The 57671-nt window shown below is 73.1% G+C and carries 48 protein-coding genes (2 of these 48 cut by a window edge); 26 read left to right on the top strand and 22 right to left on the bottom strand.

Annotated features, from left to right (window positions below):
* The 3 genes in view from pyk to pta are tightly spaced (at most 33 nt apart) and all read right to left on the bottom strand, a layout consistent with a single transcriptional unit that may run on beyond the window.
* On the bottom strand, positions 1–183 hold the 5' end (the start) of the coding sequence (pyk, locus tag CXR04_RS09180; protein WP_101421364.1) for a pyruvate kinase. Its footprint begins 1242 nt before the window's first position; 183 of the gene's 1425 nt are visible here — the first part of the coding sequence; its start codon is at positions 181–183; its stop codon lies off the left edge, out of view.
* A 33-nt stretch (positions 184–216) separates the two neighbouring features.
* Complete coding sequence (locus CXR04_RS09175) at positions 217–1425, bottom strand: acetate/propionate family kinase (protein WP_101421363.1); 1209 nt, start codon at positions 1423–1425, stop codon at positions 217–219.
* Positions 1422–3590, bottom strand: coding sequence for a phosphate acetyltransferase (gene pta, locus CXR04_RS09170; RefSeq protein WP_101421362.1), 2169 nt, complete (start codon positions 3588–3590; stop codon positions 1422–1424). The genes CXR04_RS09175 and pta overlap by 4 nt, the downstream gene beginning before the upstream one ends.
* A gap of 230 nt (positions 3591–3820) precedes the next feature.
* Between pta and CXR04_RS09165 the strand changes: the two genes are divergently transcribed.
* The 4 genes from CXR04_RS09165 (at position 3821) to CXR04_RS09150 (ending at position 7314) form a co-directional block, all read left to right on the top strand.
* Complete coding sequence (locus CXR04_RS09165; RefSeq protein ID WP_101421361.1) at positions 3821–4846, top strand: 6-phosphofructokinase; 1026 nt, start codon at positions 3821–3823, stop codon at positions 4844–4846.
* A gap of 122 nt (positions 4847–4968) precedes the next feature.
* Positions 4969–5628, top strand: a complete 660-nt coding sequence (locus CXR04_RS09160; RefSeq protein WP_101421360.1) for a hypothetical protein — start codon at positions 4969–4971, stop codon at positions 5626–5628.
* Complete coding sequence (locus CXR04_RS09155; protein WP_234380128.1) at positions 5625–6689, top strand: hypothetical protein; 1065 nt, start codon at positions 5625–5627, stop codon at positions 6687–6689. Before CXR04_RS09160 ends, CXR04_RS09155 begins: the two co-directional genes overlap by 4 nt.
* Before the next feature lie 34 nt (positions 6690–6723).
* On the top strand, positions 6724–7314 hold the full coding sequence (locus CXR04_RS09150; RefSeq protein WP_234380127.1) for a hypothetical protein: 591 nt from the start codon (positions 6724–6726) through the stop codon (positions 7312–7314).
* Positions 7315–7332: 18 nt separating this feature from the next.
* Here CXR04_RS09150 and CXR04_RS09145 read toward each other — a convergent pair whose 3' ends face one another.
* Positions 7333–8187 (bottom strand): LysR family transcriptional regulator, encoded by an 855-nt coding sequence (locus tag CXR04_RS09145; RefSeq protein WP_101421359.1) that lies wholly within the window; start codon positions 8185–8187, stop codon positions 7333–7335.
* A 138-nt stretch (positions 8188–8325) separates the two neighbouring features.
* Between CXR04_RS09145 and CXR04_RS09140 the strand changes: the two genes are divergently transcribed.
* Positions 8326–9198, top strand: a complete 873-nt coding sequence (locus CXR04_RS09140) for an oxidoreductase (protein ID WP_101421358.1) — start codon at positions 8326–8328, stop codon at positions 9196–9198.
* Here the strand turns inward: CXR04_RS09140 and CXR04_RS09135 are convergent.
* Both CXR04_RS09135 and CXR04_RS09130 read right to left on the bottom strand, forming a co-directional pair.
* Positions 9195–9722, bottom strand: a complete 528-nt coding sequence (locus CXR04_RS09135; RefSeq protein WP_101421357.1) for a GNAT family N-acetyltransferase — start codon at positions 9720–9722, stop codon at positions 9195–9197. The two genes, CXR04_RS09140 and CXR04_RS09135, sit on opposite strands and share 4 nt — an antisense overlap.
* A 221-nt stretch (positions 9723–9943) precedes the next feature.
* Entirely contained in the window at positions 9944–10654 is a 711-nt protein-coding gene (locus CXR04_RS09130) for a helix-turn-helix domain-containing protein (protein WP_234380126.1), read from the bottom strand.
* A gap of 147 nt (positions 10655–10801) precedes the next feature.
* Here CXR04_RS09130 and CXR04_RS09125 point away from each other — a divergent pair, with 147 nt between their 5' ends.
* Positions 10802–11347, top strand: a complete 546-nt coding sequence (locus CXR04_RS09125) for a lytic polysaccharide monooxygenase auxiliary activity family 9 protein (RefSeq protein WP_101421356.1) — start codon at positions 10802–10804, stop codon at positions 11345–11347.
* 146 nt (positions 11348–11493) lie between these two features.
* On the opposite strand, the gene CXR04_RS09120 is transcribed toward CXR04_RS09125, so the two are convergent.
* The 5 genes from CXR04_RS09120 to CXR04_RS09100 all read right to left on the bottom strand — a co-directional run bounded on the left by CXR04_RS09120 (position 11494) and on the right by CXR04_RS09100 (position 17767).
* The gene (locus CXR04_RS09120; RefSeq protein WP_101421355.1) at positions 11494–12399 is read right to left on the bottom strand and encodes a carbohydrate ABC transporter permease; all 906 of its coding nucleotides are present in this window, start codon (positions 12397–12399) and stop codon (positions 11494–11496) included.
* Positions 12400–12402: 3 nt separating this feature from the next.
* Positions 12403–13389: a carbohydrate ABC transporter permease gene (locus CXR04_RS09115; protein ID WP_101421354.1), complete on the bottom strand. Its 987-nt coding sequence runs from the start codon at positions 13387–13389 to the stop codon at positions 12403–12405.
* A gap of 23 nt (positions 13390–13412) precedes the next feature.
* Positions 13413–14753: an ABC transporter substrate-binding protein gene (locus CXR04_RS09110; RefSeq protein ID WP_101421353.1), complete on the bottom strand. Its 1341-nt coding sequence runs from the start codon at positions 14751–14753 to the stop codon at positions 13413–13415.
* 213 nt (positions 14754–14966) lie between these two features.
* Positions 14967–15668 (bottom strand): response regulator, encoded by a 702-nt coding sequence (locus CXR04_RS09105; RefSeq protein ID WP_101421352.1) that lies wholly within the window; start codon positions 15666–15668, stop codon positions 14967–14969.
* A complete protein-coding gene (locus CXR04_RS09100) occupies positions 15665–17767 on the bottom strand; it encodes a sensor histidine kinase (protein ID WP_101421351.1) in 2103 nt (700 codons plus the stop codon). The genes CXR04_RS09105 and CXR04_RS09100 overlap by 4 nt, the downstream gene beginning before the upstream one ends.
* Before the next feature lie 136 nt (positions 17768–17903).
* On the opposite strand from CXR04_RS09100, the gene CXR04_RS09095 reads away from it, so the two are divergent.
* The 11 genes from CXR04_RS09095 to CXR04_RS09045 all read left to right on the top strand — a co-directional run bounded on the left by CXR04_RS09095 (position 17904) and on the right by CXR04_RS09045 (position 34842).
* Positions 17904–19277, top strand: coding sequence for a cation:dicarboxylate symporter family transporter (locus CXR04_RS09095; protein ID WP_101421350.1), 1374 nt, complete (start codon positions 17904–17906; stop codon positions 19275–19277).
* 90 nt (positions 19278–19367) lie between these two features.
* Positions 19368–20930 (top strand): glycosyltransferase family 2 protein, encoded by a 1563-nt coding sequence (locus CXR04_RS09090; protein WP_234380125.1) that lies wholly within the window; start codon positions 19368–19370, stop codon positions 20928–20930.
* Between the two features lie 182 nt (positions 20931–21112).
* On the top strand, positions 21113–22594 hold the full coding sequence (locus tag CXR04_RS09085; RefSeq protein ID WP_199850613.1) for a bifunctional cytidylyltransferase/SDR family oxidoreductase: 1482 nt from the start codon (positions 21113–21115) through the stop codon (positions 22592–22594).
* On the top strand, positions 22591–24612 hold the full coding sequence (locus tag CXR04_RS09080; RefSeq protein ID WP_101421348.1) for a hypothetical protein: 2022 nt from the start codon (positions 22591–22593) through the stop codon (positions 24610–24612). The genes CXR04_RS09085 and CXR04_RS09080 overlap by 4 nt, the downstream gene beginning before the upstream one ends.
* Positions 24613–24626: 14 nt before the next feature.
* Positions 24627–26576: a glycosyltransferase family 2 protein gene (locus CXR04_RS09075; RefSeq protein WP_101421347.1), complete on the top strand. Its 1950-nt coding sequence runs from the start codon at positions 24627–24629 to the stop codon at positions 26574–26576.
* A gap of 55 nt (positions 26577–26631) precedes the next feature.
* The gene (locus CXR04_RS09070; protein ID WP_101421346.1) at positions 26632–28734 is read left to right on the top strand and encodes an acyltransferase family protein; all 2103 of its coding nucleotides are present in this window, start codon (positions 26632–26634) and stop codon (positions 28732–28734) included.
* Positions 28735–28748: 14 nt separating this feature from the next.
* Positions 28749–30083 (top strand): hypothetical protein, encoded by a 1335-nt coding sequence (locus tag CXR04_RS09065; RefSeq protein WP_101421345.1) that lies wholly within the window; start codon positions 28749–28751, stop codon positions 30081–30083.
* Positions 30084–30101: 18 nt separating this feature from the next.
* On the top strand, positions 30102–31442 hold the full coding sequence (locus tag CXR04_RS09060; RefSeq protein ID WP_101421344.1) for a UDP-glucose dehydrogenase family protein: 1341 nt from the start codon (positions 30102–30104) through the stop codon (positions 31440–31442).
* Between the two features lie 54 nt (positions 31443–31496).
* A complete protein-coding gene (locus CXR04_RS09055) occupies positions 31497–32930 on the top strand; it encodes a polysaccharide pyruvyl transferase family protein (protein WP_101421343.1) in 1434 nt (477 codons plus the stop codon).
* On the top strand, positions 32930–34018 hold the full coding sequence (locus CXR04_RS09050; protein ID WP_101421342.1) for a hypothetical protein: 1089 nt from the start codon (positions 32930–32932) through the stop codon (positions 34016–34018). The genes CXR04_RS09055 and CXR04_RS09050 overlap by 1 nt, the downstream gene beginning before the upstream one ends.
* A gap of 86 nt (positions 34019–34104) precedes the next feature.
* Positions 34105–34842 carry an MBL fold metallo-hydrolase gene (locus tag CXR04_RS09045; protein ID WP_101421341.1) on the top strand — a complete coding sequence of 246 codons (738 nt, stop codon included), beginning with the start codon at positions 34105–34107 and terminating at the stop codon, positions 34840–34842.
* Positions 34843–34854: 12 nt separating this feature from the next.
* On the opposite strand, the gene CXR04_RS09040 is transcribed toward CXR04_RS09045, so the two are convergent.
* From CXR04_RS09040 to CXR04_RS09005, 8 genes are all read right to left on the bottom strand, one after another.
* Entirely contained in the window at positions 34855–35439 is a 585-nt protein-coding gene (locus CXR04_RS09040; protein ID WP_101426268.1) for a TetR/AcrR family transcriptional regulator, read from the bottom strand.
* A 41-nt stretch (positions 35440–35480) separates the two neighbouring features.
* On the bottom strand, positions 35481–36764 hold the full coding sequence (locus CXR04_RS09035; protein WP_101421340.1) for a hypothetical protein: 1284 nt from the start codon (positions 36762–36764) through the stop codon (positions 35481–35483).
* Positions 36764–37252, bottom strand: coding sequence for a hypothetical protein (locus CXR04_RS09030; protein WP_101421339.1), 489 nt, complete (start codon positions 37250–37252; stop codon positions 36764–36766). Before CXR04_RS09030 ends, CXR04_RS09035 begins: the two co-directional genes overlap by 1 nt.
* Positions 37249–39495, bottom strand: a complete 2247-nt coding sequence (locus tag CXR04_RS09025) for a right-handed parallel beta-helix repeat-containing protein (protein ID WP_101421338.1) — start codon at positions 39493–39495, stop codon at positions 37249–37251. The genes CXR04_RS09030 and CXR04_RS09025 overlap by 4 nt, the downstream gene beginning before the upstream one ends.
* Positions 39496–39605: 110 nt before the next feature.
* The gene (locus tag CXR04_RS09020; protein ID WP_101421337.1) at positions 39606–40508 is read right to left on the bottom strand and encodes a lysozyme; all 903 of its coding nucleotides are present in this window, start codon (positions 40506–40508) and stop codon (positions 39606–39608) included.
* 541 nt (positions 40509–41049) lie between these two features.
* A complete protein-coding gene (locus tag CXR04_RS09015; RefSeq protein ID WP_101421336.1) occupies positions 41050–42906 on the bottom strand; it encodes an ABC transporter ATP-binding protein in 1857 nt (618 codons plus the stop codon).
* On the bottom strand, positions 42903–44879 hold the full coding sequence (locus CXR04_RS09010; RefSeq protein WP_101421335.1) for an ABC transporter ATP-binding protein: 1977 nt from the start codon (positions 44877–44879) through the stop codon (positions 42903–42905). The genes CXR04_RS09015 and CXR04_RS09010 overlap by 4 nt, the downstream gene beginning before the upstream one ends.
* A 34-nt stretch (positions 44880–44913) precedes the next feature.
* Positions 44914–46209, bottom strand: a complete 1296-nt coding sequence (locus tag CXR04_RS09005) for an MFS transporter (RefSeq protein ID WP_101426267.1) — start codon at positions 46207–46209, stop codon at positions 44914–44916.
* A gap of 351 nt (positions 46210–46560) precedes the next feature.
* Here CXR04_RS09005 and CXR04_RS09000 point away from each other — a divergent pair, with 351 nt between their 5' ends.
* From CXR04_RS09000 to CXR04_RS08985, 4 genes are all read left to right on the top strand, one after another.
* Entirely contained in the window at positions 46561–47799 is a 1239-nt protein-coding gene (locus tag CXR04_RS09000) for a L,D-transpeptidase (protein ID WP_101421334.1), read from the top strand.
* Positions 47800–47922: 123 nt separating this feature from the next.
* On the top strand, positions 47923–48690 hold the full coding sequence (locus CXR04_RS08995; RefSeq protein ID WP_101421333.1) for an enoyl-CoA hydratase/isomerase family protein: 768 nt from the start codon (positions 47923–47925) through the stop codon (positions 48688–48690).
* A 294-nt stretch (positions 48691–48984) separates the two neighbouring features.
* The gene (locus CXR04_RS08990; protein ID WP_101421332.1) at positions 48985–49569 is read left to right on the top strand and encodes an ATP-binding protein; all 585 of its coding nucleotides are present in this window, start codon (positions 48985–48987) and stop codon (positions 49567–49569) included.
* A gap of 34 nt (positions 49570–49603) precedes the next feature.
* On the top strand, positions 49604–50071 hold the full coding sequence (locus CXR04_RS08985; protein WP_101421331.1) for a PaaI family thioesterase: 468 nt from the start codon (positions 49604–49606) through the stop codon (positions 50069–50071).
* Positions 50072–50089: 18 nt separating this feature from the next.
* Here the strand turns inward: CXR04_RS08985 and CXR04_RS08980 are convergent, their stop codons facing one another.
* Positions 50090–50662, bottom strand: coding sequence for a TIGR03086 family metal-binding protein (locus tag CXR04_RS08980; RefSeq protein WP_101421330.1), 573 nt, complete (start codon positions 50660–50662; stop codon positions 50090–50092).
* A 229-nt stretch (positions 50663–50891) separates the two neighbouring features.
* Between CXR04_RS08980 and CXR04_RS08975 the strand changes: the two genes are divergently transcribed.
* Positions 50892–52703, top strand: coding sequence for a sensor histidine kinase (locus CXR04_RS08975; RefSeq protein WP_234380123.1), 1812 nt, complete (start codon positions 50892–50894; stop codon positions 52701–52703).
* A gap of 42 nt (positions 52704–52745) precedes the next feature.
* Here CXR04_RS08975 and CXR04_RS08970 read toward each other — a convergent pair whose 3' ends face one another.
* Positions 52746–53441 (bottom strand): response regulator, encoded by a 696-nt coding sequence (locus CXR04_RS08970; protein WP_101421329.1) that lies wholly within the window; start codon positions 53439–53441, stop codon positions 52746–52748.
* Between the two features lie 228 nt (positions 53442–53669).
* Between CXR04_RS08970 and CXR04_RS08965 the strand changes: the two genes are divergently transcribed.
* From CXR04_RS08965 to CXR04_RS08955, 3 genes are all read left to right on the top strand, one after another.
* Complete coding sequence (locus CXR04_RS08965) at positions 53670–54275, top strand: Rv1733c family protein (protein ID WP_234380122.1); 606 nt, start codon at positions 53670–53672, stop codon at positions 54273–54275.
* Positions 54276–54510: 235 nt separating this feature from the next.
* Entirely contained in the window at positions 54511–55218 is a 708-nt protein-coding gene (locus CXR04_RS08960; protein ID WP_101421327.1) for a S1 family peptidase, read from the top strand.
* A gap of 85 nt (positions 55219–55303) precedes the next feature.
* Positions 55304–55789 (top strand): hypothetical protein, encoded by a 486-nt coding sequence (locus CXR04_RS08955; protein WP_234380121.1) that lies wholly within the window; start codon positions 55304–55306, stop codon positions 55787–55789.
* A 103-nt stretch (positions 55790–55892) separates the two neighbouring features.
* Here the strand turns inward: CXR04_RS08955 and CXR04_RS08950 are convergent, their stop codons facing one another.
* The gene (locus tag CXR04_RS08950; RefSeq protein WP_101421325.1) at positions 55893–56627 is read right to left on the bottom strand and encodes a GAF and ANTAR domain-containing protein; all 735 of its coding nucleotides are present in this window, start codon (positions 56625–56627) and stop codon (positions 55893–55895) included.
* A 443-nt stretch (positions 56628–57070) separates the two neighbouring features.
* Between CXR04_RS08950 and CXR04_RS08945 the strand changes: the two genes are divergently transcribed.
* Positions 57071–57671: the 5' portion of a LysE family translocator gene (locus tag CXR04_RS08945; RefSeq protein ID WP_101421324.1), read on the top strand. Its footprint extends 47 nt past the window's final position; the window shows 601 of its 648 coding nt (coding positions 1–601); the start codon lies at positions 57071–57073; its stop codon lies off the right edge, out of view.

The raw sequence follows: 57671 nt of genomic DNA, 5'->3' as shown, positions 1-57671 counted from the left end.
GATGGGCCGCCCGGTCTCCTCGGCGGCCTTGCGCAGCCGGTCGTAGCGCTCCTGGTGCTCGGCCTGGGTGCCGTGGCTCATGTTGAAGCGGGCCACGGACATGCCGGCCTCGATCAGCGCTTTGAGCTGCTCGAAGGAGTCGACGGCGGGACCCAGGGTGCAGACGATTTTCGCTCGGCGCATGGCGGCATCCTATCGGTTTGTTCTCGACCGGAATTATCCCGGTGGGGGGAGCGCCCGGCCGCCGCCGCGGACCAGGTCGCGGGTCTGGGCGGCGATCTCCAGCTCCTCGTCGGTGGGCACCACGGCGACCGTCACCCGGGAGCCGGGCGCGGAGACCACGCGGGGTGCGGAGCCGCGTACCGCGTTGCGTACGGAGTCCACCTCGATGCCGAGACCTCCGAGGCCCCGCAGCGACGCCTCCCGTACGGCGGCGGAGTTCTCGCCCACGCCGGCGGTGAACGCGACGGCGTCCACCCGGCCCAGCACGGCCGTGTAGGCGCCGACGTACTTGCGGATGCGGTGGACGTACACGTCGAAGGCCAGCCGCGCGCGCTCGTCGCCCTCGGCGATCCGGCGGCCGATCTCCCGCATGTCGTTGTCGCCGCAGAGGCCGACGAGGCCGCTCCGCTTGTTCAGCAGGGTGTCGATCGCGTCCGTGTCCATGCCCGCCTCGCGGGCGAGATGGAAGACCACCGCCGGGTCGAGGTCCCCGCTGCGGGTGCCCATCACCAGGCCCTCCAGCGGGGTCATCCCCATCGACGTCTCCACGCACCGGCCGCCGGCGACCGCGGAGACGCTGGCGCCGTTGCCGAGGTGCAGCACGAGGACGTTGAAGTCCCCGGGGTCCGCCGGGTCGCGGCCGAGCAACTGCGCGGTGGCGCGGGAGACGTAGGCGTGCGAGGTGCCGTGGAAGCCGTAGCGGCGGATGGCGTGGGCGTCGGCGGTGGCCGTGTCCAGGGCGTAGCGCCAGGCGTGCTCGGGGAGGGTGGCGTGGAAGGCGGTGTCGAAGACGGCGACCTGCGGCAGGTCGGGGCGCAGCTCGCGGGCGACGCGGATGCCGGCGATGTTCGCCGGGTTGTGCAGCGGCGCGAGCGGGACGAGCTTCTCCATCTCGGCCAGCACGCCGTCGTCGACGAGGACCGGCTCGGTGAAGCGGGTGCCGCCGTGGACGGCGCGGTGGCCGATGGCCAGCAGGTCGGGCGCGTCCAGTCCGTGGCCCGCGGCGGCCAGTTCGTCGCCGACGGCGCGCAGCGCCGCCGCGTGGTCCGGCACGCCGCCGCCGGCCTGCGGCTCGCCGATCCGCTCGACGATGCCGCGGGCCGGGCGGTCGGCGCCGGGCGTCGGCCCCGCCATGTCGATGAGCTGGTACTTCAGCGACGAGGAGCCGGAGTTGAGCACCAGGATCCGGGTGGGGGCGGTCACGGGCGGCCGCCCTTCGCGGGTGCGGCGGCGCCCTGCGCCTGTACGGCGGTGATGGCGACCGTGTTGATGATGTCCTGGACGAGCGCGCCCCGGGACAGGTCGTTCACCGGCTTGTTGAGCCCCTGGAGCACGGGCCCCACGGCGATCGCGCCGGCCGTGCGCTGCACCGCCTTGTACGTGTTGTTGCCCGTGTTGAGGTCGGGGAAGACCAGCACCGTGGCCTGTCCCGCGACCCGCGAGTCCGGCATCTTGGCGGCGGCGACGGTGGCGTCCACCGCGGCGTCGTACTGGATCGGGCCCTCCACCTCCAGGTCGGGCCGGCGGGCCCGTACCAGCTCGGTCGCGCGCCGCACCTTGTCGACGCCCGAGCCGGAGCCCGAGGTGCCGGTGGAGTACGACAGCATCGCCACCCGCGGCTCGACGCCGAACTGCGCGGCCGTCGCCGCCGACTGGATGGCGATGTCCGCGAGCTGCTCGGCGTTCGGATCGGGGTTGACCGCGCAGTCCCCGTACACCAGGACCCGGTCCGCGAGGCACATGAAGAAGACCGACGAGACGATCGCGGTCCCGGACTGCTTCTTGTCGGCTTTGATGACCTCGAACGCCGGGCGCACGGTGGCGGCCGTGGAGTGCGCGGCGCCGGAGACCATCGCGTCGGCCAGGCCCTGCTGGACCATCAGGGTGCCGAAGTAGTTGACGTTGCCCAGCACGTCGTACGCCAGCTCCACGCTGACGCCGCGGTGCGAGCGGTACTGCGCGTACAGCTCCGCGAAGCTCTCCCGCAGCGGCGAGACGCGGGGGTCGGTGATCCGGGCCGTGGCCGGGCCGTCCGGCCGCGCCGCCGGGGCGTCGGCGCTCAGCAGCGGCAGGCTCAGCCCCAGCTCCGCGGCGCGCTTGCGGATCGTCTGCTCCTCGCCGAGGAGGGTGAGATCGCACACCCCGCGCCGTACCAGCACCTCCGCCGCCAGCAGCACCCGCTCCTCGGTGCCCTCCGGCAGCACCACGTGCCTGCGGTCGGCCTGCGCCCGCTCGATCAGCATGTGCTCGAACATCATCGGCGTCACGCGCCCGCTCGCCGCCCCCGCCAGCCGCCCGGTGAGCTGCGCGGAGTCCACGTGCGACTCGAAGAGGCCGAGGGCGATGTCCGCCTTGCGCGGCGTCGCGGCGTTCAGCTCGCCGCGCAGCCCGACCAGCGCGGCGGCGGTGGGGAACGAGCCCTCGGCCACCGTGAGGAGCGGCGTCCCCGGCGCCAGCCGCTCGGCCAGCGCCATGATGTCCGGTCCTGGACGCTCGTCCAGCGTCAGCAGCACCCCGGCGATGGCGGGGGAGCCCGCCGAGTGCGCGGCCAGCGCGCCGACGACGAGGTCCGCGCGGTCGCCGGGGGTGATCACCATGCAGCCCTCGCTGAGGGCCGGCAGGAACGCCGGGAGCATCGCGCCGCCGAAGACGAAGTCGCGTACGTCACGGGCCAGCCCGCCGGCGTCGCCGGCCAGCAGCCCGGCGCCGAGGGCGTCCCGTATCTGCGCGACGGTGGGGGCGGCGAGGCCGGCGTCCTCGGGGATGACGTACACCGGCACGGGCAGATGGGCGCCGATGCCCGCGGCGACGGCGCGGGCCCGGGGGGCGGCGTCGGGGCCGACCCGGTTGGCGATCATCGCCAGGACGTCGCAGCCGAGGGAGGTGTACGCGTCGTGCGCGTTGCGCACCTCGGCGACCACCGACTCCGCGGACTGCTCCGCGCCGCCGACGACGGGCAGCACGGCGGCGCCGCACTCGTTGGCGAGGCGGGCGTTGAGCGCCAGCTCGGCGGGGATGTTGGTGTCGGCGAAGTCGCTGCCGAAGATGAGCACGGCCTCGTAGTCCGCGGCGATCTCGTGGAACCGCCCGACGAGCCGGGCCACCAGCGCGTCCGTACCCTCCTCGGCCTGGAGCGCGGACGCCTGCTCGTACGTCATGCCGAGCACCCCTGCGCGCGGCTGGCTCAGCCGGTAGCGGGCGCGGAGCAGGTCGAAGACGGGGTCGCGGGCATCGGCGTCGGCATGCGCCAGCGGACGGAAGATCCCCACCCGGTCGACCTGGCGGGAGAGCAGCTCCATCATGCCCAGCTCGACGACCTGACGGCCGTCACCGCGGCCGATACCGGCGACATAGACGCTGCGGGTCACTCCTGCACTCCATCCGTCCCGTCCGTCGCGGTCCTGTTCGACCATACAGTCGGGCGGGGGAGGGGCGCGCGAAGGGCGGCGGGTGCGCGGGCGCGGTCCTGCGGGCGCGGGTGACGGCGAGGTGACCGCCGAGTGTGACAGAGGGTTAACCGGCTGTTCGGACGAGTGACCCCCGGAGCATGGGAGAATCGGCTTCGAGCATGCATGCGACGGCACCCAGCAGGAGAGACATGCGCATCGGAGTACTCACGGCAGGCGGAGACTGCCCCGGCCTGAACGCGGTGATCAGGTCGGTGGTCCACCGGGCCGTGGCCGGTCACGGCGACGAGGTGATCGGATTCGAGGACGGCTTCAAGGGACTGCTCGAAGGGCGGTACAGCAAGCTCGACCTCAACGCCGTCAGCGGCATCCTCGCCCGCGGCGGCACCGTCCTCGGCTCGTCCCGGCTGGAGCGCGACCGGCTCCGCGAAGCCTGCGAGAACACCGAGGAGCTGAGCCGCGAGCTGGCCCTCGACGCGCTCATCCCGATCGGCGGCGAGGGCACCCTCACCGCGTCGGCGATGCTCGCCGACGCGGGGATGCCGGTCGTCGGCGTACCGAAGACCATCGACAACGACATCTCCGCCACCGACCGCACCTTCGGCTTCGACACGGCCGTCGGCGTGGCCACCGAGGCGATGGACCGGCTGAAGACCACCGCCGAGTCCCACCAGCGGGTCATGGTCGTCGAGGTCATGGGCCGGCACGCGGGCTGGATCGCGCTGGAGTCCGGCATGGCTGGCGGCGCGCACGGCATCTGCCTGCCGGAGCGCCCCTTCGAGATCGCCAACTTGTGCAAGATGGTCGAGGAGCGCTTCGACCGGCACAAGAAGTTCGCCGTCATCTGCGTCGCCGAGGGCGCGCACCCGGCGGAGGGCACGATGGAGTACCAGAAGGGCGAGATCGACCAGTACGGCCACGAGCGCTTCACCGGCATCGGCAACCGCCTGGCCGGCGAGCTGGAGCGGCGCCTGGGCAAGGAGGCCAAGCCGGTCATCCTCGGCCACGTCCAGCGCGGCGGCACGCCGACGGCGTACGACCGCGTGCTGGCGACGCGCTTCGGGTGGCACGCGGTGGAGGCGGTGCACCGCGGCGACTTCGGGCAGATGACGGCGCTGCGGGGGACGGACATCGTGATGGCGCCGCTGGCGGAGGCGACGCGGGAGCTGAAGCGGGTGCCGGCGGACCGGATGGACGAGGCGGAGGTCGTCTTCTGACGCGCTGTCCTTAATCCCCGGCGGCCGGTTCGGTAACGTACCGTGCAGAGTCCGCCACCGGGGGACAAGAGGCCGCGCACCGGCGCCAGTTGTTCCCGCCGACCGACCGGGAGCTTCTTGCCATGCGCACACGCACCGCCCTGACGGCCGCCGCCCTCGCGACGGCCGTCACGCTGACGCTCACCGCCTGCGGGGACTCCGACTCCGGCGACGACGGCGGGACGGAGCAGATCGAGGGGGCGAAGGACTCGTCCCCTGACGCCTCCGCCTCGCCGACGCAGGAGGAGGCGCCGGAAGGCGCGCCGGACGTGTCGCTGCCGGAGGACATCAAGCTGGTCTTCGACTGGGAAGAGCCGTCGAAGCCGGAGCACGCGGCGGCGCAGCGGGATGCGGCGAACTACATCCGGAGTCAATTCCGGGGCTCCGCCGAGCAGGAACTGAACGAACCCAGCACGCAGTTCTACGCGCGCGATCAAGCGCTGACGTACGCCCAGGATCAGATCCAGCAGGACATCGACGCCCAGCAGAGCGCGACGGGCACAGAGCGCTTCTACCGGGTGGAGACGAAGTCCTATGGCAGGACCGTGGGCATCTCCTTCTGCGCTGACCAGACGAAGATCTACAGCAAGAAGCTCAAGACGGGTGAAGTGCTGCGCACGGAGCCGAGCGACGCGGATTTCCTCTTCTACCAGATCACTATGTCGACGTTCCCGGGCCGCGACGAGGTGTGGCAGGCCACCGGCATCGATGTGGAGGGGGAGGCAGTGCAGTGCAAGGAGTGACGGGTAAGTTACGCGCCGGGCTCTCTCTTCTGCTGGCCGCGTGCCTCCTGCTGGTCTGCGAAGACGCGTATGCAGGTCGGACCAAGGACCAGGAGACCGACGCCGGCGCCGACGAGCAGGAGATCTGGGCCCGTACGGGCGGTGGCATCACCTACTCCGGTGCGGTGAAGGACGACGGCCAGGCACCCGGCAACCTCACACCCACCGCCTCCGACTGGGAGCCGCCGCCGTGCTGGTACGCCCCCTATCTGGGTGCCAAGGACTTCAAGCGGGTCACCAAGAAGTCCATCGAGGGCCAGATGACGACGCCCGGGATGACCGGGCACGCCGGCAGCGCGCTCAAGCAGTTACTCGACCACTACGAGGACGGCTATAGCTGGCCGAACCACCCGGGCTTCAAGGACTGGAACGTCGAGAACGACGGTGAGGGGATGTTCTGGGCCGGCGTGCCGAACCCCGCCGAGGAGGACGTCCTCGCCCGCGGCGAATGCTCTGAGGTGCCCTTCTGGGTCGACAACCAGGAGCCTCCGCCCGATTGGGCACAAGGGGAGGCCATCGAGCCGAGGATGCTCGCAGAACTCGCCTACGAGCGGATGATCGTGCCCGACACCGCGGCCGAGTTGCGGCCCGCGGGTGAGCAGGTCGTCAACCTGCCGACGTGGGTCTGGCTGGACGGGGAGCAGTTTCAGCCCGTGACGGCGGAGGCCCGGGTTCCCGCCCTGAACATGTGGGCGCGGACCACCGCCACCCCCGTCTCGCTGACCATCGATCCCGGCACCGACGACGCCGAACTGCACCCCGGCGGCGGTGAGTGCGCGATGGACGGTGACGGGGGCGTCGGGACCCCGTACCGGAAGGGGGATGCCGGCAAGGTGCCGCCGTGTGGGGTGACCTATCTCCGGTCCTCCGAGAGCACCGGTCCCTACGACTTCACCGCCTCCGTCACCTGGCGGGTGACCTGGAGCGCCTCGGACGGCACCACCGACGAGCTGCTGCCGACCGGGATCATCGAGGCCACGCAGGAACTCGACGTGCGGGAGATCCAGTCGGTCGTACGGTAGCGGTGGGCGGGTCGCCGGGAAGGGTGGGCGGGATATGCCGTTTCGGCAGCATCTGAAGCAGGAGGCGTACCGGATCCTCGACACGTTTCCGGTGGAGCTGAGACCCGAGATCTACGTCGTCGCCCTGCAGATGTACCGCGTCGACCAGGACGCCCGCTATCCCTACGTACAGGTCGGCTACAACACCGAGGCGCAGATCCGCCGCGAGCGCGAGGCAGCCCGCGGGGAGCTGGATCCCGACGGCGAGGTGCGGTGGTCGTACGCGTACTGGATCCTCGACGGGTTCGAGCGGGTCGGGCACGTGCCGGAGGATCCCGTGGGCACCGTGCTGCACCGCGCGGAGTCGACGGCGAAGGGGCTGTGGTTCGAGGACGAGGAGCAGTTCTCGGACCGGTGGTCCGCGGTGTACGACCTGCTGTGCGCGGACTTCGCCGAGGACTGCGTGGACGTGGCGCGGCACCTGCACGAGACGGGGCGCGTCGAGGAGGTGCTGGGGCGGCCGGTGCCGGTGGTGCTGTTCGACATGGACGATCCGGAGGAGCAGATCCCGCTCACGGCGGAGGCGAACCCGCCGGAGCTGGTCGCGGACTACCTGGCCTGGCAGCGGGCGCAGGTGGAGGAGTAGCGCGGCGGCCCGGGCGCGTCACAGCCGGGTGGCGGTACGGACCAGGAGCGCCAGCGCGAGCGAGCGGCTGTGCGCGGGCCACGCGATGTGCGTGACGACCGGCGGTGCGTCGGTCAGCGGGACGGCGGTGTGCTCCGCCCAGAGCCAGGCGCGGGCCGAGTCGGGGAAGACGGCGGCGGTGCGGCCGAGGGCGATCAACTGGGCCAGTTGCGTCTGGTCGTGGATCTCCGGGCCCGGTCCCGGCTCGTCGCGGGTCCAGCGGGCGAGCGGGAGGCCGGGGACGTCGGCGATGTCGGCCAGGGTCAGGGCCGTACGCGCGGCCAGCGGGTGCGCGGCGGGCAGGATGGCGATCTGGCCCTCGCTCGTCAGCTCTTCGCTGTCGAAGCCGGCGAGGGAGTTGAACGGCGCGTGCATGAGCGCCACGTCGGCGCGGCCGTCGCGCAGCATCTCCCCCTGTTCGCAGGTGCCGCTGGGCAGCACCTCGACGTCGGCGGCGCCGGGTTCGGCGGCGTAGGCGTCGAGGAGCTTGTGCAGCAGTTCGTGGGACGCGGCGGCCTTCACCGCGAGCACCAGCCGGTCCGGCGGGGCGTCCGGGCCGTCGGCGCCGCCCGCGCGCCGGGTGCGGCGGGCGGCGGCGGTGGTCGCGGCGAGGGCGGCGCGGCCCTCGGACAGCAGCGTCTCCCCGGCCGCGGTCAGGGCGACGCCGCGGCGGTCGCGCTCCAGCAGGCGGACGCCGAGGCGCCGTTCGAGCTGCTGGATCGCCCGGGACAGCGGCGGCTGGGCGATGCCGAGGCGCCCGGCGGCGCGGCCGAAGTGCAGTTCCTCGGCCACGGCGACGAAGTAGCGCAGCTCGCGGGTCTCCAGGGTGTCCACACCCCCAGGCTACGTCGGTGATACCCGCCGGGTATGAGGGGCGGCCGTGTCGGTATTGGCCGCGCCGCTCGCCGGCGCGCGAACATCGATGGCGCGGGCCGGACGGCCCGCCACCGCCCCGACAGCGAAGGCACGGCCATGCACACCCCCTCCGCCCCGCCCCCCGGCGGCACCTGGACCCTCGGCGATCTGACCGTCAGCCGCGTCGGCTACGGCGCCATGCAGCTCGCGGGACCCGGGGTCATGGGCCCGCCCGCCGACCGCGACGGCGCGCTCGCCGTCCTGCGGGAGGCGGTGGCCCTCGGGATCACCCACATCGACACCGCCGGCGCGTACGGACCACGCGTCACCAACCGGCTCATCCGCGAGGCCCTGCACCCCTACCCCGCGTCCCTGCACATCGTGACCAAGGTCGGCGGGATCCGCGATGCGCAGGGCGGCTGGCCGCCGGCCCGGCGCCCCGAGGAACTGCGCGCCTCCGTCCGCGAGAACCTGGACGACCTCGGCCTCGACGCCCTCGACGTGGTCAACCTCCGCCTCGGCGACGCGCAGGGCCCCAGGCCCGGCTCGCTCGCCGAGGCTTTCGGGACCCTGGCGGAACTGCGGTCGCAGGGCCTGATCCGGCACCTCGGGGTGAGCAACGCGACGGCCGAGCAGGTCGCCGAGGCGCGGTCGATCGCGCCGGTGGTGTGCGTACAGAACATGTACAACCTCGCGCACCGGCAGGACGACGAGCTGGTCGGCGAACTCGCCGCCCAGGGCATCGCCTACGTGCCCTTCTTCCCGCTCGGCGGCTTCACCCCGCTGCAGTCCGATGCGCTGTCCGCCGTGGCCACGCGGCTGGAGGCGGCGCCGATGGCGGTCGCGCTGGCGTGGCTGCTGCGGCGGTCGCCGAACATCCTGCTCATTCCCGGTACGTCGTCGGTGGCCCATCTGCGCGAGAACACCGCGGGGGCGGGACTCGCGCTCTCCGGGGCGGACATGGCGGAGCTGGACGGGATCGGCCGCTAGCGGGCGGGGGGCGGTGGCGGCGAGGCGAGGTCGAGCCGCCAGACGGCCTCGTCGTCCTGGACGAGGTCCGTACGCTCCAGCCCCGCGGACGCCGCGACGGCGGCGGAGGCGCGGTGGCCGGGGTGGACGTGCGCGACGACGGCCCGCAACGGCAGCCTCCGCAGCCGCGCGACGAGCCCCCGGGCCGCCTCACCGGCGTAGCCGCAGCCCTGCCACGGCGTCCCCACCACCCAGGCGACCTCGGCGACCTCCTCGCGGATCGTCACCTGTACGTACCCGCAGAGCCCGCCGCCCGCCCGTACCCGCAGCACCCAGTTCCCCCACACGGTCCCGCCCCCGGGCGCCCCGGCGGCCAACCGCGCGTAGCGCGCCCGCAGTTCGCCGAGCCCGGGCGGCGAGCCGCCGGTGAACGCGTAGAGCGCGGGGTCGGAGAGCACGCCGGCCATCTCGTCGGCCTGCTCGACGCGCAGCGGCACCAGGTCGAGCCGCGCGGTCCTGATGGTCTCGGCGGCGACGGCGGTCAGTTCGGTATCCGTCGGAACCCCCGGGGATGCGCATGCGGAAGGAGAGCGGCCGGGCCGGCCGCCGGCCCGAGGCGAGGACCCGGCCCGTCCCGGGTGAGGCTACGTCACGTCACCCGCGGGTTCTCGTCGAGCATGGTCTGCAGCCCCTGGGTCTCCCTGAGACCGGCGACCACGTCCGCGCAGAACCGTTCGCCGACGTGATCGCGGCCCGCCGACCGCCGTCAGTTGCGGAGGAGTTCCCAGAAGCGGGGGAGTACCTGCTGCAGGTACGTCGTCACTCCCGCCGCGGATTCCGGCGGGGGGTCGTCGCCCCAGTTGCGGGCTGCGGCGCTGCGGGTCTGGTACTCCTCGTGGAGGGTGCTCAGGGCGCGTTCCAGGGGGCGGCGGGGGAGGCGGGTGAGGCGGGCAACCGGGCGGACCTGGGGCTGCCAGCGGGTGGTGGCGGCGTCGCGGAGGTGGCGGGCCAGGGGTTCGCTGCGGCCGGTGAGGTCCAGCAGGTCGGGCAGCGGGAGGCGGAGGAGGTAGGCGAGCCGGGTGGCCTGGGACTCGGTGCCGGGCCAGCGTCCGGTGCGCTCCGCGCTGAGGTACGTGGCGGGGTCCATGCCGATGTGGCGGGCAACGTCGTCCAGGGGCAGGCCGTGGGCGCGGCGGTGGGCATGGAGCGACGTGGAGGAGCCCATCAGGTCGGCCGGTGTGCACCACAACGCGCCTGCCAGGGCGTCGAGTTCGGTGCGCGAGGGGCGGGCGTGGCCCTTCTCCCAGTCCGCGACCGCGGCGGCGGGTACCGCCAGCCCGTACGCGGCGCGCATGCCGTACGCGACGTGGTCGTGACCCAGGCCCAGGGCGCGGCGTAATCGGCGGGCCGCCGTGGGGTCGAAGGGCGGCTGATGTTCCGGCGGGCCGGCGCCGGGGCCGGGCACCTGTGTCGTCACACCGTCACCGTAGGTAGTGGTGCACCCCGTTATCAACCGTGCGTTCCGCCGAAGCTGCGGCGGGATGCGGGTGGGGCCGGAGGGGTTGACGGTGGACGGCCAAGAGCTAAAGTCTAGACCAATGACCCCCCACGCAAGGAGAGTTGTATGCACCGCAGCACCAAGCCTGCCGGCAAACGCCGCAGTGCGACACGTGCCGCCGTCGTCGGCGCCGGTGTGGCGCCGCTGCTCCTCCTGGCCCTGCCCAGCCAGCAGGCGAGCGCCCACGGCTGGATCACCAACCCGCCGAGCCGCCAGCAGCAGTGTGCACAGGGCGTCGTCCCGTGCGGCGGCATCAAGTACGAGCCGCAGAGCGTCGAGGGGCCCAAGGGCCTGACGAGCTGCAGCGGCGGGAACCAGGGCTTCGGCGAGCTGGACGACGACAACCGCGGCTGGAACGTCACCGACGTCGGCAGCACCACGACGTTCAACTGGAAGATCACGGCCAGGCACCGCACCAGCACCTGGCAGTACTTCGTCGGCGGCCAGAAGGTCGCGGAGTTCGACGACGGCGGCGCCCAGCCGCCGGCCGAGTTCAGCCACTCCGTCAACTTCGGCGGGATCACCGGCAAGCAGAAGGTGCTCGCCGTGTGGAACGTCGCCGACACCGGGAACGCCTTCTACGCCTGCATCGACGTGAACATCGGCGGCTGACGCCCGCCGGGTAGGTCCGTCCCCGTGGCCGTACGGGACGCGCCCGGCGGGGCTTCCCGCCAGGCGCGCCGGGCGGCCGCCGCGGGCGGCGGTGGAGGGCCGGCCAGGCCCCGGTCTGCCCTTCACCGCACCCCGCCCCCGCACCGTCAGCCCTTCACCGCGCCGCCCAGCGCGAAGCCGCCGCCGAGGCGGCGGGCGATCAGCACGTACAGCAGCACGGCCGGCGCCGAGTAGATGATCGAGAAGGCGGCCAGCTCCCCGTAGACCACAGAGCCCATGTTGCCGAAGAGCTCGAAGATCGAGACGGAGGCGGGCATCTGGTCCGGGCTGAGCAGCAGCATGAAGGGGACGAAGAAGTTGCCCCACATCATGATGAACGAGAAGACCGTCACCACCACGACGCCCGGGCCCATCAGCGGCAGGATGACCCGCACCAGCGCCTGCATCGACGACGCGCCGTCCGTCCAGGCCGCCTCCTCCAGCACCTTCGGCACCCCGTCCATGAAGTTCTTCATCAGCCAGATCGCGAACGGCAGTTGCGAGCTGGCCAGGAAGAACGCCGTGCCGGACATGGTGTCGATGAGGTTGATCTGCACGAAGAGCCCGTAGACCGGCACCATGATGGCGGTGATCGGCAGGCTGGTGGTGAAGAGGATCGTCAGCATGAAGGGGCGGTTCAGCCGCGAGCTGTAGCGCGACAGCGGGTACGCCGCCAGCGCCGCCGCGACGACCGTGATGGCCGTCGCCGAGCCGCACAGGATCAGGCTGTTGAGCAGCGGGCGGAAGGTGATGTCCGTGGTCATCACCGCGTCGAAGTTGTCCCAGGTGACGTCCGTGGGCGGCCGGGCCGTCAGGCCCGAGTCCGCGTCGACGGACGAGAAGAGCAGCCAGGCCAGCGGCAGTACGAACGCCAGCGCCGCCAGCAGCAGGCACAGGTCGGCCGCCAGCCGCCGGCTGTTCCGGCGCGAGGCCGGCCTGCGGCCGGGGCCGCGCCTGCGGGGCGCAGGGGGGCCGGGCGGCGGGGTGTCGCGGGTGAGCGTGGACGTGGGCATCGCTCATACCTCCGTACGCAGCATCCGCATGTACACCAGCGAGAACAGGGCGCCCACCAGCAGCAGGAGCAGGGCCACCGCCGTGCCGTAGCCGAGCAGGTTGTTCTTGAACGCCTGCTCGTACATGAACAGCGGCAGCGTCTGGCTGCGGTCGCCGGGTCCGCCGCGGGTCATCGCCCAGATCAGCCCGAAGACCGAAAGGGTCTGCAGGGTGTTGAGCATCAGGTTGGTGGCGATCGAGCGCCGGATCATCGGCAGCGTGACGTGCCACAGCTTCCGCCAGCCGCCCGCGCCGTCGACCTCCGCCGCCTCTGTGATCTCCTTCGGGATCTCGGAGAGCGCGGCGGAGTAGACGAGCATCGAGAACGCCGTGCCGCGCCAGATGTTGGCGAACGACACGGCCAGGATCGGCAGCGTGTACAGCCAGTTCTGGCTGGGCAGATGGAGCCAGTCCAGTACGGAGTTGAGCGTGCCCTCGCGGCGGAAGAAGGCGTAGAGCAGGAAGCCCGCGACGACCTCGGGCACCACCCAGGCGGTGATGACGATGGCGCCGGTGACGGTGCGTACCGTCTTCGAGGCCCGCTGCATCAGCGACGCGAGCGCGAGCCCGAGCGTGTTCTGGCCGACGATCGACGACAGGATCGTGAACACCAGCGTCAGCCAGACGGCGTTGATGAAGCCCTCGTCGCCGAAGGCGGTACGGAAGTTCTCCAGGCCGACGAACGACGACTCGGCCTGGCCCGACAACTGCAGGTCGGTGAAGGCGATCCACACGCAGTACGCGATCGGGCCCGCCAGGAACAGCAGCATCAGGACGACGGAGGGACCGACGGGCAGCGCCCGCAGCAGCGCGCGCAGCACGGAGTTGGGCGGCTGCGGGTGCTTCGAAGGTCCGGTGCGGCGGCGGCCGCCGCCCGCCTGGCCGGGGACGCGCGCCGCACCGGCGGCGTCCCGGGGCCCGGCGGGGGCGGGGGTGTGCTTGCTCACCATGGCCTCTCGGGCTGCTCGGGCGGCTACTTCTCGACCACCTCGCCGTCGGTGATCGAATCGAGCTGTTCGTCATAGCCCTTGGCGGCGTCCTCGGCGGAGGCGTCGCCCGTGGTCACCTGCTCCATGGCCTCCTGGATGGCGGTGGAGACCTGCGGGTAGACCGGCAGCGCGGGGCGGTAGTGGGTGTCCTCGACCAGGCCGGTGAAGAACTCGACGCCCGGGACGTACGCCTGGTAGTCCGGGTCGGCGGCGACGTCCTCGCGGACGGCGATCTGGCCGTTGGCGATGGTCAGCCGGGTGTTGTTCTTCCGCGACTGGGCGACCTTCATGAACTCGAAGGCCAGCTCGGGGTTGTTGGCCTTGGCGGGGATGGACCAGGCCCAGCCGCCGGACATGCTGACCCGTCCCGGCGCCTCGCCGTTCTGGGTGGGCATGGCGGCCTGGCCGAGCACCTCGGTCCACTCCGGCCACGGCGTGGGGCCGGTCTCCAGCCAGTTGTTCGACATCCAGGAGCCGTCGAGGTCGATGGCGAGCTTGCCCTCGGGCAGCCACTCGGTGCCGACCTTGGTGCCGACGTTGGGGTCGAGGGCGTCCTGCGGGTCGGGGCCGAGGCCGTCGTTGTAGACGGTGTGCACGAAGTCGAGGGCGTCGGTGAAGCCCTGGCTGCCGGCGACCCACTTCTTCGACTTCGGGTCGTACAGCGGGTCCGCGCCCGTGCCGTACAGCAGCATCTCGAAGCCCTGCATGGAGGCGGCCTCGCCGGCGGGCTTGCCGGTGTAGACGTTCAGCGGGATGACGTCGGGCAGTTCGCGCTTGATGGTGCGGGCGGCGTCCAGGACGTCGTCCCAGGTCTTCGGCTGCCAGTCGACGGGGAGTCCGGCCTCGGCGAACAGCTCCTTGTTGTACCAGAGCCCGCGGGTGTCGGTGCCGTCCGGGACGCCGTACGTCTTGCCGTCCTGCCCCTGCGCGGCGGTCTTCGCCGTGTCGACGTACTGGCCCCAGTCCTTCCAGTCCTTGAGGTAGTCGTCGAGGGGGGTCAGCAGCCCGGCGGCGATATCGGAGTTGATCAGGAAGGTGTCCTCGTAGACCAGGTCGGGGGCGGTCTTGGGGGACCGCAGCATCTGCTGGACCTTGGTGTAGTACTGCTCGTCCGGCACTTGAACGGGGATCAGTTCGACCTTCTTGCCGGGGAACTTCTCCTCGAACTCCTTCTTCACCGCCTCGATCTCGCGGTCGAAGATCTTGTTCTTGGCGTCGGTGGACTTCTTGAACTGGATTCTGATCGTGTCCGGATCGCTGCCGGAGTCTCCGCAGGCGGAGAGTGCGGTGGCGGCGAGGACGGCGGTGAGCGCGGTGGCGAGCATGGGGGAAACGGGACGGTGCACGGCGGGACCTCCCTGCGGCTCGGGCGAGGATGCGGAGAAAGTACGGCTGTCCGGATGTCCGGTCAATCCTTCTGACAAGGGCTGTCCCGTATCGGTGACAACGTTGTTGTACCGACGGTTTCCCGTGCTGTACCGACTGATTTCAGCCGCCGGCGGGCCGGAAGCTTTCGCGCGGAGTCGCGTGACGGGCCGTCAGGGGCGGGAGCCGGACCAGCGGTAGCGCAGCTCGGGGCGGCCCACTTGGCCGTACTGCGGGGCGCGGACGGCGTGGCCGGTCTCCGCCAGGTGCTCCAGGTAGCGGCGGGCGGTGATGCGCGACGTGCCGGTGGCCTCGCCGGCGGCGGTGGCCGTGAGGCCGTCGTCGCCCGCCCGGCGCAGGGCGTCGGTGACGGCGGCGAGGGTGGGGCCGGACAGCCCCTTGGGCAACGCGGCCTGCGCCGGAGCGCGGAGCGCGGCGAGCGCGCGGTCCACCTCGTCCTGGCCGCCGGCCTCGCCGACGGCGGCGTGGAACTCGGCGTAGCGGACGAGGCGGTCGCGCAGGGTGGCGAAGGCGAACGGCTTCAGCACGTACTGCACGACGCCGAGGGACACCCCTTCGCGGACCACGGCCAGGTCGCGGGCGGAGGTCACGGCGATGACGTCGGCGGCGTGCCCCGCGGTACGCAACGAGCGGAGCAGGGCGAGGCCGTGGCCGTCGGGGAGGTAGAGGTCGAGCAGGATCAGGTCGACGGGCACCTGGTCGAGAAGCCTGGCCGCCTCGCCCCGCGACCGCGCGGCCCCGGCAACGGCGAACCCGGGCACGCGCTCGACGTAGAGCCGGTGCGCATCGGCGGCAACGGGATCGTCCTCGACGACCAGCACCCGAATGGGCGCGGAGCGCCCGGAGGCGGTCACCGGTCCCCCCGGCGGCCGTCGGCGTCCGCCGGGCGCCGGGGGTACGGGTGGCCGGTGTGGGCACGGCGGGCCGAACGCGCGGCTGGATCGGGCAGGTTCGCGGGCTGGGCGGGTGGCGTGGGGCCCGGCTCCGCGGCACGGGTGCGGGGCACAGAACGCGGGGGTGGGCCGGATGGACCCGCGGGGCGACGAGGGCTCGAAGCGGGGTCGGCGGCGTGCCGTTTCGGCGTGGGCTCGTCCTCCGCGGGGATACGGGCCGCCGGCGGGGCCGCCGGGGTCGATCCGCCCGGGTCCGGGTTGTCCGTCGCCGGGTCTGCCGGGGGCGGTGCCGCCTTCGCTCCCGCCTCCGCTCCCGCCTCCGCTCCCGCCTCCGTGCTCAGCGGCGGGCCGGTACCCGGGTCCGGCTCGTCCGCTGCTGCTCCCGCCTCCGCTCCGGGCCCCGGGAGCGCCGCCATCGGCTCCGGGCCGCGGCCCAGGGGCAGGCGGACCGTGAATTCCGCGCCGCCCGTCTCCCCGCTCGTCAGGTTTGCCTCGCCGCCGTGGCGACGGGCGGCCTGGCGGACCAGGGCCAGGCCCAGGCCGCGGCCTGCGGGGCCCGGGGTTTTCGTGGTCCAGCCGCGGGCGAAGACCTCCTCCGCGCAGCTCGGGTCCACCCCCGGGCCGTCGTCCGCCACCCGCAGCAGCAGCTCCCCGTCCGCCGCCAGCGCCGTGACCCGTACCTGCGGCTGCGCCGTGTCCCGTACCCCGGACGCCGTCCGGGTCCTCGCGCCCTCCGCCGCCGCGTCCACCGCGTTGTCGATCAGGTTGCCCAGCACCGTCACCAGGTCCCGCGGCGGCAGCGTCGGCGGGAGCACGCCGTCGTCGATGCGGCTGTCCGGGCTCAGCACCAGCTCCACCCCCTGCTCGTTCGCCTGCGCGGCCTTCCCCAGCAGCAGCGCCGCGAGCACCGGTTCCGTCACCGCGCCCGTCACCCGGTCCGTCAGCGTCTGCGCCAGCTCCAGCTCCGACGTCGCGAACTCCACCGCCTGCGCCGTCCGCCCCAGCTCGATCAGCGAGACCACCGCGTGCAGCCGGTTCGCCGACTCGTGCGCCTGCGAGCGCAGCGCCTCCGCGAAGCCCCGTACCGAGTCCAGCTCGCCCGTCAGCGTCTGCAGCTCCGTGACGTCCCGCAGCGTGACGACCGTGCCGCGGTGCTCGCCGCCCGTGACCGGCGAGGTGTTGACGACCACCGTGCGGTCCCGGGTCAGGTGCACCTCGTCGACCCGCGGCCCCGGCGACAGCAGCGCCTCCGTCAGCGGGCCCGGCTGCCCGAGGTCCGCGACCGGGCGGCCCACGACCTCGCCGCGGGCACCCATGCCGAGCAGCTCCCGCGCGCCGTCGTTGACCAGCGCGATCCGCCCCGCGCCGTCGAGCATCAGCAGGCCCTCGCGGACCGCGTGCAGCGTCGCCTGGTGGTAGTCGTGCAGCCGGCTCAGCTCACCGGCGTTCATGCCGTGCGTGTGCCGCCGCAGCCGCGCGTTGATCAGGTACGTGGCGAGCCCCGCCAGCGCCAGCGCGCCCGCCGCGACGTACAGCACGGGCATGAGCTGCCGCCGCACCTCGTCGCTGATCGTCTTGATGGTGATCCCCGCGCTCACCAGCCCGACGATCCGGCCGTCGTCCGCCCGTACCGGCGTGACCGCGCGCAGCGACGGGCCGAGCGTGCCGGTGTACGTCTCGGTGAAGGTCTCGCCGTTCAGCGCGCGGGCGGTGTGGCCGAGGAACGCCTCGCCGATCACGTCCGGGTTGGGGTGGGTGTAGCGGGTGCCGTCCGGGGCCATGATCGTGATGAAGGTCACCGCGGTGCCCCGCCGGGCGCGCTCGGTGTACGGCTGCAGGACGTCGGAGGGGTTCCCGCCGCCGGTGACCGCCTCCGCGACCCCCGGCGCCGCCGCCACGGACCGCGCCGTGGACTCCGCCTGCCGGGCCGCCGCCTCCTCCGCGCGGTCGTGCGCCGTGACGTACATGAAGACCGCCGCTCCGGCCACCATGAGCGTGACCAGCACGACCTGCATCGCGAAGAGCTGGCCGGCCAGGCTGCGGGGACGGGGGAGGCGCATGGCTCCAGTGTCGCCGGACCGGTCACGTGAACGAAATGAACGCAACGGTGACGCCGTCCGCGGCGGCCGACATATTCACCGGAACCGCAGGGAACCCGAGCCGTGAGGAGGCAGCGACGTGGCTGCACCCACCCCCGTGGCGGGCCGCGTGAAGCGGGACCGCACCCATTTTCTCTACCTCGCCGTCATCGTCGCCGTCCTGGCCGGCGTCCTCGTCGGCTTCGCCGCGCCGGACGCGGCCGTGGAGCTCAAGCCGATAGGCGAGGGCTTCGTCAACCTGATCAAGATGATGATCTCGCCGATCATCTTCTGCACGATCGTGCTGGGCATCGGCTCGGTCCGCAAAGCCGCCAAGGTCGGCGCGGTCGGCGGGCTGGCGCTGGGCTACTTCCTGGTGATGTCCACCGCCGCGCTGGCCATCGGCCTGGTCGTCGGCAACATCGTGCAGCCCGGCGACGGCCTGCACATCACCGACGAGACCCGCAGCGCGGGCGCCGACCAGGCCGCCGCCGGCGACGCGGAGTCGACCACCGAGTTCCTGCTCGGGATCATCCCGCACACCATGGTCTCCGCGTTCACCGAGGGCGAGGTGCTGCAGACACTGTTCGTGGCGCTGCTCGTCGGCTTCGCGCTGCAGGCCATGGGCCGCGTCGGCGAGCCGGTGCTGATCGGCATCGGGCACATCCAGCGGCTGGTCTTCCGGGTGCTCGCGATGATCATGTGGGTGGCCCCGGTGGGCGCCTTCGGCGCCATCGCCGCGGTCGTCGGCGAGACCGGCGTGGACGCGCTGAAGTCGCTGGCCATGATCATGATCGGCTTCTACACCACCTGTGCGCTGTTCGTCTTCGTGGTGCTCGGCCTGGTGCTGAAGTTCTTCACCGGCATCAATATCTTCCGGCTGCTGAAGTACCTGGCCCGGGAGTTCCTGCTGATCGTCTCCACCTCCTCCTCGGAGTCGGCGCTGCCGCGGCTGATCGCGAAGATGGAGCACCTCGGGGTCTCCAAGCCCGTCGTCGGCATCACCGTGCCGACCGGCTACTCCTTCAACCTCGACGGCACCGCCATCTACCTCACCATGGCCTCGCTGTTCATCGCCGAGGCGATGGGCGACTCGCTCACCATCGGCCAGCAGATCTCGCTGCTCGTCTTCATGATCGTCGCCTCCAAGGGCGCCGCCGGCGTCACCGGCGCCGGCCTGGCCACCCTGGCCGGCGGGCTCCAGTCGCACCGCCCCGAACTGGTCGACGGCGTCGGCCTGATCGTCGGCATCGACCGGTTCATGAGCGAAGCCCGGGCGCTGACCAACTTCGCGGGCAACGCCGTGGCCACGGTCCTCATCGGCACCTGGACCAAGGAGATCGACAAGGACCGCGTCGAGGAGGTCCTCGCCGGCCGGGTGCCGTTCGACGAGGCGACCCTGGTGGACGACCACGCGCCCTCGCCGGCGGAGCAGCCGGAGGAGCCTGCGGACACGCCGCTGGAGCCGGGGTCGCAGCCCGTCAAGGTCTGAATAACCCGTTACGAATACGGAAACACAGGACAACCATTCGCCCCCCGGACCGGTCTCCTTGGGCAACATCGAGAACGGGCTGGGGGGCCAGTGGAGCAGCCGCACGTCAGCGTGGTCATCGCCGCGTACAACGCCATGCCGTACCTGACCAGGTGCGTCGAATCGGTGCTCGGGCAGAGCCTGCCGCCGGAGGCCGTCGAGATCGTCGCCGTCGACGACGGCTCGACCGACGGCACCGGCGAGGAGCTGGACCGCTTCGCCCGGCAGCACCCGGGGCGGGTCCGCGTCGTGCACCAGGAGAACTCCGGCGGCCCCGCGGCCCCCCGCAACGCCGGCATCCCGCTGGCCCGCGGCCGCTACGTGTTCTTCCTCGACGCCGACGACTACCTGGGCCCCGAGGCGCTCCAGCGGATGTCCGCGATGGCCGACGAGAACGGCTCGGACGTCGTCCTCGGCAAGCTCGTCGGCGTCGGCGGGCGGAAGCCGCCGACGTCGATGTTCAAGCGCGACCAGCCCGACGCCGACCTCTACGGCTCCCGGGTCTTCTGGGTGCTCAACCCCATGAAGCTGTTCCGCCGCGAGCTGATCGAGCGGCACGGGCTGCGCTTCCCCGAGGAACTGCGCACCGGCGAGGACCAGATCTTCGTGACGAAGGCGTACCTGCACGCGGCGAAGATCTCCGTGCTCGCCTCGTACGACTGCGTGTACTACGTGCTCCGCGACGACGGCGGCAACCTCACCACCACCGTCCGCAAGGCCCCCCGCCCCGGCCCCGGCGGCTCCGGCACGCTCGCCGCGATGTTCGCCCTGGTCGGCGAGAACACCCCCGCGGGCCCCCGCCGCGACCACCTCCTCACCCGCCTCTTCGGGGTCAACCTCCAGCGCGCCCTGCGTGGCGTACAGCGCGAGAGCGACCCTGACCGCTCCCGCCGGATGTTCGCTGCGCTGCACGAGCCCGTCGCCCGCTGGTACAGCGAGACGGCGATCGCGAAGCTCCCGGCGATCGTCCGGCTCCAGGGCGAGCTGGTGCGCCGCGGGCTGTACGACGAGGCGGTGGCGGTCGTCCGGTACATCGGCAGGCGCCGCGACGCGCTCGACCGCGCGGGCGGCGCCAAGCCGGTGCGCTGGCTGGCGCCCGCCGACTTCACCGTCGAGGGCGGCCGGGTCTTCGCCCACTACCCGTACTTCCGCGACTCCCGCCTCGGCCTGCCCGACGCCGTGTTCGACGTGACCCGCCAGGTCGGCGCCCGCTCCTTCATCCGGCCCGGGTCCGTCACCGTCGCCCAGGACCGCCGGGACTCCCGGGTGTTATCGGTCCGCGGCCGGCGCCGCGTCCGGCTGCCCGCGGTGGCGCTGGAGCTGACGGCGACCCGCGAGAGCGACGGGCGTACGGTCACGGTCGCCGTCCCGGCACCCCCCAACGAGCATGTGAACACCGCCACATCCGCCTCCGGCGCGGGCGGCAAGCAGGCGTTCACGGCCCGTATCCGGCTGCCCCGGCCCGGCACCTGGCACCTCGCCCTGCGGATCGCGGGAAACAGCAGGTCGGAGCTGCCTTTGCAGGCCGTACGGGTAGAGAGCGCGAACCCCGCGCGGGCGCTGCTCGGGTGGCTCGGCCGGGGCAACCGGGGAGCGGTGCGCCCGGCTTCCTGATCACGGGGAGGTGACGATCTCGTGCGTAGCTCGTAACCGGGTACAACTTTGCGCATCATTCGGATGTCTTTCAGTCGAGCTGAATTCACTCCGAATTCGGCTGACGCTCACGATCACCACCAGGAGCAGCAGTGTCGACAGGCGCCCCCACGGAGCCGACAGCGAGTACGTCCGGCCAGGCCATCCGAACCACCGCCGTGGTACTGGCGGGCGGCACGGGGCAACGCGTGGGGCTCTCCATACCCAAGCAACTGCTGAAGATCGCCGGGAAGACCGTGATCGAGCACACGCTCACGGTTTTCGAGCAGGCCGACGGCGTCGACGAGATCCTGGTCCTCATGGCCCCCGGCTACGTCGAGGACGTCGAGCGGATCGTCGCCAAGGCCGGGCTGACCAAGGTGCGCCGCGTGCTGGAGGGCGGCGGCACCCGCAACGAGACCACCGAGCGCGCCATCGCCGAGATCGGCGCGGACCTCGCCGAGGGCCAGGACGCGAACGTCCTCTTCCACGACGCCGTACGCCCCCTGCTGTCGGCCCGCGTCATCGCCGACTGCGTCACCGCCCTGGAGCGCTACCAGGCCGTGGACGTCGCCATCCCCTCCGCCGACACGATCATCGTCACCCGGCGGCACGGCGAGGACGGCGAGTTCATCACCGACGTCCCGGACCGCTCCCGGCTGCGCCGCGGGCAGACCCCGCAGGCGTTCAAGCTCTCCACCATCCGGCGGGCGTACGAGGTGGCCGCGGGCGACCCGAACTTCCAGGCCACCGACGACTGCTCGGTGGTGCTGAAGTACCTGCCGGACGTGCCGATCCACGTGGTCGCGGGCGACGAGTACAACATGAAGGTCACCCACCCCGTCGACGTCTTCATCGCCGACAAGCTCTTCCAGCTCGCCTCCACCTCCGCTCCCGAGCACAGCGACGAGGAGGCCCACCGCCGCCTGCTGGAGGGCCGCACGCTCGTCGTCTTCGGCGGCTCGTACGGCATCGGCGGCGACATCTGCGAGCTGGCCCGCCGCTACGGCGCCCACGTCTACCCGCTCGGCCGCTCCACCACCGGCACCCACGTGGAGAACCCCGCCGACATCGAGGCCGCGCTGCGCCGCGCCTACGACGAGACCGGCCGCGTCGACTACGTCGTCAACACCGCCGGCGTGCTGCGCATCGGCCGGCTCGCCGAGACCGACGACGCCGCCCTCGAAGAGGCCCTGCGGGTCAACTACCTCGCCCCGGTGCAGATAGCCAGGATCGCCCACAAGTACCTGGCCGAGACCCGCGGCCAACTGCTGCTCTACACCTCCAGCAGCTACACCCGCGGCCGCGCCGAGTACAGCCTCTACTCCTCCACCAAGGCCGCCGTCGTCAACCTCACCCAGGCGCTCGCCGACGAGTGGGCCGGTGACGGCGTCCGCGTCAACTGCATCAACCCCGAGCGCACCGCCACCCCGATGCGCACCAAGGCGTTCGGCGAGGAGCCCGCCGGCTCGCTGCTGGCCTCCGAGGCCGTCGCCCGCACCTCCCTCGACGTGCTGCTCTCGGAGATGACCGGCCACGTCATCGACGTACGGCAGCAGGATCCGACCCGCGGCTCGCGCGTGGACCGCGCGCTGGCCGCCGTGCTCGACCGCAGCGAGGGCGGCGCCGAGGCGGGTGTGCAGTGACCGGGGCGCTCCTTCGCCTGGTCCGGGTCGGCAGCCCCGCGGAGTTCGCCGCCGCCGCCCTGATGCTGGTCTCGTACCCGCTGATGCTCGTGGCCGCGCTGATCCCGAGCCTCGGCATGTTCGCCGTGGTGGCGGCGGTCAGCTACGTCTCCGACCACTTCCTGCACCGCCGCAACGTCTACCTGCTCACCCGGCTCTCCCGGGCCCGCGCGGGTCTGACGCTCCGCTTCATGCTGCGGCAACTGCTGCTCGTGCTGCTGCTGGCCCGGATGGGCGTCGCGGGCGACACCCTGGGCTACGAGGCCATCGCCTGCTTCGCCCTGATCGCGACGCTCCAGGCGCCGCACAGCGGCCTGCTGACGCTGCTGCGCAACCGCCGCAAGCTGCCCGTCGTCACCCGCAACATCGACCTGGCGCCGCTCGGCATCTCCGACGCCGCGCCCCGGGTGCTCACCCACCGTGCCGCCGAGAAGGTCCAGCACCTCGACCTGTTCGCCGTCACGGGCGTGCTCGTCGCCGCCGAGACCGGGCGGGGCGGGTACGGCTACGCCGGCATGGCCGTGACGCTGGGCCTGACGCTGCTGTACATCCTCGTGGTGGCGTACCACCTGCGGCCCGGCGCGCTGCCGCCGAAGCGGGACGCGGTGCTGGAGTGGTTCGACGAGTGGCTGCGCGCCTACCGGCCGACCCTGGTGCTCTACTTCTCCGGCACCAAGGAGTCCACGTACCAGATCAACATGTGGCTGGAGACGCTGGAGGAACTGGACGAGCGGCCGCTGCTCATCGTGCGCGAGCAGCACACGCTGCCGGGTCTTGCCTCCACCACCGTGCCGGTGGCGTGCGTGCCGTCCGCGGTGCACCTGATGAACATGGACCTGTCGTCGGTACGGGTCGCGCTGTACCCCGCGAACGTCGGCAAGAACATCCACCTGCTGCGGGTGCCCACGATGAAGCACGTCTTCATCGGCCACGGCGACAGCGACAAGGTCGCCAGCATCAACCCGTACGCCAAGGTCTACGACGAGGTGTGGACCGCAGGACGGGCCGGGCGCGACCGCTACGCGCTGGCCGACGTCGGTGTCCGCGACGACGCCATAGTGGAGGTCGGCCGACCGCAACTGGCGCCGATCCGCCCCGCCGAGGCGCCCGCCGCGGACCGCATCCCGACCATCCTCTACGCGCCGACGTGGGAGGGCTGGACCGACGACCCGGGCAACACCTCGCTCATGCTGGCCGGCGAGAACATCGTCCGCCGGCTGCTGGCCGCCGACCCGCCGGTGCGCGTGCTGTACAAGCCGCACCCGTTCACCGGCATGGTCAGCCCGCTCGCCAAGGCCGCCCACGAGCGCATCGTCGCCATGGTCGAGCAGGCCCGCACCCAGCGCGCCGCCGACCCCCGCTGGGTGCGCGCCGCCGCGGCCGAGCAGGGCGAGCGGGAGGCGGCGCGGGCCGAGCTGGCCCGTATCGAGGCGCAGTTGGAGCGGCTCGGCCGCCTCACCGACGACGCCGCCGACGAGGCGCAGACCTCCCGCGACGCCGTGGTCGACCCCGCCCGCGAGGCGGAGGCGGCCCGGCTGAAGGAGGAGTGGAACGACGCCTACTGGCGCTCCTTCGGCTGGTGGGAGCACCGGGTCGTCACCGGCGACCGGCCGCGGCTGTACGACTGCTTCAACGCCTCGCACGGCATGGTCTCGGACATCTCCAGCGTCGTGTCGGACTTCATCGCCAGCGGCAAGCCGTACGCGGTGACCGACTCGGCGGGCCTGGGGGAGCAGGAGTTCAAGCGCCAGAACACCGCGGTACGGGCGGCGGTCATCCTCGCCCCCGACGCCGCCAGGATCGACGAGCTGCTCGCCGCCGTCCCCGACCCCGCGGCCGACCCGCTGCGCGGTGCGCGCGAGGAGCTGAAGGAATACCTGCTCGGACCCGACGAGCCCGCCTCCGTCGTCTGCTTCGGCGAGGCGGTGCGCGCGCTGGCGGAGAAGTCCGAGCGCCGCAATCTAGAGCGCGCCGTCTGAAGGAGAACCGCACGATGACCACCCCTGCGGACACGGCCGCGGCCGGACCCGTACCCGACGTGACGGTGATCACGGGCGCGTACAACTCGATGCCCTACATCACCCGCAGCGTGACCTCGGTGCTGGAGCAGAGCATCGGCACCGACCGGCTCCAGATCCTCGTCATCAACGACGGATCCACCGACGGCACCGGTGCCGAGCTGGACCGGCTCGCCGCGGAGAACCCGGGGATGACCGTCATCCACCAGGAGAACTCCGGCGGCCCGGCCGGCCCGCGCAACGTGGGTCTGGAGCGGGCCACCGGCCGCTACGTGTTCTTCCTCGACGCCGACGACTACATCGGGCGCGAGACGCTGGAGCGGATGGTCCACCTGGCCGACACCCACGGCACCGACGTGGTCGTCGGCAAGATGATCGGCGTCAACGGCCGCAACGCCCCGACGTCCATGTACCACCAGAACCTGGCCCGTACCGACGTGTTCAGCTCCCGCGTGTACTGGACGCTGAACCCGATGAAGCTCTTCCGGCGCGAGCTGGTCGAGAAGCACCGGCTGCGCTTCCGGCCCGAGCTGAAGGTCGGCCAGGACCAGCCGTTCACCAGTGCCGCGTACCTGAACGCCGACGGCATCAGCGTGATCGCCGACTACGAGTGCGTGTACTGGGTCAAGCGCGACGACGGCGGCAACAACACCTCCGTCACCAAGGGCACCGCGCCGCGGATCCGCTTCCTGCGCGCGATGTTCGAGCTGGTCGGCGAGTACGTGCCGGAGGGCCCGCGGCGCCACCACCTGCTGGCCCGGCACTACACCATCGACCTGCCGCACACCATCCGGCAGTTGCGCCGCGAGAAGCACGCCTCGCACCAGCGCGAGGCGTTCCAGGACATGCGGCGGCTCTTCGACGAGTACTACAGCGAGGGCATGGCGGCCCGGCTGTCCACGGTGGAGCGGCTGCTGATGGAGCTGGTGCGCCGCGGCGACCTCGACGACCTGCTCACGGCGTCGAAGTACCACAAGAAGCTGGGCGACCGGGAGGCGGAGCACCTGACGGAGAACGGCCGGGTCTACGCCCGTTACCCGTTCTTCCGGGACCCCGCCAGGAACATCCCGGACGAGTTCTACGACATCACGGACGAATTGCCCATCCCGTTCCGGGTCGGCACGGCGGAGCTGGACCCCGCCACCGGCGTCGTCCACCTCGCCGGGAAGATCAAGGCGCCCGCGCCCGACGGCTGGAGCGCCCCGCCGGAGATGCTGCTCAAGCAGCGCGGCGGCATCGTTGAGCACCGGCTGCCGCTGACCGTGGCCGAGCCGCGGGACGACGCCGGCTACCAGGACTTCCGGCTGGACATCGACCCGGCGACCGCGGGCGGCGGCGAGCCGCTGGCCGAGGCGCTCTGGGACCTCTCGCTGGCCTCGGGCGACACCAACGTCACCCGGTTCGGCGACGAGAACAACCAGGGCCTCGCCAAGCAGCCGGCGATGCACGCGGCGCCCAAGCACGCCGGCTCCGGCCAGGTCGTCACCCTCTACGCGATCCGCTCCACCGGCCACCTCACCCTGGAGCTGGGCGAGATCAAGCACCACGCGGCCAAGCGGTTCGACGTCGCCGCCCAGGCCGTGACGCGCCGCGACGAACTCGTCGTCGACGTGCGCGCCACCGTCTCCGGGCTGCCCGCGGACGCGGTGCGGCTCGACGTCGAGGGCCCCACCGGCATCGTCGCCTCCACCGTCGCCCAGCCCGGCAAGGCCGCCGGCGCCGGCCGGAAGTACCGCGCCCGGCTGCGGCTGCCGCGCGAGGCCCGCAAGCGGCGTGACTCCTTCACGCCGCAGGTCACCGTACGCGCCGGGAGCCTCGCCTGGACCGTGCCCGTCAGCCCCGCCGAGCCCGCCCCGGCCGACGCGGGACCGCCGGCCGGCCGGAACATCGTCACGGTGCTGCGCCGGCTCGCCGCGCGCAAGTGACGTCGAGGCGCGGCAGGCGTACCCCACACCACCAGCACCGTTACCCGGAGGGTTGATGCACGGCCAGCAGGCCCCGGCGCTCCAAGCGCACGATCCGACCGAGCGCCGGTCCCGGCCGGACGCGCAGCGCGCGGCCGGTCCCGGCCGGGGGTTCCGTCCCGACGTCGAGGGCCTGCGGGCCGTCGCCGTCGGGGTGGTGCTGCTCTACCACGCCGGCGTCCCGCTGATCACCGGCGGCTACGTCGGCGTGGACGTCTTCTTCGTCATCTCCGGCTTCCTGATCACCGGGCTGCTGGTGCGCGAGCTGGAGCGCAGCGGGCGGATCTCCCTCACCGGGTTCTACGCGCGCCGCGCCCGCCGGCTGCTGCCGTCGACCGCCGTCGTGCTGGCGGCGGTCGCGCTGCTGGCGTGGCTGCTGATGTCGCCGGTGGAACGCAAGACGGTCGCCAAGGACCTGGCCGCGGCCGCGCTGTACGTCGTCAACTGGCAGCAGGCGTCGCTCGCCGTCGACTACTCCGCGCTCGGCGCCGACGCCAGCCCCGTACAGCACTTCTGGTCGCTGGCGGTCGAGGAGCAGTTCTACCTGGTCTGGCCGCTGCTGATCATCGCCATCGGCTGGTGGTGCACGCGCCGCGGCGGCAAGGCGGTGCGCCCGCGGCTGGCCGTCGCGCTCGGCGCCATCGCCGTGGCCTCGTTCGCGTACTCGGTCCACCTCACGCAGGAGGAGGCCGGCGCCGCGTACTTCTCCACCTTCACCCGGGGCTGGGAGCTGGCGGTCGGCGGGCTGGTCGCGCTGGTGCCCGCGGGCGCCTGGCGGCGGCTGCCGGGCCGGCTCGCCGGCGGGCTGGCCCTCGCCGGGCTCGCGGCCATCGCGGTGGCCGCCCTCGGCTTCTCCGACGAGACCCCCTTCCCCGGCTCCGCCGCCGCGCTGCCCGTGCTGGGCGCCGCCGCGATCATCGCGGCCGGGGCCGCGGCGCAGGACACGGCGGGTGCGAAGCTGCTGGGCACCGCGCCGATGCGGTACGTGGGGCGCATCTCGTACTCCTGGTACCTGTGGCACTGGCCGGCCGTCGCCTTCGCGACCGTCAAGTGGCCCGACATCACCACCGCCCAGCTCTCGGTCGTCGTCGCGGCGAGCTGGGTGCCCGCCGCGCTCACCCACAAGCTGGTGGAGAATCCGGTACGGGTCTCGCGCGCGCTGGCGCCGGTGGGCCGCGGCCTCGTCCTCGGCCTCGCCTGCACCGCCGCCGGCGCCCTGCTGGGCTGGCTGACCTGGGCCACCGTGCCGACCATGAAGCTCGCCGACCCCTCGCAGGCCGTCGGCGCCGCCGCGCTGCAGGACTCCACGAAGGTCCAGGAGTCCGCCTCGGTGCTCAGCCCGCTGCCCGAGGACGCCGACGCCGACGAGGGCGCGGTGTACGGCAACGGCTGCCACGCGGGCCAGCGCGACACCGAGGCCGAGGGCTGCGTCTACGGCGACAAGAAGTCGGACACCACGGTGGCGCTCTTCGGCGACTCGCACGCCGCGCAGTTCTCCCCGGCGCTGATCACCGTCGCCGAGGAGCGCGGCTGGCGGCTGCTGATCCTCACCAAGTCCGCCTGCACGCCGGCCAAGGTCACGATCTACAACCGGCAGTACGAGCGCGACTACACCGAGTGCGACGACTGGCGCGCCTCCGCCGTCGAGCGCATCGCGGAGGAGGAGGCCGACCTCGTCCTCGTCGGCAACCGCGACGACCAGGCGGCCATGAGCGGCGGCGACAAGCTCGACGGCGACGACAACACCGCCGCACTGCGCGACGGGATGGCCGCCACGCTGCGCGAGCTGGAGGACAACGGGGCGGACGTCACAGCGTTCGCCGACATCCCGTACCCGCCGCAGGACATACCCTCGTGCGTGTCGGGAGCCACCGACCAACTCACCGACTGCGCGTTCCCGCTGCGCGAGGGGCTGGGATACGAGCAGGTCACCACGGAGGCGGCGAAACGGACCGGGGTCGACGTCATCGACCTCGCGCCCGAGCTCTGCCCGGACGGTACCTGCCCGGCCGTCATCGGCAACGTGATCGTCTACCGGGCCGGTGAGCACATCACCGAGACGTACATGCAGACGCTCACGGGCTGGCTGGACGACCAGTTGCCGGAGAGCGTCGGATGAGAGAAGGACTTCTGATGCCGACGCAGCCAACGCCGCCGTCGCTGGTGCCCACGGTGCCGCGCGGCGGGCGCCTCCTCCACATAGGTCCGCACAAGACCGGCACCACCGCGCTGCAGGGCGCGTTCCACAGCGCCCGCGACCGGCTGCCCGCGTACGACGTGGTCTACGCCGGCAGCAAGCGGCAGCCGGTGGCGGCGGCGCTCGCCAAGATCGGGGTGGAGTTCCCTGGGCCCGCGGGCCCGCCCGTACGCGAAGAGCTCGACGTGTTCCTGCAGCGCGACCGTCCCGGCATGGAGCGCTGGCGGCGGCTGGTTGAGCAGTGCGAGCAGGCCGCTGACCGGCGCACGGTCATCAGCACCGAGTACTTCTCCAACGCCGGCGACGACGCCGCCCGCGAGGTCGTCGCGGAACTCGGCGGCGGGGGGCGGGTGCACGTGGTCGTCACGCTGCGGCCGCTGCTGAAGATCCTGCCGTCGCAGTGGCAGCAGTACGTGCGCAACGGGCTGCGCTCGTCGTACGAGGACTGGCTGGAGGCCATGTTCCACCGGGAGCCGTGTATCGAGCCGACGCCCAGCTTCTGGCGTCGGCACCGGCACGACGAGCTGATCGCCCGCTGGGCGGCGGCCGCGGGCCCGGAGAACCTGACCGTCCTGGTGCAGGACGAGTCCGACCAGCAGATGCAGCTCCGCGTCTTCGAGGAGTTCGCCGGGCTGCCCGCCGGGTTCCTCGTCTACGACGAGCGCGACAACCGGTCGATGACCCACGGCGAGGCCGAACTGGTCCGGCTGCTCAACGTGGAGTCGCACCGCCGCGGCTGGTCCGTGGAGCGGCACGGCAAGGTCGTACGCGCCGGGGCGCTGCGCCGGATGCGCGACAAGTACCAGCCCGGCCGCGACGAGGCGCGCGTCACCACCCCCGAGTGGGCGGTGGCCGAGGCCACGGAGCTGGCCGAGGAGATGACCGCCGCCATCGCCGCGCTCGGCGTCAACATCGTCGGCGACCTGGCGTCGCTGGCGAAGCGGCCGAGCGCGCCGGCCGTGCCGCCGGCCGAGGCGACGATCCCCGCGGCCGCCGCGGCGCAGGCCGTCATCGGCGCGCTGCTCGCGCAGTCCTCGCTCGACACCAGGGCCGCCGCCGAGGCGGCCGCGCACGACAGCAAGGCCGCCGCGGCGGCGAAGGACGCCGCCGGGCCGAACTCCTCCGGGTCCGGCGCGTCCACCGCCACCGGGACGGCCGCCACCCCCACGCCCGAGCCGGCGCCCGCCGACGCCTCCGCCGGAGGCCGGGGCGGCGCCACCAACCCGCTGCGGAGCGCCGCCAGGCGCGGCCTTCGCCGTATCCGCCGATAACCAGAAGGACCTGCACGGATGTCGTTGAGAATCACTGTGATCGGCACCGGCTACCTCGGTGCCACGCACGCCGCCGCGATGGCGGAGCTGGGCTTCGAGGTGCTCGGCCTGGACGTCGTCAAGGAGAAGGTCGAGCTGCTGTCGGCGGGCAGAGTGCCGATGTACGAGCCGGGCCTCGAAGAGCTGCTCCGCAAGCACGTCGCGGGGATCGAGGGCGCCACGGGGCGGCTGCGCTTCACCACGGACTGGGACGAGGTGGCCGCCTTCGGCGACGTGCACTTCGTGTGTGTCAACACGCCGCAGAAGCAGGGTGAGTACGGCTGCGACATGAGCTACGTCGACGCCGCGATCGACACCCTGGCGCCCCGGCTCGACCGCCCGTGCCTGGTGGTCGGGAAGTCGACGGTGCCGGTGGGCTCCGCGGCCCGGCTGGCACGCCGGCTGGCTGAGCTGGCGCCGGCGGGCGAGCAGGCAGAGCTGGCCTGGAACCCGGAGTTCCTGCGCGAGGGCTTCGCCGTCGAGGACACCCTGCGCCCCGACCGCGTCGTCGTCGGCGTCGCGAGCGAGCGCGCCGAGGAGCTGCTGCGCGAGGTGTACGCGGGCCCGGTCGGCGACGGCGCCCCGTTCGTGGTCGCCGACTACCCCACCGCCGAGCTGGTGAAGACCTCCGCCAACGCCTTCCTCGCCACGAAGATCTCGTTCATCAACGCCATGGCGGAGATATGCGAGGCGGCGGACGGCGACGTGGTCAAGCTGGCCGAGGCGATCGGCTACGACGACCGGATCGGGAAGAAGTTCCTGCGCGCCGGGATCGGCTTCGGCGGGGGCTGTCTGCCCAAGGACATCCGGGCGTTCATGGCCCGCGCCGGTGAACTCGGCGTGGACCAGGCGCTGACGTTCCTGCGCGAGGTCGACTCGATCAACATGCGCCGCCGTGCCCACATGGTCGAACTCGCCCGCGAAGCCTGCGGCGGGACCTTCCTGGGCCGCCGGATCGGCGTCCTGGGCGCCGCGTTCAAGCCCGACTCCGACGACGTGCGCGATTCCCCCGCGCTCAACGTCGCCGGGCAGATCCACCTCCAGGGCGGCCAGGTCACCGTCTACGACCCGAAGGGCATGGACAACGCCCGCCGGGAGTTCCCCACGCTGCGCTACGCGGACTCCGCCGAGGACGCGGTCGGCAGCGCCGATGTCGTGCTGCACCTCACCGAATGGAGCGAGTTCCGCAACCTCGACCCGCGCCGGCTCGCCCGCGCCGCAGCCACCGCGCACCTCATCGACGGCCGCAACACCCTGGACCCGGCGCCCTGGCGCGCCGCGGGCTGGACCTTCCGCGCCATCGGCCGTCCCGCGCTCTGAACCTTCTCCCGCACCACTCCGCAGCACCCCCACACGAACGGAACCACCCCCACCATGAAGCACCTTCTCATCCGATCAGGTAAGAGCCCCTTCCACATCCCGACGACGACGGAGGTCATCCAGCAGGACCTCATCGGCACCAACTCCGGGAACCTGCTCTTCAGTGACGCCGTCCACAAACTGCTCCTGACCCCGGACACCGACGTCACGTCCAACGGCATCAAGACGGACTACTCCAAGGAGCGTGCCGCGCAGATAAACGAGGAGTACGACGCCTTCGTCGTGCCGCTCGCCAACGCCTTCCGGCCGTCGTTCGAAGCCTCGCTCAACCGGCTCACCGGGCTCATCGAGCAACTGACCATCCCCGTCGTCGTCATCGGCGTCGGCGCCCAGGTCGCCGCGGACTACGACACCGAGCGGCTCAAGTCCATCGAGCCGTCGGTGAAGAGGTTCATGAAGGCGGTGCTCAAGCGGTCCGCGTCGGTGGGCGTACGCGGCGAGCTGACCGCCGGCTACCTGAACGAACTCGGCTTCAAGGACGTCGACATCATCGGCTGCCCGTCGATGTTCCTCTACGGCGACACCTTCCCCGAGATCCGCAGGACCGACGCCGGCATCACCGACGCCTCCCGGATCGCGATCAACGTCTCGCCGGACGCCGTCCGCGTCGGCCCCATCGCGGAGATCGCGCAGCGCACGTACGAGCGCTTCGACGACCTCGTGTACTACGCGCAGAACCTCACCGACGCCGAACTCCTGCTCTGGGGCGACACGTCGGTGGAGAAGGGGCTGACCCCCGAGCTGCCGACCGCCGGCGCGCACGGTCTGCTGCGCGACGACAAGACGCGGGTGCCCACCGACCCGTACGGCTGGATGGCCGAGCTGCGCGAGCGCGACTTCGCCTTCGGCACCCGCATCCACGGCAACATCGCCGCGCTGCTCGCCGGCACCCCCGCCGTCGTGCTCGTCCACGACTCGCGCACCCTGGAGCTCTGCCGCTACTTCGGCATCCCGCACGAGATGCTGGCCGACCAGCCCGCCGGCATGGACCCGGCCGAGGTGTACGAGAAGGCCGACTTCTCCGGGCTGCACACCGGCCACCAGGAGCGCTGGGACCGCTTCGTCCGCTTCCTCGACCGCAACGACCTCAAGAACACCTACTCCCACGGTGACGGCGGCGCCGCGTTCGAGAAGCGCATGGCCGATCTCGACCTGCCGCCCTCGATCCGGATGTGGGACGGCTCCGACGACGGCGCGTACGCCTACCGCTTCGCGTGGCTGCACGAGCGGGCGGACATCGCCCGCAAGCGGCTGGACGGCGCGGTGCGCCGCGCCACGGAGCTGAAGGAGCGCAACGAGGAGCTGGCCGGGGAGGTCGAGCGGCTGGAGAAGCGGCTCGCCGGTCTTGAGCGGCGCGTCACGGCCATGGACAAGCGGCCGATGGCACGGCTCGGCGGGGTCTTCAAGGGCCGGGGCGGGCGAGGCTGATGACACAGCGGCAGGGCGCGCTCCCGCCGGGTACCCGGCTGGTGCACATCGGGCCGCACAAGACCGGCACCACGACGCTGCAGGGGGCGTTCCACCGCAGCCGGCGCGCGCTGGCCGCGCACGGCGTCCGGTACGCCGGCGCCTCCCGGCAGCCCGCGCACGCCGCCGCCGCGATCGCCGGCGGGACCCCCGTGCACAGCCTGGAGGCGCCGAGCATGGCGCACTGGGAGAAGCTGTGCGCGGAGGTCGCCGGCGCGGGGCGGCGGCGCCGGGTCGTCGTCAGCAGCGAGCGCTTCGCCAACGCGGACGCCGGTGCGGCGCGCGCGGTGGTCGACGGGCTCGGCGGGGAGCGGGTGCACGTCGTCGTCACGCTGCGGCCGCTGGTGAAGATCCTGCCGTCGCAGTGGCAGGAGTACATCAAGTCCGGCCACCAGCACACGTACGAGAAGTGGCTCGACGGGATGCTGCGCAGACCGCCGTACCGGAAGCCGACGCCGTCGTTCTGGCGGCGGCACCGGCACGACGAACTGGTGGCGCGCTGGGCGGACACCGTCGGGGCGGACCGCCTCACGGTGGTCGTCGTCGACCAGGCGGAACCGCTGGCGCACCTGCGCGCGTTCGAGGTGCTGCTGGGGCTGCCGGACGGGGTGCTGGAGCCGGAGCAGGACGGGTTCACCAACCGCTCGCTGACCGCCGGGGAGGTGGAGGTGCTGCGGCTCGTGAACAGGGAGCTGGCCAGGGCCGAACGCCCGGCGCCGGAACGCAAGCTGGTGCGCGAGGCCCTGGTGCGCAGCCTGCGCGGAGCGCACGTGCCGACGGACCCCGCGGAGCGGATCGCCACGCCCGCGTGGGCGCGGCGGGCGGCGGCGGAGGTCAGCGCGGAGATGGTCGCGGGGATCAGGAAGTCGGGCGTCCGGGTGGTGGGGGACCTGGACACGCTGGTGCCGGAGCCGGCCGCCGGGGACCCGGCGGGCTCTGCCGGGTCTGCGGGGTCCGGGGACTCCGCCGCCGCGGAGCCGTCGTTGCCGGTGGGCGCGGCGTACGCGGCGGTGACGGGGGCGCTGCTGGCGGCGGCCGAGGCGCCGTAGCGCCGGGCCCCGGGGGCGCGGCGGCCCGGCATATAGTCCGGGTCCCGGGCCTGTTGGCGCCGGGGCGGCGAGAGGGAGGCGGGCACATGGCGGAAGCGGTGCCGGGGCTGGTGCGGATCACGGACCGGGTGTGGTGGTGGCCGCACCACCCGGAACCGGACCGGGTGCGGGCGGGCGTCGGGGTGATCGCCGGTGACGACGGCTGCCTGCTCGTCGACGCCGGTCACAGCCCGGCGCTGGCCCGCCGCATCCGCAACGCCCTCGGTGGCGCGGGCCTGCCGAAGGCGCGGGCCCTCGTCTACACCCACCACCACTGGGACCACGTCTGGGGCGCGCAGGAGTGGGGCGTGCCGGTGACCGCGCACGAGCTGACGGCGGACGCGCTGCGCGCGGAGGCGGCGAAGCCCTGGTCGGAGGCGTACGTACGGGCCGAGATGGCCCGTGACCCGCGACTGGTCCCGAGCTACGCGGCGCGCCTGCGGGCCATGGGGGAGGACGGCTGGGACTCGTTCCGCATCGTGCCGCCCGCCGGGACGTTCACCGGCCGGCACGTGATCCGGCTCGGCGGCGTGACGGCCGAACTGCGGCACGTCGGCGGGCGGCACGCGGCGGACTCGACGGTGGTCGGGGTGCCGTCGGAGGGCGTGCTGTTGGTGGGCGACTGCTACTACCCGCCTCCGTACCACCTGCGGGAGGAGGGGGCGGGCCCGGACCTGGCGCTGGCGCTGGCGCGGGAGCTGGTGAGCGGGGAGTACGAGTGGTACGTGGAGAGCCACGGGGCACCGCGCCGCCGCAAGGAGGCGGAGGCGGCCCTGGGAGGCTGACCCCCGGCCCCCTCAGTCCAGCGTGCGCGACAGATACGCGTGCAGCAGCGTCCGGGTCTCCGCCAGCAGTTCCGCGTCGCCCTCCGGGTCGGCGCGGAACGCGAGTTGGAGCAGCGCGTCGGCCGCCTCGACCGCCACCAGGCACGACCGCTGGAGCGACGGCGTCACCGGCAGGGACAGCCGCTCCGCGAGGATGTCGCAGAGCCGGGCCGCGACCGGGTCGTTGGCCTCGAAGTCCACCTGCGCGAAGCCGGGGACCGTCCGCATCATCGCGACGTACTCCGCCAGCATCGAGTCCAGGATGCGCCGCCAGCCGGCCTGCGCGGGCTCGGCGGCCAGCCGGCGGGTGACGCGGCCGGTGAAGTCGTCGAGGTTGCGGGCGGCGAGCGCGTCGGCGAGGGCGCGCTTGTTGGGGAAGAAGCGGTACACCGAGCCGATGGGCACGCCCGCGCGGTCGGCGACGGCGCTGGTCGTCAGCTCCTCGTAGCCGGTCTCGTCGAGGAGTTCGGCGCAGGCGTCGAGGATCCGGGCCAGCCGCTCGGCGCTGCGCTGCTGGACGGGGGTGCGGCGGAGGGAGGGGGTGCTCACGCCGTCCATGGTGCCGGACCGCTCCGCCGCCGCGTCGCCGGGCCGCACGGTCACGCGGCCAGCAGCAGGGTCAGCCCGCCGGCCGTGTAGCAGACCATCAGGGCGAGCAGCGGCAGTTGGCCCGCGACCGCGCGGGCGGGCGGGAAGAGGCGGACGGCGCGGTCGTGGGCCGCGACGACGCCCAGGACGTGGCCGGTGACGACGGCGGTGACCTGGAGCGCGGCGAGGCCGCCGGGGGAGAGCGGGGGGTCTGTCGGGGCCGGATTGTCAGTGCCGGATGCGATGGTGACGGTACGTGGGGCTTCGGTGACGAAGAGCGTGAAGTAGTGGGCGACGAGGTAGCCGAGCGCGATCGGCAGGAGGGAGTGGGCGAAGGCGGCCAGCGGGTGGACGAGCCGGCCGGAGACCAGGCGGACGGCCGCCGCGCAGCCGGCGTACAGGACGGCGACGAGGGCGACGGCGGCGAGCAGCCCGAGCGTGGCGGTGGCGGTGCGGCCGAGGGAGGAGGTCTGCAGGGTGTCGATCCAGGAGGGCGCGGCGGAGAAGCCGTCGTAGGCGGTGGAGCCGAGGAGCACGCACAGGACGGCGGTCAGCCCCGGGAGGGCGGGGGTGGCGTCGAGCCCGGCGAGGGGGGAGCGCAGCACGAGCACGCCGTCGGCGGGGCGGCGGCCGACGGGGGCGAGCCGGGCGAGCAGCGCGCTGTACGCCTCGAAGGGGTCGCACTGCGCGAACCACCGGTCGCCGTAGACGGCCGCGCCGGTGAGCTGGACGGCGGCGTGGGCGGCGAGGAACGCCGACAGGGCGGCGGTGGCGGCCGGTTCGGGGGCGGCCAGCTCAAGCCAGGTGAACGCCAGCAGCCCGGCCGCGGCGGGCCGGTGGCCGAGCCGGGCGGGCAGCGGGCGGCCGGCGGCGGGGTCGCGGCCCAGGGCGCGGCAGGCCAGGGCGTGGAGCGTACGGAGCGGGTTGAGCAGGCGCCAGACGGGGCCGAGGAGGAGGGAGGCGGGGACGAGGCCGACCCAGAGGAGCACGTAGACCGCGCCGGGGGCGGGGTTGCGGCCGGGGTCGTCAGGGCCGAGGAGCAGGTGGCCGGCGACGAACGCGGCGGCGGCGAGTCCGGCACCCGCGGCGGTGCGGCGCAGCGCGGGCGCGGCGGCGAGGCGCTGCACGGCGCGGGGCAGGGGGCGGCCCGCGGTGGCGCCGGCGTAGCGGGGTTCGGGCCACAGGAGGCCGAGCGCGAGGAAGGACACGAGCAGGGCGGCGAAGCCGCCGGCGTAGGCGTAGAAGGCGGGTATGGGCAGGTCCTGGGTGCCGCCGACGCCGTGGGCGAGCGGCATCAGCGCACCATGAGCTGGGTGAGGACGAGACCGGAGTCGTGCGTCTCGACGTCGAACACCCCGGCGCGGTCAGCGGTGAACGCCAGCTCGGCGGGCTCGCCGGCGAGCAGTTCCAGGGTCCTGTCGTAGCCGTGGACGTGGAGTTCGTCGTCGGTGTCGCCGGTGACGAGGAGGGTCACGCGCTCGCCGAGCCCCACCTCGACGCGTCCGGGCGCGGGGACGACCTTGCCGTCCCGTACGGCGATCTCGACGACGGTGCCGGTGCCCGTACCGGCGCCCGCGTCCGAGCCGTTGGCGCCGCGGTCGGGCACGTCGGTGGCGGGCGGTACGGATCCGGTGGCGACCTCGTGGCCGGTGCCGGGCTGGTGGTGGGTGTCGCCGCGCGAGCAGCCGGCACCGGCGAGCGCCAGGAGCACGGCGGCGAGGAGGCCGAGGAGAGCGAGGCGGGCGGCGGGGGCGGGCGCGGGGGCGGGAGTGCGGCGGCTCATGCGAGGCCGGCCTCCGGCGCCGGGCCGGCGCGCCCCGGCCGGGGCGGGGGACCGGCGGCCGGGCGGCCCGGCTTCGGGTCCGCCGCGGGGTCCGTCGCGCTGCCCGCTGCCGGGCCCGTCGCGGGATCCGCATGCGGGTCCGCCGCGGGCTCCTTCGCGCGCTCCGGTCCCGGGCCCGCCGGCGGTTCCGCCGATGCTTCCGCCGCCGAGCCGGCCGCCGGGTCCGGCGCGGGTACGCGCCTGGCCACCGCTATCACCGTCCAGATCACCCACACCAGCCCCAGCAGCGTCCGCAGCCACGCCGGGCTCAGCGGTATCCACGGGATCAGCAGCACCGACTTGTCGAAGGCGTCCAGCAGCGTCAGTACGCCCATCGCCACCGTCACCCCCGTGAACCCGGGCCGTCCGCCCGCCGGCCGGGCCCGCAGGCGCAGGCCGGTCGCCGTCCACCACGCGCCCATCAGGACCAGCGCGACGACCGGCACCCAGGTGTGCGCGTACGAACCCGCCGCCCCCACCACGTCGAGCACCAGCCCCGCCGCCCCCGCCACCGCGGCGCCCCCGGCCACCGCGTCCCGTCGCAGCAGCCGCCACCACAGCACCCCGCCGACCAGCCCCAGCAGCACCGCCACGGCCAGCGCGATCTGCACCTCGATCCGCTCGATGCCCCGCGCCCCGTACCAGTCGCACCCCGCGGGCAGCTTCCGCGCCTGCACGTCGTACTCCGCGCACACCAGCAACTGCGCCAGCTTCACCGGCTCGCCCACGATCCGGTCGGAACCGCCCGAGACGTCGCCGGGGCGCGAGCCGCACTCCGGCAGCGTGCGCGGGTTGCTCGCCCCCGCGTCGCCCTGCCAGCAGTTGCCCTCGCCCTGCCCGTCCCACCACACGTCCGTCTTGTTGGGCCGCTCGTTGCCCGCGCGGTCGACGCCGAGGTGGTTGCCGGCGTAGCGGTTGTGGTGCGAGGTGTCGAGCTGCTTGCCGAGGGATCCCTCGCCGCGGATGAACGCGGGCACGGCGTTGAGGTAGAACGCCGCGCGCTGGTGCCCGTAGATCCAGTTGTCCTGATAGATGTTCCAGTTGCCGCCCGCGGTGATGATGCCGGTCCCGGGCGGCATGGATATCTGCGGGCAGACGACGCCCTGCTCGTAGCCGCGCTCCGCGGGCGGTTTGGCGCAGGTGCCGTCGGCGACGTACGGGTAGTAGTTCTGGTTGTTGTCGTGGATGAGGTTCCGCTCGAACTTCGCGTGGTTCTGCGGCAGTCCGGGGTGGCCGGGGAAGGCGCTGTCCATGGAGGCGCCGCCCATGTTGTGGTCGAACTCGTTGTCGTGCACCCAGACCGAATCGCCCGCGGTGCCGGAGTAGCCGACCATGTTGTGGTGGCTGCGGCAGCCGGTGATCTCGATGGCGTAGCGGGGGACGTCGTAGCCGCGGCCGTCGTTGATGTCGGAGGCGCTGCCCGGGTAGATGCCGGAGTCGCCGTTGCCGTACGACTCGCAGTCGCGGTACAGGCCGTGGTCGGAGGCGAAGGTCAGGAAGCCGTACTCGTCGTTCCACCGGGTGAGCACGTCGTCGATGACGAAGCCGTCGGCGGCCAGCACGTACAGCGAGTTGAAGGTGGAGCGCTGGGCGGTGAAGTTGCGGAAGTAGACGCCGTCGGCCGAGTCCGCGCGGATGACGTTGAGCTTGCGGTACTGGCCGTCGATGACGACGTCGCCGCGGTCGGCGCCGGTGCCCTCGATCTGCAGGTCCCGCTTGCCCATGATGGCGACGAGGTTCTGGTTGTGCGGGCAGCGCTCCTGCTGCGCGTACGACAGGATCTGGTACCCGAGGTCGGACCGCGGCGCCTTCAGCCGGGCGCAGGACCCGGTGGGCTTCGGCCGGCTGGGCTCCTCCAGATAGACGCCCGGCAGTATGGCGATGGTCATACCGGGCGCGTCGACGGCGTCGACGGCCTCCTGCAGATGCTCGTAACCGCGGTCGCGGCAGCGCTCGTACAGCCGGAGGTTGCGCTCGCGCAGCGCGGCGGGGAAGTCCGCGATGCGGGCCTCGAAGTCCGCCCGGTCCGGTTTGCAGACCAGCAGGTCTGGCTCCTCGTCGCGGTACGCCGGCACGCTGCCGGTGCCGTCGGGGAACTCGACGGGGCGCTCCTCGTGCGCGGCGGCCGGGGCGGTGGTGAGGAGCAGCGCGCCCAGCGCGACGAGTGGGAGAAGGGCCGTTCGGACCTTACGCGTCCACGACATGACGGAAGAGTAGAGCAACTTTCATCTTCTGTGACCCCCGGGCGCAAGGGCCTGTGCGGAAGGGGCCGGCCGTAGCCCGGCCGGCCCCTTCGTCGCATGATGTCCCCGGGTTACGCGGTGTTGTTGGCCAGCGCCAGCAGCCGGGCGCGGGTGCCGTTGAACTTGTCGCGGTCGACGTTGCCGGAGATGCCGGCGACCCGCCCGGTGCTGGTGTACTGCCACACCGTGTAGAAGGGGAAGCCGTTCGGGATCGACGGGCTGTGCGCAGAGGTCCAGTTCGCCACCCACAGCGGGCTGCGCGAGGCCATGCCGTTCCAGCCGCCGGTGCAACTGTTCCACCAGCTCGGGCTGGTGTAGATGACGACGTCACGGCTCGTCCGCGCCTTGTACGTGTTGTAGAAGTCGAGGATCCAGTTGCGCATCGCGGTCTGGGAGAGCCCGTAGCAGGCGGCGCCCGACGGGTTGTTCTCGATGTCCAGCACGCCGGGGAGGGTGAGGTTGTCGCGGGACCAGGCGCCGCCGTTGGAGGCGAAGAAGTTGGCCTGGGCCGCGCCGCTGGAGGAGTTCGGCCGGGCGAAGTGGTACGCGCCGCGGATGACGCCGGCGCGGTAGGCGGCCGGGTAGTTGGTGTTGAACGAGGGGTCCTTGTAGGTGGTGCCCTCGGTCGCCTTCATCCAGGCGAACTGGATGCCGGCGTTGCGCACCGACGTCCAGTTGATGCTGCCCTGCCAGTGGGAGACGTCGATCCCCTGCACACCGGTGGTGTGGTCCATCGGGCTGACGTCGGGAGACGACTGGTCCGCGGTCACGCCCATGCCCATGTAGGCGTGGCCCAGGGGCACGGGGTTCTTCTTCTTGGCGTCGCTGTCGGCGGCGGGTGAGGACGCGGCCGACGGGGCGGTGAGCCCCGCGACCAGGGCGAGGGATGCGCCCAGGACGACGGCGGCGCCGGCGCGGGTGCGGCCGGCGCGGCGGGAGAAGAGGCGGTGGGTGAGTGATTTGTGCAGGTGCATCGCGGCCTCCTGGCACTCGTGTGCTCTGTGGGGGTGGGGAGAGGCGGTGCTGGGTGCTGCTTGTACGCACAGACCGGAATTCTGATGCGTACACGACAAAAGTGACGCACAGGAACACCTGCCTGCGAAGGGGGGACCGCCACCCTTTATGGTCCAGTCCAGTGACGCGTGTGCTGAGCTGCGGTTACCGGAGCGGAAATCGCCAACTTTCATGGCGTGAAAGCCGAAACGAACAATAGCATTCCGGTCACGGAGCGTGCCAGACTAGACACGCTGTGCATCCCCACCGACCCCGCCAACCGAACCGCACACCCCGTCCGCCCCGTTGGCCCTCTGCCGCCGCACCGGCCGCGCCTGATGGCCGCCGGTCCCGCGGGCGTCAACCTGCGGGCGTGATCGGTTTCGTACGCCCGCTGCTCTACCGCGAGGTCGACGGACCACGCATCCCGTTCGCACCCGTCCGGCCCGGCGCACTGCCCCGCCCTGGCTGCGCGGGCTCCAGCTCAGGGCGCCCGCCGAATCCGCCCACCCCGCCGGAGGGTCAAAGCGTGCTGTCCTGCCAGGCCCGGTGCAGGGCTGCGAAGCGGCCGCGGTCGGCTATCAGGGTGGCCGGGGGGCCGTCTTCCACTATGCGGCCCTGGGACATCACCAGGACCCGGTCCGCGATCTCCACCGTCGACAGGCGGTGCGCGATGACCACCGCCGTGCGGCCGTGCAGGACCGTGTGCATCGCCTCCTGCACCGCCTGTTCGCCCGGGATGTCCAGCGACGACGTCGCCTCGTCCAGGATCACCACCGCCGGGTCCGCCAGCAGCGCGCGGGCGAACGCGACCAACTGGCGCTGGCCCGCCGAGATGCGGCCGCCCCGTTTGCGTACGTCCGTGTCGTAGCCGTCCGGGAGCGCCGTGATGAACTTGTGGGCGCCCAGCGCCTTTGCCGCCCCCTCGATCTCCTCGCGGGTCGCGTCCGGGCGGCCGATCGCGATGTTCTCCGCCACCGTGCCCGAGAACAGGAACGCCTCCTGCGTGACCATCACCACCCCGCGCCGCAGCTCCGCGTTCGCGATCTCCCGCAGGTCCACCCCGTCCAGCAGCACCCGGCCCGCGCTCGGGTCGTAGAACCGTGCCAGCAGCTTGGCCAGCGTCGACTTCCCCGCCCCCGTCGAGCCGACGACCGCGACCGTCTGCCCGGCCGGCACCGTCAGGTCGAAGCGGGGCAGCACCTCGCCGCCCGTACGGTACGAGAAGCCGACCCCCTCGAAGCGCACCTCCCGGCCCGGCAGTCCCTCCTGCCGCGCCGGCAGCGGCCGCGGCTCCGCCGGCTCCGCCACCCCGGGCCGCTGCGCCAGCAGCCCGGCGATCTTCTGCAGCGACGCCGCCGCCGACTGGTAGGAGTTGAGGAACATCCCCAGCCGGTCGATCGGGTCGTACAGCCGCCGCAGATACAGCACAGAAGCGGCCAGCACCCCCAGCGCGAGGTCGTCCTCCGCCACCCGGTACGCGCCCCACAGCACGATCGCCGCCACGAAGGCGTTCGCGGTCAGCCGGGAGGAGACCACGTAACGGGCCATCTCCAGGATGGAGTCGCCGTTGACCCGCTCGTGGTGCCCGTTGAGCCGGTCGAAGTCCTCGTCGTTCGCGCGCTCCCGGCGGAACGCCTGGACGGGCCGGATGCCGTTCATCGTTTCGACGAACTTCACGATCACCTGAGCGATCGCCGTCGACCGCTTGGTGTAGATCTTGATCGAACGCCGCTGGAAGTTGCGGATCAGCAAGTACAGCGGCACGAACGACAGCAGCGCCGCCCCGCCGAGACCCAGGTCCAGCCAGAGCAGCAGCGCGGAGATGTACACGACCTGGAGCACGACGACGATCAGCTCCTGCAGCCCCTCGCTCAGCAGCTCGCGCAGCGACTCCACGTCGCTGGTGGAGCGGGAGATGAGCCGTCCTGAGGTGTAGCGGTCGTGGAAGTCGACGTCGAGGACCTGCGCGTGCCGGAAGATGCGGCCGCGCAGGTCGAGCAGCACGTCCTGGTTGATGCGCGCGGCGGCCCGCACGAAGGTGTGCTGGAGCAGCCCGGAGGCCAGCGCGCAGACCGCGTACGCGATGCCGACGGCGATCAGCGGGCCGTGGTCGTCGCGCCGCAGCGCGGGCACGGCGTGGTCGATGGCGTACGCGACCAGCAGCGGACCTGCTTGCACCGCGGCCTGCTGCAGCAGGATCAGCACGGTCGCGGCGGCCACCCGGCGGCGGTGCGGCGCGAGCAGCGAGCCCAGCAGCGTGCGGGACGCGCCCTCGGGCGCGGGCAGCAGGTCCTGGTCGAACGGGTCGGTCCGCGGGCGCGGGCGGTCGTCGTCCGGCTCCTCGCCGCCGGGTCTCTCGGTGACCGTCGCCGTCATCGCTGCTCCCCCTCGTCGCCGTGCGCGGCCCCGGCCGCGCCGTCCGTCCGCTCCTCCGGTACGCCCGCCATCAGCGCGCGGTACTCCGTGCTGCCGTGCAGCAGTTCGTCGTGCGTGCCGACCGCCGCGATCCGGCCGCCGGACAGCAGCGCCACCCGGTCGGCGAGCAGCACCGTCGACGGCCGGTGCGCGACCACCAGCGCCGTGGTCGTCGCCAGCACCCGCCGCAGCGCGGCCTCGACCAGCGCCTCGGTGTGCACGTCGAGCGCCGACAGCGGGTCGTCGAGCACCAGGAAGCGCGGCCGGCCGACGATCGCCCGCGCCAGCGCGAGGCGCTGCCGCTGGCCGCCGGAGAGGCTGAGCCCCTGCTCGCCGACTTCCGTGCGGTGGCCGTCCGGCAGCCGGTGCACGAAGTCGGCCTGCGCGATGTCCAACGCCCGCAGCAGGTCGTGCTCTTCTGCGTCGTACGAGCCCATGAGCACGTTCTCGCCCGCGGTCGCGGAGAAGAGCGTCGGCTCCTCGAACGCGACGGCGACCAGCGCGCGCAGCTCGCTGCGGGGGAGGGCGGTGATGTCGCGGCCGTCGAGGCTGATGAGGCCGGCGGTCGGTTCGTACAGCCGCGGGACGAGCGCCGTGAGGGTCGTCTTGCCGCAGCCGGTGGCGCCGACGAGGGCGAGGGTCTCGCCGGAGCGCACGTGCAGGTCGACGCCGTCGAGTACGGGCGCGGTGTCAGGGCCGGCGTCGGGGTGGCGGAAGACGACCCCGCTGAAGCGGATGCCGTCCGCGGCTTCCGGCGGGGGCCCGGTGCGCTGCGCGGGCACGGCGGTGGCGGCGGAGGCAGAGGGGGCGGCGGGGGCCGACGGGTCGGCGGGTGCCGCGGCGGTCTTGCGGTCCGACGCGTCCGCCTCCGGCTCGTCCAGTACCTCGAAGTAGCGGTCCGCCGCGGTCGCCGCCTCGTTGCACATCGCCAGCAGGAACCCGATCGACTCCACCGGCCAGCGCAGCGCCATCGCCGTCGACAGGAACGCCACCAGCGTCCCCGCCGACAGGTCGCCGTCCGCGACCTGCATCGTGCCCAGCACCAGCGCCGCGCCGATCGCCAGCTCCGGCAGCGTCATGATCAGCGCCCAGATCCCGGCCAGCAGCCGCGCCTTGTGCAGCTCCGTGCCGCGCAGCTCGTGGGTCAGCCGGCGGAACGCCTGCGCCTGACTGCGGTGCCGGCCGAAGCCCTTGACGATGCGGATGCCGAGCACCGCCTCCTCGACCACCGTCGTCAGGTCGCCGACCTGGTCCTGCGCCCGGCGGGCGGCGCCGAAGAAGCGCCGCTCGAACGCCGAGCAGAGCGCCACCAGCGGGATCACCGGCGCCAGCAGCACCAGCCCGAGCGTCCACTCCTGCACCAGCAGGACCGTGCAGCCGACCGCGATGGTCGTGCCGTTGACGACCAGGAACGTCAGCGGGAAGGCCAGGAACATCCGGATGAGCTGGAGGTCCGTCGTGCCGCGGGAGAGCAGTTGGCCGGAGGCCCAGCGGTCGTGGAAGGAGACCGGCAGCCGCTGCAGGTGCCGGTACAGGCCGGCCCGCATCGCCGCCTCCACCCCGGCCAGCGGGCGCGCCACCAGCCAGCGGCGGAAGCCGAACAGCGCCGCCTCCGCGATGCCGAGCGCCAGGATCAGCAGGCCGCCCAGCCACACGCCCGCCGAGTCGCGGTCGGCCACCGGGCCGTCCACGAGCCACTTGAGCACCAGGGGGATCACGAGCCCGATACAGGACGCGACGATCGCCACCCCGGCCGCCGAGAACAGCCGCACCCGCACCGGGCGGACATACGGCCACAGGCGCAGCAGCGAGCGCACCGCGGAGCGGTCCCCCTCGCCACCCCCCGGCGGTCCTCCGAGGCCGGGGCCGGTAGCGGCGGCGGTCGGGGAGTCGGCGGGCTCGGGCTCTTCGGTGTGTATGGCGGCTGCAGGCATCGCCCCCGAGCCTACGTAAGGGCAGGCTAAGCGCTCACCCCGTTTTCCCTTCTCCTGACCTGTCGGTCATGCGCGCATCCGTCCGCCGGGTGTCCGCTTTGACGGGATCTTTGCGTACGCCGTCCACCCTGCGCAGGTTGCGTATGGCCGGTACGGCGAGCAGCGCGCACGCCGTCAGCAGCGCCAGCGCGCCGCTGAACACCAGCACCGCGTGGGCGCCGAACGCTCCCGCGGCCGGCCCGGCGAGCGCGTTGCCGACGGGCAGCATGGCGACGGAGCCGGCGATCTCGTACGCGTTCACGCGGCTCAGCGCCGCGGGCGGCACCTGCGTCTGGACGCTCGTCGCCCACATCACGCCCCAGAACGCGAGCGCCGCCCCGGCCACCGCCATCGCCCCGGCGATCGCCGGCACCGGCAGCCCGAGCCCCACCGCCGCCGGCTGGGCGCCGAAGCCGAGCGCCGCGATCGCCCCGGCGCGCAGCGGGCGCGCCGGGCGCAGCCGCATCGCGACCAGCCCGCCGACGACCATCCCTGCGCCCATCACGGAGTTGACGACGCCGTACGCCCCGGCCCCGTACTCCCCGACCACCTCCGCCGCCACCAGCGGCACGGTCGGACCCCAGGAACCGATCATGAAGACCATCCACACCGCGATGACCGCCCACATCCAGGTGCGGGACGAGAACTCGCGCCAGCCCTCCGCCAGATCGGCCCGGAAAGCCCGTCCGCGCCCGCCCTTCGGCGGCCGCGGGGGCGGCGCGTCGTCCGCCGGGCGCGGCGGCAGCCGCAGCAGGGCCAGGCACAGGGCGCTCACGGCGTACGTCCCGGCGTGCGCGGCGTAGACGCCGCCGGGCGAGGTGAGGCCGACCAGCGCGCCCGCCGCGGCGGGACCGGCGAGCGTCATCGCCGACTCGGCCGTACGGATCGAGGCGTTGGCGCCCTGCACGTCGTCGGCGATCCGCGGGATGATGCCGGCGACCCCCGGCTGGAACATCGCGGCCGCGGTGCCGTTCAGCGCGGACAGCGCGCAGACCTGCCAGAGCACGACGTCGCCGGAGAGGAAGAGCCCGGCCATCGCCAACTGCGTGCCGACCCGGGCGAGGTCGGCGCCGATCATCACGGCGCGGGCGTTGAACCGGTCCGCGAACACGCCGCCGAAGATGACGAACCCGGCGAAGCACGCCGTCATCGACGCCATCGCCAGGCCGACCGCCCCGGCGCCGTATCCGTGCATGATCAGCCCGGCGGCGAGTGCGACGGGCGCCATCATGTCGCCGAGCCTGGCGATCCCGCGGGCGACGAAGAAGAGGCCGAACTCGCGGCTGCGCAGGGGTCGCCGAGGCAGCTCCGGCGGGCCGTCGTGCGGCGGCGCTGGGGTGCCCGGCGGGCGGGCGCTCCCGGCCGGGGCCGACGGGCAGGGGGACGAGGGCGCGGGAGAGCCGGAAGAGCCGGAAGAGCCGGAAGAGGAGGTCATCGGGTTGCAGTGTCACCCGGCGGCTCCGCGGACGCCACCGGATTATCGCGCCGCAAGCGCCCGCGGAGCGCGTACCAGTTGGGACCGAACGGTGACAATCATGCGGCGTCGCATCTCCGTGGCTGGGGATACCTTGAACGCAAGGGCGCGCATGGACCACGCGCGGGGGAACTTCTGGCTCGGTGTGGCCGAGGGGAGAATACGGCGTTGAAGGTGGAGCGGATACGAAGGGGACGTACCCGGCACAGCCTGGCGGCGCTGCTGACCGGCGCCGTGCTCGTCGTGGTGACGGCGTGCGGCGGCTCCGACGGCGGGGACGGCGACGGGGGCAAGGGCGGTTCCGGGGGTTCCGGCTCGGGCGGCGAGGAGCAGAAGGTCTCGCAGGCGGCCGTCGAGATCACGCCGAAGGACGGCGCCGACGCGGTCGGCACCCAGGGCGAGCTGAAGGTGACCGCGGACAAGGGCAAGCTCGTCTCGGTGCAGGTGGCGGACGAGAAGGGCGCCGAGGTCAAGGGCGGGATCTCGAAGGACGGCGCCGTGTGGAAGCCGGCCGGCCACCTGCGTACCCAGACCAAGTACAAGGTGCACGCCGTCGCGCAGGACTCCGAGGGACTGGAGTCCGCCAAGGACACCACCTTCACCACCGTCGTGCCGGAGAACACCTTCATCGGCCACTTCACGCCCGAGGACGGCAGCACCGTCGGCGTCGGCATGCCGGTGTCGATCAACTTCAACCAGCCGATCTCGAACATGAAGGAGGTCGAGGAGGCCATCGAGGTCACCGCCGACCCCGACGTGGAGATCGAGGGCCACTGGTTCGGCAACCAGCGGCTGGACTTCCGCCCCGAGGAGTACTGGGAGCCCGGCACGGACGTGACGCTCAGCCTCCGCCTCGACGGCGTCGAGGGCGCGGACGGCGTCTACGGCGAGCAGCACAAGGACGTCGGCTTCGAGATCGGCCGCCGCCAGGTGAGCACGGTCGACGCCGACAGCAAGAAGATGAAGGTCGAGCGCAACGGCAAGAACATCAAGACCATCCCGGTCACCACGGGCGCGCCGTCCACGCCGACCTGGAACGGCAAGATGGTGATCACCGAGCAGCTTGAGGTCACCAGGATGGACGGCGACACGGTCGGCTTCGGCGGCGAGTACGACATCAAGGACGTACCCCACGCGCAGCGCCTCTCCACCTCCGGCACCTTCATCCACGGCAACTACTGGTCGGGACAGGCCACGTTCGGCTCGGCCAACGCCAGCCACGGCTGCATCGGCCTGTACGACGCCCGCGGCGGCGGCGACAAGTCGACGCCCGGCTCCTGGTTCTTCCGCAACTCCCTCATCGGCGACGTGGTCGAGGTCAAGAACGCCAAGGACGAGGTCATCGCCCCGGACAACGGCCTGAACGGCTGGAACATGTCCTGGGAGGAGTGGACCGCACCGCAGTGACGGCAGCGAGCGGTCGTCGCCCTGCCGGATGATCCGGCCGGACGGCATGCGGGGCCCGGTGTGTGAGCAAGCGCACCGGGCCCCGCGGCGCGAGGTCGTTAATGAGCGCTAACGTGTGGTGGCATGACTGCATACCTGGAGGTCGCCGAGGGCGTCGGTACGCTGCGCCTGGACCGCCCGCCCATGAACGCCCTGGACATCGCCGTCCAGGACCGTATCCGCGAACTCGCCGCCGAGGCGGCAGGACGTGACGACGTGCGCGCCCTGGTGGTGTGGGGCGGCGAGAAGGTCTTCGCCGCCGGCGCCGACATCAAGGAGATGCAGGCGATGGACCACGCGGCCATGGTCGCGCGGAGCCGCGGTCTGCAGGAGTCGTTCACGGCGCTGGCGCGGGTGCCGAAGCCGGTCGTCGCCGCGGTCAACGGGTACGCCCTGGGCGGCGGCTGCGAGCTGGCGCTCTGCGCCGACATCCGGATCGCCGGCGAGGGCGCGAAGCTGGGGCAGCCGGAGATCATGCTCGGGCTGATCCCGGGCGCGGGCGGCACGCAGCGGCTCGCCCGGCTGGTCGGGCCCTCGCGGGCCAAGGACCTGATCTTCACGGGCCGGATGGTCAAGGCCGCCGAGGCGCTGACGATCGGTCTGGTGGACCGGGTGGTGCCGGACGCGGAGGTGTACGGGCAGGCGCACGCCTGGGCGGCGCGGCTCGCCAAGGGGCCCGCTATGGCGCTGCGGGCGGCGAAGGAGTCGGTGGACCACGGTCTGGAGACGGACCTGGAGACGGGGCTCGCGCTGGAGCGGAGCTGGTTCGCGGGGCTGTTCGCGACCGAGGACCGGGAGACCGGGATGCGCAGCTTCGTGGAGAAGGGGCCGGGGAAGGCGGAGTTCCGCTGAGCCGGTCCGCGGGCGCCCTCCGGGTGGGTTCCGCCGCCCCGGGCGCCCGGCGACGCTCCGTGACCACTACCCCCGGCCGGGGGTAGTGAGCGCCGGAAGCAAGACTTCGGTGATTCGGGTGTTTTGGGGTCCTGCGGCCGCCGGTCACCGGGGAGTTTACGCAGTTCAGCGGGGCGTGACCGGGGTGAAGTAGCTCTGGCATATGCCTGAGAGCGCTCACGGAATGTAGGCTTCCGCAGGACTTGTTGGCGCGGAAATGCTCCCAAAGACGTCCGCCCGCGCCATCATGAGGCCATGGCGGGCCTTGAGGACATGCAGCAACTCCACCGGGACGAGCCGGCGCGTCCGGCGGCCCTCGCCGTACGGCGGTCGCGCAGGCCCCTGCTGCGGCCGCTGCCCTCGCCCGCCTACCGGCGCTTCCCCACCGCGGGCCCCGCCGACGGTTCTTCGGGCGCCGCCGCCCCCGGCCCGATGGAGCACTGGGGCAACCCCGCCGTCGGCGAGGTGCGGCTGCCGTCGCGGCCCGAGTCCGCCGGGGCGGCCCGCCGGCTGGCCGAGGCGGTGGTCGTCCGGCACTGGGGCCTGTCGCCGGGGTTCGCCGAGCACGCCGTGCTGCTGGTCTCGGAGCTCGTCGGCAACGCCGTACGGCACACCGGGGCGCGCACGTTCGGGCTGCGCATGTCGCGGGGGTGCGGCCGGATCCGCATCGAGGTGCGCGACCCCTCGCGCGCGCTGCCGTGCCTGATGCCCGTACGCGACATGGACACCAGCGGGCGCGGGCTGTTCCTCGTCGACCGGGTCGCCGACCGCTGGGGCGTGGACCTGCTGCCCCGCGGCAAGTGCACCTGGGTCGAACTCCGCGAACCCGAGCGGACCTAGGGGTACGGCGCAACAGCCGTTACCGTGGGGTCACATGACGGACCTCGGGATCGACTTCGCGCAGAAGGTGCTCGACGAGCAGCCGTTCAGCAGGCTGCTCGGCGCCCGGATCACCGCGTTCGCGGACGGCGCCGCGACGCTGGAGGTGGACATCCGCGACGACCTGCGCCAGCAGTTCGGCTACGCGCACGGCGGGCTGCTCGCCTACGCGGCCGACAACGCGCTGACGTTCGCCGCCGGCACGGTCCTCGGCCCCGCGGTCCTCACCGGCGGCTTCTCCGTGCAGTACCTGCGCCCGGCGCGGGACGGCACCCTGCGGGCCGAGGCGTACGTGGTGCACGCGGGCCGGCGCCAGGCCGTCTGCCGCTGCGACATCTACGCGGTCGGGCCGGATACCGGGGACGTGGCGGATACCGGGGCCGCGGACGGCGAGCGCGGTCCCGAGCTGTGCGCGGTGGCGCAGGGCACGATCCTCACCGCCCCGCAGGGCACGGGCACGTAGCCCCCGAAGGCCCGCGTCTCAGGCGCGGCGCCCCGTCAGGCCCAGCAGCCGCGTCTGCGCGTCCGCGTCCGGCGGCACCGGCACCGGGGCGGCGAAGAGCCCGCTGGCCGCCAGCATCCGGGTCTGCGGCTCCACCTGGGCCAGCGCGAACTCCGCCAGCTCCGCGGGCAGTACGTCGTCGGCCTCGATGCCCCGGGCCAGGTCCCAGGAGTGCACGATCGCGTCCACGGCCATCTCCAGGCAGTACGACTCCGCGGAGCTGTCCCCGTAGCTCAGGTGCACCGTACGAGCCAGGGCGAGCGGCTCCGCGAAGGCGGCGCGGGCCTCGGCGGAGGCACCGTCCCAGACCTCCACCGGATCGTCGCCGAGCTGGTCGCCCCCGTACTCGTCGCCCACTCCCTCGACCCTGTCGCCGGAGAGCAGCGGCGGCACCCACAACTGCTCGACCGTCATGTGGTTGACGAGATCCCGCACACTCCACTCCGTACACGGCGTGGCCGCACCCCACTGGTCGGGACCGACCTGGTGGACGTGCCGGGTGAACTGATCGAGCGCGGCGGCGTGCAGGGCCAGGGTCTCGTTCTCTGCCATATGCCCACGGTAAGGGCACACACCGGCGGCGCGCCCGCCGAGCGGGACCCCCGCCGCAGGACCCGGCGGCCGGGAGCCTCGCCGGTGTCCACATTCCGTGAGGCTTTCCGCAGGCCCGCGCCGCAACGTGCATTCGGGTGACCGGGAAAGGCTCCCGGAGCGTGACGACGTGGCTACCGTGGTGCGGGGAGGTGCTGTCTGACCACCCGGGGTCCTGTGGGGGGATGCGATGGCGACAAGCGGACACGGCGGCGGGCACCTGCCCCGCCTCCAGCTCGACCAGCTCCTGGACGAGCTGCAACTGCGCATCGACGAGGTGCGCGGCACCCGCGACCGGGTGCACAGCCTGCTGGAGGCGGTGCTCACGGTCGGCAGGGAGCTGGACCTGCGCCAGGTCCTGCGGCGGATCGTGGAGGCCGCGGTGGTGCTCGTGGACGCCGAGTACGGTGCGCTCGGCGTCATCGAACACGGCGAGCGGCTGGCGCAGTTCATCCCCGTGGGGATCTCCGTCGAGGAGTACGAGGAGATCGGCCCGCTGCCGCAGGGGCACGGCGTCCTCGGCGAGCTGATCCGGCACCCCGAGGCGCTGCGCATCCAGGAGCTGCAGGACCACCCGTCCTCGTACGGCCTCCCGGCCAACCACCCGCCGATGCACTCCTTCCTCGGCGTGCCCATCCGGGTCCGCGACGAGGTCTTCGGCAACCTCTACCTCACCGAGAAGCGCAGCGCCAAGGAGTTCGACGGCGAGGACGAGGCGGTCCTGTCGACGCTCGCCGTGGCCGCGGGCGTGGCGATCGAGAACGCCCGGCTGTACGAGGAGGCCCGCCGCCGGCAGCGCTGGATCGAGGCCAGCGGCGAGGTGACCAACACCCTGCTCTCCGGCGCCCAGGAGGAAGAGGTGCTGGGCCTGATGCTCGACCGGGCCCGCAGCATCCTCAAGGCCGACCTCGGCACCGTCGCGCTGCCCGCCGAGGGCGCAGACGAGCTGCGTATCGTGCTCGCCCAGGGCACCGCGGCCGACGTGCTCGAAGGGCGCACGCTGCCCATGAAGGGGACGCTGTCCGGCGCCGCCTTCACCCGGGTGGAGCTGGCGATCAGCGACGACGTGACGAAGGACCCCCGGGTACGGGACGGCGGGCTGCCGGAAAACGGCATCGGCCCGGCGGTCGCCGTACCGCTGGGCACCAGCGACGGGCTGCGCGGCGTGCTGCTCGTCGGCCGGGAGGCGGGCGGCGAGCGCTTCGGCCCGGAGGAGACCGACGCCCTCGTCGGCTTCGCCGGGCAGGCGGCGGTGGCCATGGAGCTGGCCCAGCGGCGCCGGGACGCCGAGCAGCTCGCGCTCTTCGAGGACCGCGACCGCATCGCCCGGGACCTGCACGACCTGGCCATCCAGCGGCTGTTCGCCACCGGTATGACGCTCCAGAGCGCGGTGCGCTTCGTGACCCACGAGGAGGGCACCGAGCGGCTGCTGCGCGCCGTGGACGACCTGGACGAGACCATCAAGATCATCCGAACCACGATTTTCGGCCTGCGCAGACACGAGCACGGGCCGACCGCGCAGGGCCTGCGGCTGCGCGTGCTCAGCCAGGCCAAGGACTCGGTCGCCACCCTCGGGTTCACGCCGGTGCTGCGCACCGAGGGGCTGCTCGACACCGACGTGCCGGCGCCGGTGGCCGACCACCTCGTGGCGGTGCTCGGGGAGGCGCTGTCCAACGCCGCCCGGCACGCGGGCGCGTCGTCGGTCGAGATCACGGTGATCGCCGGGCAGGGCCTGGTCGCCCTCACGGTGACGGACAACGGGCGCGGCCTGCCGGCCGGCGGGCGGCGCAGCGGGCTGGCGAACATCGCGGAACGGGCCAGGCAGCTCGGCGGCGAGCTGATGCTCGACCCGCCGGCCGGCGGTGGTACGCGCCTGGTGTGGCGGGTGCCGCTGGACCGCCGGGCGGCGCAGGAGCGGGGCGGCCCGGGGGAGCAGGCGGACGGGCGGGAGGACGGCGGGGGCGGCACGGACGGGAGCGGGCAGGACCCCGGCCGGGGGTGAGCGGTGCGGCGCGCGGGCCGCGGCGGGTGCGTACGGCGGGCGTCACGCGCCCGGCGGGCGGTGGGCCTTGCTGGCGAGCACCGCCGCCTGTATCCGGCGCTCCACGCCCAGCTTGGCGAGCAGCCGGGAGATGTGGTTCTTGACCGTCTTCTCGGACAGGTAGAGCCGCTGGCCGATCTGCCGGTTCGTCAGGCCCTCGCCGATCAGCTCCAGCACGTCCAGCTCGCGCGGCGACAGACCGGCGAGCACCTCGTTCTCCGGCGCGGAGGGAACGTCGTCGCGGCGCAGGTTCGTCATCAGCCGGGCGGTGGTGGCGGGGTCGAGCATGGACTGCCCGGAGGCCACGGTCCGTACCGCGGAGACCAGGTCGCCGCCCTTGATCTGCTTGAGCACGTACCCCGAGGCACCCGCCATGATCGCGTCCAGCAGCGCGTCGTCGTCGTCGAAGGACGTCAGCATCAGGCACGCCAGCTCGGGCATCCGCGAGCGCAGCTCGCGGCAGACCCCGATCCCGTCGCCGTCCGGCAGCCGGACGTCCAGTACGGCGACGTCGGGCCGCAGCGCGGGCCCGCGGGCCAGCGCCTGGGCGAACGTGCCCGCCTCGCCGGTCACTTCGATGCCGGGCTCGGCCTCCAGCAGGTCGCGCAGGCCCCGCCGGACCACCTCGTGGTCGTCGACGAGGAAGACCCTGATGGGCCGGGCCGCCGAGAATTTCCTTTCCACTGTCACGTCGGGCACCTTTCCGCTCCTGCTCGGCTGGCTCGATCGTCCTCGGCCGCACGTGCCCGGGGGTAGGGCCGAACGGGCCCATGACCGGCACGCTGCGGGCACCCGGATGCTACGACCCGCGCGCCGGCGTCCGCCCGGTTCTCGCCGAACGGGGGCCGAAGTGCGACAGTCGGTGGGAGAGCCTTACCCGGGCGCAAGGGAAGCGGATGGGGGGTGCCGATGGCCGCGGGAGCGGGCATGGGGCGCGAGGGGGACCGCCCGGTACGCAGAGTGTGGAGCCGGCGCAACCCCTTCAGACGGCGTACGGACGTGCTGGAGGGCTGGGTGACGTTCGGCGCAGTCACGGTGTTCGCCCTCGGCGGCACCGCGGCCGCCTGGGCGTCCGCGGCCGCGGTCCACGAGGAGTTGAGCAGCCGCAGCGCGGAGCGGCAGCGTACGACGGCCGTGCTGCTGGAGGACGCGCCGCCGCTGACGATGCTGCGGGGCGACGCGTGGTCGGGCGGCGAGGTGACCACCAGGGTCCGCTGGCGGGACGCGGACGGGCGGGCGCACACCGGACGTACGCCGGTGTCCGCCGGGCTGCTCAAGGGCGCGGAGGCGGAGATCTGGACGGACGCGGCGGGCCGGCACGCCGTGGACCCGCCGCCGCCCGCGGGCGACACCGGCGTGCAGAGCGCGGTGGCCGCCGGCGGGGCGGCCGGAGTGGTGGGATGCCTGGTGTTCGGGTCCAGGACCGTCGTGCGCGTACGTCTCGACCGCAGGCGCGCGGCGGAGTGGGGGCGCGACTGGGCGCGGGTGGAGCCGCACTGGCGGCAGGGGAGCGCGGGGCCCTCCGAGCGGTAGCCGGCGGGCGCGCGCGGCGGCCGGCCGTACGGGAGGGGACGGCGAAGACGAAGGCGAGCCGATGCGGCGCGGGCTTCCGCGCCGCATCGGCTCTCACCCCCCACGCCACGGCTCGCCGAGGCGGGACCAGCATGCCGCGGGTGATACGCACCCGAATAGGGCCGAACGGCTCTGCTGTACGGGGCAGTCGGCCCTGCGCGACAATGCGCTGGCCGACCCCACGACGGGAGGATCCGTGAACTTACGTCGCGCTCCGCTCACCCCGCACTCCGCCCCCCTGAGGCTCACCCCACTCGCGGCCGTCCTGGCCGCCGCGCTCCTCGCCGTGCTCACCGCCCTCGCCCCGCCCGCCGCCGGGGCGCAGGACCAGGCCGTCCGCGGCGGCGACGTCCTCTACAGCAGCACCGGACCGTCCTGCCAGGTCGGCTTCAACGCGGGCCGCGGCGGGGAGCGTTACGCCCTGATGCAGGGCCGCTGCGCCGACGCCGCGGGACCGGTCTGGTACGCGGATCCCGCCAGGACGGTGGAGATCGGCAGGACCGAGAGCGTGAACTTCCCGGGCGGCGACTTCGCCCTGGTCCGCTACACCAACCCCGGCTTCACCTACCCCAGCGAGCTGTCGGCGGGACCGGGGGCGATCCAGATCACCGGCGCCGCCCAGCCCTCGGTCGGGCAGCAGGTGTGCCACGCCGGCCGGACCACGGGCGTGCACTGCGGCCGGGTCGTCTCGGTCAACGACACCATCGCTTACCCCGAGGGGATCGTCTACGGCCTGTTCCGCTCCAACGTCTGCGTCGAGCCGGGCGACGGCGCCGGGCCCGCCTACTCCGGCGGCACGGCGCTCGGTCTCATCGTGTCCGGCGGCTCGTGCAGCTCCGGCGGGGCGACGTTCTACCAGCCGGTGGTCCCCGCGCTCCAGGCGTACGGGCTCACCCTGCCCTGAGCCGGTGTACGGCCGTTCGCCCGGGCGCGGGCGAACGGCCGCCGGGCGGCGGGGCGTTGTCAGTGGGCTCGGATAGAACTGATGTATGAATGCTACGGATGCCCGACGCCAGCACTACGCCTTCGCCCACGCCGTGCTCCGCGACCTCGCCCTGACCGCACCGGAGCGCCTGCTCGCCGCCGCGCTCGACGGCTCGCTCGACGCCGAGCTGCGGGCGCTGTGGCGGCAGGCGGGGGCGGGGCTGCCCGCCGGGGAGCAGTCGGACGACCGGCCGGTGGGCCGGCTCGTCCGGCACGACTCCGTCCTCGTCACGCTGCCGCCCGCGGTGGCGCCGCCCGAGGCGCACTTCGTGCTGGTGACGGCGCCGCTGGGGGCGCCGGTGCGCTATGCCACGCTGGAGGCGTCGCCCGATCCCGCGGGGCGGCCCGCGGCGATGCTGTGCATGTGGGCGATGACCGCGGAAGGACCGGCACACGCGAGCACGCTGCAGTTCCTGCCGCCGCGCGAGGACCGGTTCCTGGACGCCGCGATGGAACTGCCCAGCGTGCCGCCGACGTTCGCTCTGTCCTGACCGGCCGCCCGGCCTCCGCCTGCCGTTCGCCCGCCGGCCACGCGCCCCCCGGCGCGCGAGCCGGCCGGCAGATCGGCCGGAACCGGCCGTCCCGCGGCCGGATTCAGCCGTCCTGCGGCGTCGGGTCGAGCCCTTCCTCGACCACCTCGCGGGCCACGTCGGCCAGCGGCCTGCGGTTGTTGCGGGCGTGCCCGCGCAGCAGGCGGAACGCCTCGTCGACGGCGATGCTCCGGCGCTGGGCGAGCGCGCCCTTGGCCTGCTCGATGACGATGCGGGAGTTGAGGGCGTTCTGCAACTGCGCCGCGACCGCCGTCTGTTCGGCCAGCGCGCGCTGCTGCAGGATGCCGAGGGTGGCGACGTCGGCGAGCGCCTGGCCCAGCCGCAGTTGCGCGGCGTGCAGGGTGCCGGGCCGGTCCCGGAAGAGGGTGAGTGCGCCGACGGTCGTGCCCCGCACCTGCATCGGCGCGGAGGCGACGAGGGCGAAGCCCAGCTCCAGCGCCCGGCCGGTGAAGCGGGGCCAGTCCGCGCGGGCCCGCGCGTGCGCGAGCGGGATGGCGGGCATGGGTCTCGCGGTGCGGTAGCAGTCCACGGCGGGGCCCTCGCCCCACTCCACCTCCGCCTCCTCCAGGGCGTGCGCGCGCTCGTCGGAGGCCGACGCGGTCAGCGCGGCACCGTCGTCGGCGGCGAGGACGACGCCCGCGGCGCTGACGTCGACCAGCTCGGCGCAGTGCAGCGCTAGCCTGCGCGCGTGCTGCTCGACGTCGAAATCGCTGTCGAGGGTGTCGGCCAGGTCCACGAACGCGGCGGCCAGACCTTCCTCTCGCGACTCCTCGGGCATGGGGTCGTCACCTCGTTTCACGGCTGCTGTGCCGGCCGGATGTGCGGCCGGACGTGCCGCCGGAGATCACGCGCGACCCGCTGCCCGTATCCGGGTACGTGGCTGAACTCGGGAGTGGTTCCCGGTCGAGCGTGGGCGCGCACCGGGACTTGTCTCCCAGCGATGGGCGGTTCGCTCGTGCTCCGGCGACGGCCCACCGGGGTCCGGGGTGGTCGTGGCAGACCACATTAGACGGCTGCGGCACGGGGGGCGAAGCTGCCCCGCGGACGCGGGCGTTCAGCGAGCGTTCCGCGGTCGTACGGGACCGCGGATGGCATATGCCGCTACGGTACGGGCGCCTCGCGGCCGCCGCGTACGAGGGCCGGGCGACGGTCCCGCGGGGCCGCGTCCCGGCAGGTGGAATTCGGTCGCCCGGGCGGCGGCGCGGTGCGAGTATCGCCGCCATGGTCGACCTGTCGCTCCTCGCCGCCTTCGTCGTGGCGATCTTCGTACTCTCCATCACCCCGGGCCCCGACATGATGTTCATCGTGGCCATGGGCGGGCGCGGCGGCTCCGGCATGGGCGTGATGGCCGCGGCCGGCGTGGCCTGCGGCATGCTCGTGCACGCCTGCGCCGCCGCCCTCGGGCTCTCCGCGCTCTTCGGCGCGCTGCCGGTGCTCTACCACGTGCTCCGCTGGCTCGGTGCCGCCTATCTCCTCTACCTCGCGATCCGCGCCTTCCGCGACCGCTCCGTGCCCGGCGACGAGGACGACGCGGCGGCCGGCGCCGACGGGCGCAGCGGTCCCCGGCCGCGCCGCGCGTTCTGGCAGGGAATGGTCACCAACCTGCTGAACCCCAAGGTCATCATGTTCAACATCGCGTTCCTGCCGCAGTTCGTGGACCCCGGCCGCGGCCATCTGCCGCTGCAGTTGCTCCTCCTCGGCATCACCGGCGTCATCGTCGGCTTCTGCGTCGACGGCTCGGTCGGCCTGCTCTCCGGCCGGCTGTCGCGGGCGCTGCGCCGCAGCCGGCGGCTGGCGCGCGGGCTCAACATCTTCAGCGGCA

The sequence above is a fragment of the Streptomyces sp. CMB-StM0423 genome (genome assembly GCF_002847285.1).
Taxonomy (GTDB): domain Bacteria; phylum Actinomycetota; class Actinomycetes; order Streptomycetales; family Streptomycetaceae; genus Streptomyces.
The sequence above is the reverse complement of the archived record's forward strand: the minus strand, read 5'-3'. Positions and strand labels throughout refer to the sequence as shown.

Bases quoted from the DNA above. Each gene is read 5' to 3' on its own strand.
- CXR04_RS09165 (WP_101421361.1), top strand. From the start codon at position 3,821: ATGCGCATCGGAGTACTCACGGCAGGCGGAGACTGCCCCGGCCTGAAC.
- CXR04_RS09160 (WP_101421360.1), top strand. From the start codon at position 4,969: ATGCGCACACGCACCGCCCTGACGGCCGCCGCCCTCGCGACGGCCGTC.
- CXR04_RS09150 (WP_234380127.1), top strand. From the start codon at position 6,724: ATGCCGTTTCGGCAGCATCTGAAGCAGGAGGCGTACCGGATCCTCGAC.
- CXR04_RS09140 (WP_101421358.1), top strand. From the start codon at position 8,326: ATGCACACCCCCTCCGCCCCGCCCCCCGGCGGCACCTGGACCCTCGGC.
- CXR04_RS09125 (WP_101421356.1), top strand. From the start codon at position 10,802: ATGCACCGCAGCACCAAGCCTGCCGGCAAACGCCGCAGTGCGACACGT.
- CXR04_RS09120 (WP_101421355.1), bottom strand. From the start codon at position 12,399: ATGCCCACGTCCACGCTCACCCGCGACACCCCGCCGCCCGGCCCCCCT.
- CXR04_RS09115 (WP_101421354.1), bottom strand. From the start codon at position 13,389: ATGGTGAGCAAGCACACCCCCGCCCCCGCCGGGCCCCGGGACGCCGCC.
- CXR04_RS09110 (WP_101421353.1), bottom strand. From the start codon at position 14,753: ATGCTCGCCACCGCGCTCACCGCCGTCCTCGCCGCCACCGCACTCTCC.
- CXR04_RS09100 (WP_101421351.1), bottom strand. From the start codon at position 17,767: ATGCGCCTCCCCCGTCCCCGCAGCCTGGCCGGCCAGCTCTTCGCGATG.
- CXR04_RS09075 (WP_101421347.1), top strand. From the start codon at position 24,627: ATGACCACCCCTGCGGACACGGCCGCGGCCGGACCCGTACCCGACGTG.
- CXR04_RS09070 (WP_101421346.1), top strand. From the start codon at position 26,632: ATGCACGGCCAGCAGGCCCCGGCGCTCCAAGCGCACGATCCGACCGAG.
- CXR04_RS09065 (WP_101421345.1), top strand. From the start codon at position 28,749: ATGCCGACGCAGCCAACGCCGCCGTCGCTGGTGCCCACGGTGCCGCGC.
- CXR04_RS09060 (WP_101421344.1), top strand. From the start codon at position 30,102: ATGTCGTTGAGAATCACTGTGATCGGCACCGGCTACCTCGGTGCCACG.
- CXR04_RS09055 (WP_101421343.1), top strand. From the start codon at position 31,497: ATGAAGCACCTTCTCATCCGATCAGGTAAGAGCCCCTTCCACATCCCG.
- CXR04_RS09050 (WP_101421342.1), top strand. From the start codon at position 32,930: ATGACACAGCGGCAGGGCGCGCTCCCGCCGGGTACCCGGCTGGTGCAC.
- CXR04_RS09045 (WP_101421341.1), top strand. From the start codon at position 34,105: ATGGCGGAAGCGGTGCCGGGGCTGGTGCGGATCACGGACCGGGTGTGG.
- CXR04_RS09040 (WP_101426268.1), bottom strand. From the start codon at position 35,439: ATGGACGGCGTGAGCACCCCCTCCCTCCGCCGCACCCCCGTCCAGCAG.
- CXR04_RS09035 (WP_101421340.1), bottom strand. From the start codon at position 36,764: ATGCCGCTCGCCCACGGCGTCGGCGGCACCCAGGACCTGCCCATACCC.
- CXR04_RS09030 (WP_101421339.1), bottom strand. From the start codon at position 37,252: ATGAGCCGCCGCACTCCCGCCCCCGCGCCCGCCCCCGCCGCCCGCCTC.
- CXR04_RS09025 (WP_101421338.1), bottom strand. From the start codon at position 39,495: ATGTCGTGGACGCGTAAGGTCCGAACGGCCCTTCTCCCACTCGTCGCG.
- CXR04_RS09020 (WP_101421337.1), bottom strand. From the start codon at position 40,508: ATGCACCTGCACAAATCACTCACCCACCGCCTCTTCTCCCGCCGCGCC.
- CXR04_RS09015 (WP_101421336.1), bottom strand. From the start codon at position 42,906: ATGACGGCGACGGTCACCGAGAGACCCGGCGGCGAGGAGCCGGACGAC.
- CXR04_RS09010 (WP_101421335.1), bottom strand. From the start codon at position 44,879: ATGCCTGCAGCCGCCATACACACCGAAGAGCCCGAGCCCGCCGACTCC.
- CXR04_RS08995 (WP_101421333.1), top strand. From the start codon at position 47,923: ATGACTGCATACCTGGAGGTCGCCGAGGGCGTCGGTACGCTGCGCCTG.
- CXR04_RS08990 (WP_101421332.1), top strand. From the start codon at position 48,985: ATGGCGGGCCTTGAGGACATGCAGCAACTCCACCGGGACGAGCCGGCG.
- CXR04_RS08985 (WP_101421331.1), top strand. From the start codon at position 49,604: ATGACGGACCTCGGGATCGACTTCGCGCAGAAGGTGCTCGACGAGCAG.
- CXR04_RS08980 (WP_101421330.1), bottom strand. From the start codon at position 50,662: ATGGCAGAGAACGAGACCCTGGCCCTGCACGCCGCCGCGCTCGATCAG.
- CXR04_RS08975 (WP_234380123.1), top strand. From the start codon at position 50,892: ATGGCGACAAGCGGACACGGCGGCGGGCACCTGCCCCGCCTCCAGCTC.
- CXR04_RS08965 (WP_234380122.1), top strand. From the start codon at position 53,670: ATGGGGCGCGAGGGGGACCGCCCGGTACGCAGAGTGTGGAGCCGGCGC.
- CXR04_RS08955 (WP_234380121.1), top strand. From the start codon at position 55,304: ATGAATGCTACGGATGCCCGACGCCAGCACTACGCCTTCGCCCACGCC.
- CXR04_RS08950 (WP_101421325.1), bottom strand. From the start codon at position 56,627: ATGCCCGAGGAGTCGCGAGAGGAAGGTCTGGCCGCCGCGTTCGTGGAC.